The sequence below is a fragment of the Duganella fentianensis genome, from assembly GCF_964031615.1.
GTDB classification, from domain to species: Bacteria; Pseudomonadota; Gammaproteobacteria; order Burkholderiales; family Burkholderiaceae_D; genus Rugamonas; species Rugamonas fentianensis_A.
In genome coordinates, this window is record NZ_CAXIQN010000003.1 from 56,850 (window position 1) to 114,520 (window position 57,671).

The following is a 57,671-nucleotide window of genomic DNA, read 5'->3' on the forward strand; positions in this document are numbered from 1 at the left end:
CCGAACTGCGTGCGCGCTTCATGACGGCGCTGCGCGCACTGGTACTGATGGCGACACCGCTGACCAGTGCGCTGACCACCCAGTGGATACACGATGGCACGGCACAGCAGTTGCTAAACGGAGTACGGCAGGAAGCGCGCCTGCGCCAGCGCCTTGCCGGCCAGTTGCTGGCAGGCCGTGGCAGCGCAGGCAGCACCCACCTGACGCCGGCTGCCTGCGGCATCCATGTCTGGCTTGAACTGCCAACTTACTGGAGCGCGCGCGAACTGGCGCAGGCAGCGCAGACGCAAGGGCTGGCGGTCAGTCCGGCCAGCGCCTTCAGTACGGGGCCACGCGCACCGGAAGCCATCCGTATTGCGCTTGGCTCCATCACGGAACAGCCGCAACTGCGCGCGGCGCTGGGCCAGCTATCCGATCTGCTGGCACGCCGGCCGGACACGAACAGCAGCGTGGTGGTCTAGGCGCTATGGCTCAATCGAGCGCTGCGCGATGCTGGGCCACCAGCCGTTCGATCAGCGCCGCATCGGGTGCCATCGATAAAGCCAGCGCACGGTTCTGCCGTCCGCTCGGCACGATGCCCGCACCGGAAGGCGCCAGCGTGTATTCGCTGTGGCACGCGGGGCAGTACAAAGCATCGCCGGCCTTGGCCTCGCGTGTGCGCACCACGGTCGGGCCACACGACAGGCAGCGTTCCAGCGGTATGCCTTCATCCGTATGACCGACGATATGGGCCAGCGCGTCGCCATCACCCAGCGTTAAAAACAGTTCGCCCAACTCTGCATCGAACTGTCGCCCCAGTTCCAGCTTGATGATAGACAGCGCTTTGCTGATCGGCATACCGCTGCGATAAGGACGGCTGCTGGTCATGGCATCGAAGGCGTCGCAGATGCCGACGATACGTGCCACCAGCGGTATCGCTTCCCTGCGCAAACCATACGGATAGCCGTTGCCATCAGGCGTTTCATGGTGCAGCAGCACAGCATCGCGCGCCAGTTGCGCCAGCGGGTGCGCACCGAGCAGGCGCAAGCCGCTTTCCGGATGGGTGCGGATCACTGCATATTCCTCGTCATTCAAGCGTTCCTTCTTGCCCAGTATCGCGTCAGGGATGGCAATCTTGCCCAGATCGTGCAGGAAACCGCCCAGCGCCACGCGTGCCACTTCGGCCTCGGACAGACCAGCTGCCTGCGCCAGCAGACGGGAAAACTGCGCCACGCGCCACAGGTGGCCGCCCGTGTACGGGTCGCGCGCTTCGACTACCCATGCCAGTTGCAGCAGACTGGCCAGCAGTTGCTGACGCGAATCGGGCGCGGGACGCAAGGCGGTGGGCAAAAATCGGGACCACTTCATAGTCAGTTTTCCTTATCTACGGGCTGATCAGGATTAGTCGCGCGCACCCTGCAAGACCTTACAGCACGTTCGCTACTATTTTGTTCCGATAATAAAGTTACTGATTAGTAGATTTTTTAATCAATCGGTATTAATATTATCGATCAAGTACTTAGCCCTTCATTTCCCAGCCTCGTACAAACCGAAACCGCCGTGAAACCAATACGCTTACCCGCCTTCTGCCAGCACTATTCGTCCAGCCTGCTAGCCAGCGTACTGCGGCTATTGCTGCTGTGCGCCTGCCTGAGTAGCACTACGCTGCATGCCGCCACTGGCAGCTGGCGCGACGAACTCCCCGCTGCCGTCCGGCTCGGCGGTGGCGAATTGCGCTGGTTCGGCTTCCGCATCTACCACGCCACGCTATGGGCCGAACAGCAGCCGTTCCAGCCCCAGCGCGCGTTCGCGCTGCAACTACAGTATCACCGCAGCATCAGCCGCGAGCGCCTGGTGGATACCAGCCTCGATGAAATCCGCCGCCTGAGCCGCAAACTGCCCGATGCCGCCACGCTGAACCGCTGGCGCAGCAGCCTGCTGCAAGCCTTTACCGATGTCGGCGCAGGCGACGAACTGATAGGCGTGTATCGCCCCGGCCTCGGCATGCGTCTGTACAACCAGCGCCAGCTACTGGCCGACATCGACGATCCGGCGCTGGCACAGGCCTTCTTCGGTATCTGGCTGGACGAGCGCACGCATGACCAGAACCTGCGCCAGCAACTGCTGGGCAGCGCGCCATGAACGCACCGCGCTGGTGGCAACTAGCCGCTTACGGGCTGCTCGGCCTGCCGCTGGCCATGGCCGCCCTGCCGGTGTATGTACAGGTCGCCTCCTACTACCACCTGCAATATGGCAGCAGTCTAGCGTTGCTAGGCTGGGTCATGTTTGCGGCACGCCTGCTCGACACTCTGCAAGACCCGCTGATCGGCCACCTGATCGACCGCCTGCGCGCAGTGCGGCGCGTCATGCTGGCCGGTGCCATGGTGCTGGCCGCCGCCTTTGCAGGACTGTGGCAGGCACCGCTCGCACTGATCACGCCGGTTCTCTGGCTAAGCCTGATGCTGATACTGGCCTACAGCGCGCACAGCCTGCTCAACATCGCCTATCTGGCGTGGGGCTCGCGCCTATCGGCACAGGCCAGCCATGGCGCCGCACCGTTGCTCTCGGCCACCGCATGGCGCGAAGGCTGGGGCCTGCTCGGCCTGATCATCGGCAGCACCATCCCTGCGACGCTACTGAGCCAGCCAAACGCGCAAATGGCTGCCCAGATGGGCTGGTACAGTCTGGGCTTTGCACTGCTGCTGGCTTGCGCCATCTTCGCCCTGCTACGGCTGGCACCGGCATGGCCGCCTGCGCCACAGTCCACGTCACAGCCCGCGCCGCAATGGCGCAGCGTGCTGCGACAGATGCGCCACAACCCCGCCTTCCGCCGGCTGCTGCTACCGTATCTGCTGAACTCCTGTGCAGTGGCACTACCCGCCACACTGGCGCTATTCTTCATCGGCGACCAGTTGCAGGCTGCGCCGCTAGCCGGCCTGTTCCTCGGCAGCTACTTTATCGCCGCAGCCGCCTGCCTGCCCGCGTGGACCCGCCTCGCCCAGCGCTACGGCGCACTGGCCTGCTGGCGCGGCGGCATACTGCTGGCCACCGTCAGCTTTGCCGGTGCCGCGCTGCTGGGTGCCGGTGATGTCTGGCTGTATGGCTTAATCTGTCTGGGTGCAGGCGCCGCGCTGGGCGCCGATCTGGCCATGCCGAACGTGCTGCTGGCGCAGTCCATTCCGCCCGAACAGGCGCCGGCCGCCTATTACGGCGTCCTCACGCTGCTGGGCAAACTGGCACTGGCGCTATCCGGTCTGGCGCTGCCGCTACTGGCCCTACTGGGCTACCAGCCCGGCCACGGCGGCCATGCGGCGCTGCCGCTGGTGTATGCCGTGCTGCCCTGCGTACTCAAACTACTGGCGCTCGCTACGCTGCAGCGCGCCCGTCCCGTTCTAACTTCCTCACTCCGGAGCCCCGTATGAAATTCAAAGCCCTGCTGATTGCCGCCCTCGCCTTGCTGACCGCGTGCGCCAGCCCGAACGTGCAGCAGTATCAGGCCAAGGAACCCAAGCTCGATCTACCATCCTACTTCCTTGGCACCACCCATGCGTGGGGCATGTTCCAGAACCGCAGCGGCGAAGTGGTCAAGCGCTTCAAGGTCGAGATCACCGGTACGGGCGACACCCAGCAACTGACGCTGGACGAACGCTTCCGCTACGATGACGGCAGTACGCAGCGCCGCGTCTGGCACCTGAAACGCGCAGCCGACGGCCGCTGGCTAGGCCGCGCCGACGATGTGGAAGGTGAAGCGCACGGGGAAGTGGCAGGCAATGCCCTGCACTGGCAATACACCCTGCTGCTGCCCGTTGATGGCAGCACCTATACCATGCGCTTCGATGACTGGATGTTTCTGATCGATGAATGCACCATGATCAACCGTGCCAGCATGGCCAAATTCGGCATCGAACTGGGCCAGGTCACGCTGACTTTCCGCAAAGCCAGTTGCCCCGCCTAGGCGCACCACGAGTGGCTCCTTGCCCGCCCAAGCCTCGCTCGCGGGCTTTTTTTCAAGCAGATGTGGTAACGTTCACTTTTTCTGATTACAATCGACGCCAGCGCGAAATTTCCGCAGTAGTCAGACACAGAACCAGAACAGGGAGACAGCATGAAACGACGTAGTTTTTTCGCCAAGCTCATGGCGGGCATGGGTGCAGGCATGGGGCTAACACCCGCACTGGCGGGCAGCAAGGACAGCACAGGCACAGGCGAGCGCGCCTACCTGCTGGCTTTACTGCGCAAGATGGCTGTGCCGATACTGGAAAATCTGGCGGCCGGCACGCTGAAAAAGAACTTCCCCATCGAATACAGCCCTACCTGGCGCGACCGCTCTGCCGACGTCTGCTATCTGGAAGCCTTCGGCCGCCTGCTGGCCGGTATCGCACCGTGGCTGGCACTGCCAGACGACAGCAGCAGCGAAGGGCAACTGCGCCAGCACCTGCGCGCGCTGGCGCAGCGCTGCCTTGCCAATAGCGTCAACCCGCAGCATCCCGACTATCTGGGCTGGGGTGCGGGGCCGCAGGTGCTGGTGGATTCAGCCTACCTGTGCAATGCCCTGCTGCGTGCACCGAAGGCCTTGTGGGCGCCACTTGATGACAGCACCAAGGCGCGCCTGATCGCCGAAATCAAAGGCGCACGCCGCTACGAACTACCGTATAACAACTGGGTACTGTTCGCTGCCATGAATGAAGCGTGGCTGCTATCCATCGGCCAGCAGGCCGATATCCTGCGCCTCAACACGGGGCTGCGCAAAGCGCAGGAGTGGTATGCGGGCGATGGCTGGCTCAAGGATGGCGACAGCTTCCACTTCGACTATTACAACTCGTATGTGATGTGGCCCATGCTGCTGGAAATCCTGCAGCAGCTGGACGCTGCCGGCCAGCGCATCTTCCACCAGCCGGCCGGCGCCATGCTGGCTCAGACTCTGAAACGCACCCAGCGCTATTGCGAACATCTGGAACGGCTGGTGTCGCCGGAAGGCACCTACCCCACCATCGGCCGCTCGCTCACCTACCGCACGGCGGCGTTCCAGCCGCTGGCCCTGCTGGCATGGCAGAAGCGCCTGCCTGCCTCGCTACCGGAAGGACAGGTGCGCGCCGTGCTGCATGCCGTGCATCAGGCAGTCTGGCGCCATCCGAGCAACTTCACCGCCGACGGTTTCCTTACGCTGGGCTTTGCCGGCCACAACCCGCAACTGGCCGACTGGTATTCCAACAACGGCAGCATGTACATCGCCGCCACCAGCCTGCTGACACTGGGCTTGCCGGCCGACGATAGTTACTGGCGCGCGCCGGCGCAGGCATGGACCCAGCAGCGGGCATGGTCGGGCCAGCCGTTTGCCAAAGACTATGCGGTGGACTACTAAGTCTGAGCGCCAAGCGCCACGCGGCTAGCGCGTGGCAGCAAGCGCACTGCGGCAGAACGGCAGCGCGCAACGCCCGCGCAGCCATAGCCCAGGTTGGCTGTTGTAGAATGGGCCTCCCGATAGCCGTTCCCCACCCATGAATCTGTCTGCTTACTTCAGGCAGCTGCTGATGCTAGCCTGCCTGCTCATCCTCGCCGGCTGCGCCACTGCGCCCAGCCGCTCGAACATTCCCGCCGCCGATGCCGGCCACACCATTTACCTGATGCGCTACGGCTGGCACACCGCCCTGCTCTTCGATGGCAACGATATCCAGAGCCGTAGCCCGCGCCTGCGCAGCGATCTGCGTCCGGCCCGCTACATTCTGATCGGCTGGGGAGATGGTGAGTATTTCGTGCGCGATGATGCGCCCTGGTCGAAGGCCGTCAAGGCGCTGGTGGCCTCCGACTATCCGGCCCTGCAGGCAGGCCGGCGCGAGCGCAATCCGCCCGAGGGCGTGGCCGCGCAGGACAGTCTGCCACTGGCCATCAGCAGCCGTGGCATGGATCAGCTGGTAGCGTATATCAACCGCAGCATCGCGCTCGATGGCCATGGCCAGCCCATCTATCTGGGCCAGCAGCCTGATCACCCCGACCGTTTCTATCAGGGCAATGGCCACTACAGCCTGTTCAACAACTGCAATTCATGGATCGTGGGCGCCCTGCGCGCGGCCGAACTGCCCATCAGCGGCCTGAACCTGACGGCCAGCAGCGTGTTCGAGCAGGCCCAGCAGATATCCACGCTGCAGCAGCAACTGCGCCACGAAGGCCCGCTGCACACCGCCAGCGCCCAATAAAAAAGGCAGGGCGCACCCTGCCTTGGCCCAGCCCGGCTGGCCTGATCAGGCCGCCGCAGCGGCTTTTGGTTTGCGCGGTGCGCGCGGTTTCTTCGGCTTTTCTGCCACTGCAGCAGCATCCTTGCCTTTTACCGCTTCGATCAGGGCAGCAATATAGGCATTACGTGCCGTCTGGGCGATGGCGACCTGCTGTTGCAGACGTGCCAGCTCCGCATCGACAACCTGAACGTTCATGGCTTGCATTTTTGCTACGTCGCTCAGTTTTTCGGAAGCATACGACGTTCCGTTGATCGTAATGTATTGCGGCAGACTCATCATTTTCCTTATTTCAGACGGTTATAAAATCCCAACGGGCGCCATTGTATGCGCTAGCTGCCAGTGCTGCAACGTTGTAAACATGCCGCCTGCCGCCCTGTTGCGCCAGTTTCATGCCTCCTGCCGAGCTTCGCCTTGCACTGCCGCTGACGCACGCGCAGAGCGGAAGTGCAGACTGATTTCTTCCAGCGTCTTGCCGCGTGTTTCGGGCAACAGCAAAGCTGCCACCAGACAGTACAGCAAAGCACTACCCGCCCAAAGATAGAACATGGGCGCATAACCGTGCTGCACCACCGTGGGCAGGAACACGGCCGCTATGGCAGTGGAGACAAACTGGTTGATCAGCAGCGCAATGCTCATGCCGTTGGATCGTATGCGGTTAGGCATCAGTTCCGATAGCGCCAGCCAGACGCACACGCCGGGCCCCACGGCGAAACTGGCGATGAACAGTACCAGACTAGCCAGCACCAGCCAGCCGTGGCGCTGCGCTGGCACGTCGCCCAGCGTGGCGCGTTCCAGCACCAGTGGCGAATGCTGCGCCTGTGCCAGATCGGGGAAAGGATTCAGGTGCAGGCGGCGGAACGCTGCGCCGATCACGCTATCACCTTCCAGCTGCGTCGGTGCGCTGATCTGCAGCGCACCGCCAGCCAGCGTGGCCCCGCTGCCACGTAACTGACGGGTAGCCTGATACGGGCCATACGAATAGGCCAGCGTCAGCTGCCACTCGCCTGCCGGTAGCAGTGCGGCGAGGCGGTCACTTTCGAGCTGCAGGCTGCGCCCCTGCACGGCCTGGGCTAGCACAGGCCGCACATCGCGCTGGCTGCCCTCCTGCTGATCGAACAGCAGACCGGCCGCCAGCAGAGACAAGGCCATTCCGGCACTACCCAGCGTGAGCAGAAATTTGCGTCCTTTGCGGTCAACCAGCAGCACGGCCAGCACCGTCATCAGCGCATTCACCAGTTTGAGCAGCACATCGCCAGAGTTGGCCAGCGCGCCGGACAGGCCAGCCTGATCGAGTATGGTGACGGAATACGCAAGGATGGAATTGATGCCGCTGGCCTGATTCAGCGCCAGTATGCTGCAAGCCAGCAGGAACGGCGCGACAAACTGCCATTGCAGCAGGCTGCTGCGGCCCTGCGTCTGCGCAGATTGCGGCACCTCCGGCTGCAGCATGGCCGCTAGCTCGCGCTGGGCCTGCGCCCGCGGCGCACTGCGGCACAAGGCTGCCAGTGCTGCCGTTCGGGCGCCTCGCCGTAGCAGCCAGCGTGGCGATTCCGCCAGCAGACAGGCACCGGCAGTAAACAGCACACCGGGCGGCAGACTAAGCCAGAAAATCTGGCGCCATGCCTTATCTTTGGCGGCTATGACCAGCGGTGCGGCCTGCCCCGCCAGCTGATCGATCTGATGCGCCACCAGCAAACCCAGTACGGCCGCCAGCACCAGCCCCAGCGTCAGCAGCAACTGGAACAGCCCCGTGCCGCGCCCGCGCTGGTCGGCCGGCAGGCATTCGGCCAGATACAAGGGCACCACCACCCCGATCAGGCCACCGCTGACGCCCTGCAGCAGACGCCCCAGCAGCAAAGGCTGGTAGCCATCGGCCAGCGCGATCACCGGTATGCTGAGCGAGAACAGCGCACCGGACAGCACCATGACAGGCAGACGGCCGAAGCGGTCGGCCAGTGCACCGGCCGTCAGCGAAGACAGCACACTGCCCAGCAGCACGGCCGCCACCACCAGCCCCAGTTGCTGCGACGTCAGGCCCCACTGTGCAGCCGCAGAAGCTTCCAGATACGGCAAAGCACCGGCGATGATGCCGACATCGATACCATACAGCAGGCCACCGAGGCCCGCGATACAGAGCAGAAAACGGCGATAATTGCGCGGCTGCGCCAGCCATTGAGAAATCATCGGCATGGCCACCTCGCTAGCGTGCCAGCGCACGGTAGGCGTGCTGACGGAAGCCGCTGCTGCGCATCCAGCGCAGCACCAGCTGATCGATTTCGGCCTGCGTCAGCGTCTCGCGCAGCCCCTGTACCTCGCCACCATAACCGCTGAAGCGATTGCCCTGCCAGACAAAAGCACTCCCAGCGCCGCTCGCACTGATCGGGTGATACAGTGCTGCCTGTGCCGTACCGCGCGCAATAAAGCGGTTGCTGCGCAAAGTCAGCCGGTCGGGCGTAGGGTAATCGTGCACTTCCAGCAGCGTGGCGCCGGCCGCGCCTATCACCAGATTGTTGCTCACCAGCGCGTCGTCCAGTCCGGCCAGCAGGATGGCGCGGCGGCGATCGTTCAGGCTCAGATTATTTTCCACCACCACACCGCTGGCCGTAGCCTGCCGTCCCAGCCCGTCCTGCCCGCAAGCGCAGAACAGCACCAGACCGCCGCCGTTATCGTGGCTAAAATTGGCCACGATGCGGGTATTGCGCGTGCCCATATCGGCATCGAAAGCCATGCCGTCGAATAGCTTCTCGCCTTGCGGCAGGCGCACGCCATACACTTCGTTATAGCGGAACAGCGCATCATCCGTGTTGATGGCCCAGACCCCGGCGCTATTGCCCGGCGCGCGCAGCCAGATATCGTGCACCAGATTCGCTTCTACCAGCGGCGCGCTGGCAGTGCGCACGATAATGCCGTCACCGCCCACGTTGTGTACGCGGTTATTCCGGATCACCAGTCCCGTGGACGGTGTGTATTCCTGCTGAATCTGTGCCGCACGGGCCTTGAGCAGTTCCGGCCGGCCCTTGTAAGGGGCAAAGTCGCCGCACGGCGCACCGCCGCTACGGCACATCCACGCCGAGCGGTTGGAGATGCCGATGCCATCGACCTGATACACCTCGCTATTTTCGACCCGTACATCGGCAAAGCGGGTAGGCTGGCCAGGCTGCTCCGGCGTCTCGCTATCGCGCGTCACCTCGAACAGAATGCCGCCGGTCGATTTATAGGCCAGCGCCCGTCCCGGCTCATCTTGCAGATAGCCGCGCACGTGGTGCACATACAGATTGCTAAGGCGGTAGTACTGGCCCGTACCGAAATTCTCCAGCTGCACCAGCAGCCCCACCCGCCCCGCTTCGCTCAGGCCATCGTTACTGAGTTCCAGATCGCGAATTTCCCAGAACTGGGTGTTATACAGATGCACTGCTGCCCTGCGTACCGGCCCCTCCTCGCGCTGGCACAGCGGCGCATAGGGCAGCGCTGCACTTGGCTCCGGTCTGGATATCAGCGGCGCCACTGGCGCATCTTTGCGCGCCACCACAGCCGGCACGCATCCGGCCGCAATATGAGGGCGGGGCAGCCCGCGTGCACCGTAACTGGCCACCACGACGGGAGCGGCGGCCGTGCCACCACTGCCGGCGGCAGGCCGGAACGTGCCCTGACAAACACTGCCGCGCTTGAAGCGCACCTGCGTGCCCGCTTTCAGCACCAGCTGATTCAGCGCCTCTAGCGAACGTAACGGCGCACGTACACTACCATCGCCCGCCGCTTCTGCCGCGCCACTAGCGCCCGCTGCAGCGCAGTCAACGTAGACCACCATCGCTTCAGCTGATGCTACCGGTGCCGCTACCGCCACCTGCGCTGCAAGTCCCAGCAATGCCAGCCCGCCCAGCGCTACGCACACTTTCTTCATCCCATCATCCTTCCCGTCACAAGCAAAAAAAGCGTTCAGAGCCTGAGCCCTGAACGCAAGCCGAGGGGGAGCCTCGGCACTGGAACTTTAGATCAACGCAGTCCTTGCGATCAGAAAGCCATGTCGGCACGTACGGCGAAGTAGCGCTGATAGTCACGCGCCGGGGTCCAGCTGGTGGTGTTCACCGCCAGCACGGAGTTCGGTGCACGGCTGCTCCACGTACCGTTCGCCCAGTTATTCGCCAGACCGACGGCATACGATTTATTGAACAGGTTATTCACCATGAAGGACAGTTTGAAGCCGTCAGCGCGATCCTTGATGCCGGCGCCCAGATTGAAGATACCGAAGGCACCCTGCTCCGTCATCGGATCCTGATTCAGATTGAACTGGGTAGCGCTCTGCCAGCGGTAAGCGGCCGTAACGAAAGCGTCGTAGCTGCGTCCCGTGACGATGTCATACTGGCCACCGAGGTTGAGCTTGAACTTCGGTGCATTCGGCATGGTCTTGCCCGACATATTCTGCACGGCCGTATTGTTGAACTTCGGATTGATCGCGCAATTCCCGCCCGGTACGGCCGCCGTACCCGCCGCATTCAGCACGCTGTAGCAAGGGCCGTTTTCGAAATCGGTAATCACCGCCTTGGTGTAGGCAAAGGCGCCGTTCACGCTGAGTGGACGCGACACGCGCCAGTTCAGATCTGCCTCGATACCGCTGGTACGCAGCGCGCCGATGCTATGCAGCGTAGTGCGGAAAGTACCGTCCGGATCATAGAAACCGGCCGACTGCTGGAAGCCCGTAAAGGTGGTACGGAAGGCTGCCAGATCGAGCGCCATGCGGTTATCCAGCAGGCTCAGTTTCAGACCCGCTTCGATATTACGCGCATCTTCGCCCGGCACCGGCTGGGTCTTGGCCACCGCGCCCGTGAAGGAGCTGGTCAGATCGTAGGCCATGCCCTTGTGGCCGGTCGAATAGGTTACATAACCCATGGTGGCGGCATCGAGGCGGTGCTCCAGACCGATCTTGCCGGTAGCCTTGGTCTCGCTGTTATCGCCCTGCAGGTATTCCGTCATGACACGGCTAGTGGCTGGCGGCGGGTTATAGCGGCTGAAGGTATAGCCGATATCTTCCTTGTTGTAGCGCAGGCCCAGCAGCACGCTGGTCTGCGCGCTCAGGTCGTAGTTGGCCTGCCCGAACACGGCATAGTTGGTGTTGTAGGCGGTCGAGGCCCAGTCGGTCACATAGGTGGTGATCGGCGCGCGGGTCAGTTCGCGGCCCAGACGGTTATCGGCGTAGAACAGGCCGGCCACATAACGCAGACTGGTCTTCTCCGGCGAAGTCAGACGGAATTCCTGCGTCTTGGAACGCACGTCGAACTTACCGTACTGATACAGGCCGCCACTGAAGCCGCTCGGTTTGCCGTTTACCAGCGTGGCGCTCAGCACATCGCTGTCGGTCGCGTCGCCATCCTGAAAATCGCTCATCTTGTAGTGCGACCACGAGCTGACGGAAGTGAAGCTGTGCTTGGCCAGAATGCTGTCGTCATCGAAGTTGTAGACTAGCTTCAGGCCCGTACCGCGATCTTCCGCCTTGCCACCGGCCGGATAGTCGTTACGCACACTGACATTGCCCGGACCGGGATTGATCCCTTTCAGCAGCACCGAGGCAGGCAGGCTGGCGATGTTCTGGTACAGACCACCGGGGGTCATCGAATTGAATGGCGAAACGCAGCAGTTGTTGACGAAGTTGGCAGCGCGCGGGGTCAGCACGACTTGCAGATTATCGCTAGGATTCCATTCCAGCTTGGCGTTGACGCTGCTGTTACGCTGGCCATTCAGGTGACTGCCATCGGCCAGATTCTTCACCACGCCTTCGAAATCGGATTTGCTGGCCGACAGACGCATACGTACGGTATCGCTGAGCGCACCGGACAGGGCAGCACTGGCACGCCATTCGCCATCGTTGCTCAGGTAGGTGGAAGCACGGCCTTTCCAGCCAGCTTCGATCGGCTTGGTGCTGATATTCACGGCGCCGGCGATCGAGCTCTTACCCAGCATGGTGCTCTGCGGGCCTTTCAGCACTTCGATCCGGGCCACATCGGCCAGATCCTTGAAGGCATTGGCCTGCATGGCATAAGGCACATCATCCACCACCACGGCCACATCGGCTTCCACGCCTATGCCCAGCGAGAAGGTGCCGATACCGCGCATATTGATACTGAAGTTAGCGGGCTGGGTGCCGTAGCTCATGGTCAGCGCTGGCGACAGCGACGGCAGGTCATCCATGCCGCGCACATTGTTACGCTGCAGGGTGGCATCGTTGAGCACCGTGATCGCCATCGGCACGTCCTGCAGATTTTGCGCACGCTTGTTGGCGGTTACCACCACTTTTTCCACCTGCACGGGTGCGCTATCGGCTGCGCTGGCGGCTGCCGCGCTCTGGCCGGCATCATCGGCGTGCGCCAGACTGCTCATGGCCAGTGCCACTGCCAGCGACAGCGGACGTACCACCAGCATCATATTTTTGCTTTCGTTGTTATGACTGCTCATTACTACCTCTCCTCGTAGAATATAGATTCGACTAAATGATAACGTTATCTCACAACCCTTAAAAAAAACCGCCCTGCCTGGCGACTATCGATGTGGTAAGGATAACATCCACATTTCTAGACTGTCACGCCCTTTTCACTGCTACTCCTAAAAAACCACATGTCCCGGCACTGCCGCCGCGGCTGCACCACGGCCAGCCGCTATGCTGCGCCAAACGCTTCAACGCAATTGCTGCACCTTGAGCGGTTGCGCATAGCGCCGTGCTGCAGCTGCCACCTGCGCCTGCCATGCGGCAGCATCGGCCACATCGCCACCCTTGCTCCACGCCGCGCCCAGATAGTAGATAAACGGCGCCTGCGGCTGGGCGCTGCCCAGTGCCAGATAATGTCCCTGCTGGGCGACGAAACCGCTGGCCTGCGGCATGATCACGGCGCAGGCATTGCTGCCATTACCGCCACCGTTGCCACCGTTGTCCATAGCCGGTTCCCAGTAGCTCATGCTGTCCGCGTTCTGCCGGTACTGTCCCTCGCCTGCGCGCTGGGCTATGCCCACGCCGACCACCAGCGGCCCCGGCTGCGTGCTACTGAAACGGCTCTCGACCCGGCTGAAATGGCTGCCCGCATCGAGCTGCACACGACGCACTTCGGCCACAGGGCGGCCTGCTGCATCCCAGCGCTCGAAGCGCAGTTCGAATTCGGCCCGCAGCGGACCATCGGCCAGCACTTTCCACTGACTGAAATTCTGCGAGGTGTACAGCTGATTGCCGGCATAGATACCCAGCCCGCCGCAGCCCCGGCTGGTGCCTACATGGTAGAAATCCAGCCCTTCACCGTGGTCCTGATGGTAGTCGGCGCGCTGATACCAGTCGTCCAGCACCAGCTTGCGCACCGACTTGGACCACACATCGATGCCGCTGGAAACCAGTTGCTCCTTCGGATCGCGCATCACGGCAGGCCCATAAGTACGGTGTGCCACCTTATCGTTCTCCCACGCGAAATCATCCAGACGCTCCGGTACGAAGCGGGCATGGGCGCGCGCGCGCACTGGCGGCGCGGCTGGTACGTGCTGGCGTGGCAGCAGCAGGAAGCGGCGCGTCTCGCCCGCTGCCAGATCAGTCTGGAATAGCACGCCATTGTTCAAGCGCTGGCTAGGCAGTATGCGCGAGGTCAGAGCATCCATCACCTGCACCGGTTGCGTCAGCGGCCATTCGACCGACTGCTCCAGCCGCGCTTCGTTAGACGGATTAGCGACGCTGATCTCGTGCACACCGGCAGTCTCCACCAGCCCCATGCGATACAGCTCGCTACCGGCCAGCAGGAAAGCGCCCACGGCAAATACGTCGGTGGACTGGGGATCGAATTTGCGTGGATCCTCCCCGATAGGCTGGACATGGATCAGCTTCCCCTCGGCCGTCACATGGCTGGCCAGCGCCTGCCATGCTTTGCGCACGGCCGGCTCGAACTCGCTGCGTGGCAGCAGGCCCTGATTCACCCCCCAAGCCAGCGCATAGGTGTAGAGCGCCGTGCCGCTGCTTTCGCGGTTCGGGTAGCTGGCCGGATCGAGCAGACTGGAACGCCACAGGCCATCGGCCTGCTGCAAGCCTAGCAGACGCTGCGCCATCTCGCGGTATTGCTGGACGAAGCGCTCGCGCTGCGCATGCTGGGCCGGTATGTACTGCAGCATGCGTACCAGGCCTCCCATCACCCAGCCATTGCCGCGCCCCCAGAACACCTTGGCACCATTGGCTTCGCGCTGGCCGAAGAAGCGGCTATCACGGAAATACAGATGTTCTTCGCGGTCGTACAGGTAGTCGGAGGTCAGCCACCAGTTCTGGATGGCGAATTCCAGATAGCGCGCATCGCCCGTCACGGCGCTCAGACGCGCCCACGCCGGCGGCCCCATGAACAGCGCGTCGCACCACGACCAGCGGTGCTGCACACCGGGCGTCTTCCAGTTGAGCGAACCGGGACGGGGATGCGCCAGCATGTAATCGAACTGGGCGCGCATGGGGGCAATCATGTGCGGTTCGCGGAAGTGCTGATACAGCTCGGCATAGGTCTGCCCCACCACATAATCGTCGGCGTGGTACATGCTGGGGCCGAGGCGCCATGCATTCTGTTCGGCCGCGCGTCGCATCGCCTGCAGATAACGGTCACTGCCGGAAATGCCGGCCAGCGCCATCATGCCCGCATCGCCCACGCCTTCGGTCCAGTCTTCCAGCGGATAACCGGTGGGATGGGCCAGCTGCCAATCGGCCACCCGTTCCATGGTACGCAGCACCTGGGCCGGATTCTGTGCGGCTGCCGCACTCTGGGTTGCCACTTCAGCGGCCACGGCTGGTAAAGCCAGCCATGGCGTCGCAGTAGTGAAATAGGCACCAGCGCACATTGCGGCCAGCGTTGCGTAGGTCCGGCGGGTAGTGGGCATCTAAGCTCCTGAAAAATAAATGGATGGTGAATGGACGCTGTGTGCGACCCAGTGAGTTAACGATACCACACAAAATCTCGAAAACACCAGCCTGTGTGACAAAATTTCCACGCCGATGTGGAAAATCCTGCACCATCAGGTGGCTAAATCTGCTTGCCTATTGGTAGTTGTAATGGTAACGTTCTCTTATTGATATTATAAGATGAGTACCCCCTTTGGAATTAGCCCTGCAACAGCTCGAGGCAACGCTATGCCGTCTCGGCCACCACTTCCCTGCCGATACCAGTGCGCAGCAGCACTACATGCCCCGTCATGCCGAGGGCGCCCCACTGGGCGCCAACGTCGGCTGGACCACCGGCTTCTGGACCGGCCTGATGTGGCTAGCCTATGAACTGAGCGGCCAGCCCCAGTTCGCCCATGCCGCGCGCGCGCAGACGGCCAGCTTTGCCCGCCGTCTAGAGGCGAGGCGCGAACTGGAACACCATGATCTGGGTTTTCTCTACCTGCTCAGCCATGTCGCCGCCGATCAGCTATGCGCCCTGCCCGGTGCGCGCAGCACCGCCATGGCCGCAGCCGATCTGCTGCTGGCGCGCTTTCTGCCGGGCGCCGGTATCATACAGGCGTGGGGCCGGCTGGACGATCCACAGGAGCACGGCCGCACCATCATCGATTGCCTGATGAATCTGCCCCTGCTGCACTGGGCCAGCGCCGTCAGTGGCGAGCGCCGCTATACCGATGCGGCGCGCATCCATGTGCAGCGCACCCGCGACCATCTGGTACGCCCCGATGGCGCCACCTATCACACCTATTACTTCGATACGGTGCGCGGCACGCCGCTGCGCCCCAGCACCCGTCAGGGCTGGTCGGACGATTCATGCTGGGCACGGGGGCAGGCATGGGCGCTGTATGGCTTCGCTCTGAATCAGCGCCACTTACCCGAGCTGGATCTGCTCGATACCGCTTGCCGGATTGCCGACTACTTTCTGGCCCACCTGCCGGCCGACCGCATCGCCCTGTGGGATCTGAGTCTGCCGCTGGACAGCGGCGAGCCGCGCGATAGTTCGGCCTGTGCCATCGCGGCTTGCGGCCTGTTCGATCTGGCGTCGCAACTCCCGGCCGGTGCGCGCCAGCAGCATTACCAGCAGGCGGCCATCGAACTGACGCAGGCGCTGCAAAGCCAGTGCGCGGCACGCCTGCCGCAGGCCGGCGGCCTGCTAAGGCACGGCACCTACCACCGCCAGATCGGACTGGGCGTGGACGAATGCAATCTGTGGGGCGACTACTACTATCTGGAGGCGCTGGCACGCTGGCAGCGCAACTGGCGCAGCTACGATAGCCGCAGCCTGTCCGGTACGGCGTTAGCGCCTGCGGAAGGTGCGCAACAGCCGGTACCAGCAGCCTGCACCGGCTAGCGCCACCAGTCCTGCCGCCAGAAACACCAGCCGGTAATCATGGCCGTTGCGGTCCAGCAGATAACCGAGCAGCATGGAGAAGATCACCGTCAGCAGCGCCGTCAGCGCGGCTGACAGTGCGGCCAGCGAGGAGAACTGCTGGCGCGGCATAGTCAGGGGCAGCAGCGAGGCGGTACCGGTCAGGAATACGCCGGCCACCACTACATGGACGAATAGCCAGACCAGATACGAAGTGGGCCCCGTGACCAGCCACCACGCTGCCAGCATGCACACCGCATACACCAGCATGGCACCAAAGCCTATGCGCACCGGATGGTAGCGATCCGCCAGCCACCCTATCGGCCACGCCAGCAGAATGGATACGGCATAGCCGGCCGCCGTGGTGCGGCCATAGGAACGGAAATCCACCGCGAACTGGCCGATGGCGTGGTAGCTATTGATATTTGCCGGCAGCACGCAGATCGCCCCCATCGCAATCGCCACGAACAGCAGCGAATAAGTCCAGCGATCAGGATGGGAATCGGCCGGCACGGCGCCGCTGGCCAGTGCCGGCTGGTGTGCGGCAGGCGCAAGCATGCCACGCGCGCGCAGCCGCACGATGCCGTAGCAGACCAGCAGAAAACTCAGCAGATATGCACCAGCAATACCTAGCACGATGGACTGGGCCACGGACGTCAGCTCGTTGCCGAAGCAGTAGTAGAAAAACAGCACGCCCACGGCCAGGCTGACGATGCGCAGCACGCCGAAAAACCGCCCGATAATCGCATGCGGTACCAGTTCATTAATCAGCCCGATGAACAGCGCATTGCCGATGATGGTGAACAGCGAATAGCTGGTCCAGCACAAGCACATACAGGCCAGCACATAGTAGTTCTGCTCATCCGCCGCGGCACCGGCCAGCTGCCATAGCTGCAAGCCTAATGCACGGCTATATGCCAGCCCCACCAGACTGAGCGAAATCAGCGGTGCGCAAGCGAGCAGAAACGGAATATGCCGGCCCAGACGGCAGCGGCTACGATCGCTCCACGCCCCCACCAGCGGGCCTACCAGCATGCTGATCAGCGCCGGCAAGGCACCCAGCAGGCTATTCAGCAGCACCGGATTGTCGCTGAACTGGCGCAGCTGCACCTTGAACATATCCGGTATGGCGCGCTCCTTGAGCGACCAGCCCAGACCGCCCAGCAGCAGTAAGGCATACACCGCCAGCAAGCCGGCGCTGAACCAGTGCTGGCGCGCTGCCGTCGGCAGGACGGGGCGTGCCATCACTCAGGCCGCATCGGCTTTGCGGCTGGCCGCACGTTTGCGTCCCGCCCCTGCCGTGCGGGGGGCCGGGCCGGTACTTTCGCGGATCACGAATTCGCTAGGGAACTCCACGCGCTGGCGCCGCCCCGGCTCGCTGCGGATACGCCGCAGCAGTTCCTGCACGGCCGCCTGCGCCATGGCCTGAAACGGATGACGCAGTGTCGTCAACGGCGGCTGCGCCAGCGAGGCAGCAGGAATATCATCGAAGCCGGCCACGGAAATATCCTGCGGGATCGCCAGTCCCCGTTCGCGGATGGCATTCATGCAGCCCAGTGCCATGGTATCGCTGGCAGCGAAGATGGCGGTCGGTGGCTGCTCCAGCGCCAGCAGGTGGCGCCCCGCTTCCAGTCCGGACAGTTCCTGGAAATTGCCCTGATAGATCAGCGCCGGATCAGCCTTGATGCCCGCTTCGGCCAGCGCCGCCAGATAGCCGCGCTCGCGCAGATCGCTCTGCCCTGTGAAAGCCGTGCCGCCTACAAAGGCGATACGCCGGTGGCCCAGCTCGATCAGGTGGGAAACGGCATCCTGTGCACCGTTGTAGTTATCGCCGCGCACCACCGGCAGTGCCGTCTCGTGGCGGAAGTAGTTCAGCAGCAGTACGGGACTGCTGGCCGATTCCAGCGACTTCAGAAAATCATCCGTCATGCAGGGCAGCACATAGATCAGGCCATCCCACAGCCCATGCAGCATCTGGCTGACAGCTGCGCCGCGTCCCTCGCCCAGTGTGCCCATGGTGCTGTAGATGAACATGTCCATCTCCACCTTGCGCACTTCCACGCTGAGCGCAGTAACAAAGGCATTCACCACCTGCGAGGACAGATCGTTGACGACGATGCCGATGACATTGGTTTTACCGCCCTTCATCATGCGCGCCAGCGCGTTCGGCGCATAACCCAGTTGCTTGGCCGCTGCCTGCACCTTGCTGCGGGTTTCTTCCGACGCGTAGCCATCGCCGCTCAGCGCACGCGAAGCCGTCATCACGGAAACCCCGGCCACCCGTGCCACATCCACCAGCGTTACGCTGGTTTTTTTGTTTGCCATTGCCTATCCACTCAAGAGATACCGATCAGCGGCTGATTGTACAGAGTTTCGCTACTGGCATACAAAACATCGTTAACGTTATCCAAACGGTACGTGGCCTGGTCGCCACGGTCTGATCTGAACATGGGTATCACAACCCTATGCCTTCGCTCCAATTCAAAAATTGAATTGATCCATCCATGCTTTGGTTTGATCAGGTATTGATGCCCACCTATGATCTCTCCAGAACCAAGAACCAGCCCTGCCAAGCTGCAGCGGCATATAACCATCCGCATGGAGACAACAATGAAATCTGCTACCGCCATCTTCATGGCGTTCGCCGCCACGGGCGCCTGCGCCCAGGCTGCCAGCAACAGCAACAGCACCAGCACCAACACCAGCAACGTCACTATGTACGGCATGATCGATGCTGCACTGGTCGGCGAAAGCGGTGGTGCCGCCGGCCACCTGAGCAAAGTCACCAGCGGCGCGGCAGCGGCCTCGCGCTTCGGCTTGCGCGGCACGGAAGATCTGGGCGGCGGCCTGTCCGCCCTGTTCATCCTCGAAGCGGGCACCAAGATCGATACGGGCGAAATCGATGCCGCCGGTACCATCTTCAACCGGCAGGCGCTGGTAGGACTGAAAAGCAGCCAGTACGGCATGCTGGCAGTGGGCCGTCAGTACACGCCGTATCACACCACGCTGGTGAATATCGTCGATCCGTTCAACACGGGCTACGCCGGCTCCGCAAAGAACCTGTTCCCTGACTGGGGCACGAATATCCGCAGCAGCAATACCGTCACCTATGCTACACCGCGCGTACAAGGCGTCGATGCCGAACTGGCCTACAGCATGGGCGAACAGAGCGTGGCCGCGGCGGGCCGCCAGATCGGCGCCGCCGTCGGCTACACGCAAGGCCCGCTGGCCGTGCGCCTGGCCTACAACAGCAAGAATGCCGATACCGCCAGCACGCCAGCTGTTAGCCGCGATCTGGGCCGCAACCTCCTGCTGGGCGCCAATTACGACTTCCGCTGGATCAAGCTGCACGCCGGCTACGCCATCGACCGCGGCTATAACAGCGCGCCACTGGGCAATACCAATAATCCTTACGGCGGCGTCAAGCCGACTGCCTCCACCGACGGGCGCGAATGGCTGCTGGGCTTCAGCGCACCGCTGGGCAACGGCAGTTTGCTATTCTCTGCCATGCACAAGGATGACCGCAGCAGCTTCAATCAGGATGCCAGCGCATGGGGCATAGGCTATCTATACCAGCTGTCGAAACGCACCGGCCTTTACACCGCCTACGGCCATATCAGCAACCAGCATGGCGCCGGCTACACGGTGGCGAACAACACCGAGGCCGGCACGGGCAACACCGGCCATAACCTCGGCATCCGCCACACGTTCTAAGCCACAGAACAACAATACAGGAGACTCACTTGGAACAAACCACTACCATCACCGGCGCCAGCCGCGCTGCCGGCATGAGCAACAAGCGCTGGCTGATACTGGCCATGCTGTTCGCTATCACCACCATCAACTACGCCGACCGCGCGACGATTTCCATCGCCGGTCCGGAAATCAAAAAGGAACTGGGCCTGTCAGCGGTGCAGATGGGCTTTGTGTTCTCGGCCTTCGCCTGGTCGTACGTGCTGGCCCAGCTACCGGGCGGCTGGTTGCTCGACCGCTTCGGTTCGAAAATCACTTACTTCTTCAGCATTTTCCTGTGGTCGCTGTTCACGCTGTTCACGGGGGCAGCCGGCTTCTTTACTGGCGCTGCCGCGGTGGCGGCCCTGTTCACCTTACGCCTGCTGGTCGGTGCAGCGGAAGCGCCTTCCTTCCCCGGCAATAGCCGCATTGCTTCGGCATGGTTCCCAAGCCACGAACGGGGGCTGGCGGCGGCCGTGTTCAACTCGGCACAGTATTTCGCTACCGTGCTGTTCGCGCCCATCATGGGCTGGCTGGTGCATACACTGGGCTGGCACAGCGTGTTCTATGTCATGGGCGCCATCGGTATCGCCATGGCCTTCGTCTGGCTTAAAGTTATCTACGGCCCGAAGCAGCATCCAAGCATCAATGCGGCCGAACTCGACTACATCCAGCAGGGTGGCGCGCTGGTCGATCTGGAAGGCGGCGCCCGCACGGTCGCCCCCAAGCAGGTCGATACGCTAGCCTGCATCAAGGAACTGCTGTCCAACCGCATGCTGGTGGGCGTCTACATCGGCCAGTACTGCATCACCACCCTTACCTATTTCTTCCTGACCTGGTTCCCCGTCTATCTGGTACAGGAGCGCCACATGACCATCCTTAAAGCCGGGTTTGTCGCTTCGTTACCGGCGATCGCCGGCTTCCTCGGCGGACTCACGGGCGGCTGGATGTCGGACCGTCTGACCAAACGGGGCTACTCGCTGTCGGTGTCGCGCAAAGTGCCTATCGTGCTGGGCATGCTGATGTCGACCAGCATGATCGCCTGTAACTACATCGATACCGATGCGCTGGTGGTGGCCGTGATGTCGCTGGCCTTCTTCGGCAAGGGCATCGGTGCGCTGGGCTGGGCGGTAGTCTCCGACACCTCGCCCAAAGAAGCGGGCGGCCTCAGTGGCGCACTGTTCAACACTTTCGGCAATACGGCAGGCATTACCACCCCTATCGTGATCGGCTACATCGTCGATGCCACGGGCTCGTTTGCCGGCGCGCTGCTGTATGTCGGCGCCAACGCAGCACTGGCGATTGCCTGCTACTTGCTGGTGGTGGGCGATATCCGTCGCGTCACCCTGAGCAAATCACTGCGTACTTGAAACACTTTTACTTCTACCGAGGCTTACATGAATACCACCGTCCACCAAGCTCCCGTTGTCACCGACCTGCGCGTCGTTCCCGTCGCCGGTCAGGACAGCATGCTGCTCAACCTGAGCGGCGCCCACGGCCCATGGTTCACCCGCAACATCGTCATCCTCAAGGACAGCGCCGGCAACACCGGGCTGGGTGAAGTACCGGGTGGCGAAAGCATCCGCAAGACCATCGAGGATGCGCGCAGCTTCATCATCGGCCGCACTATCGGCGATTACAACCGCATCCTCAACGATATGCGCAGCGCCTTTGCCGACCGCGATGCGGGCGGACGCGGGCTGCAGACGTTCGACCTGCGCACCACCATCCACGCTGTCACGGCAGTGGAATCGGCCCTGCTCGACCTGCTGGGCCAGTTCATGAACGTGCCCGTCGCGGCCCTGCTGGGCGAGGGCATGCAGCGCGAAGCCGTAGAAATGCTGGGCTATCTGTTCTATGTGGGCGACCGCAAGCAGACTACGCTGGCCTACCGCAGCGAGCCCGATGCCGATAACGACTGGTTCCGCCTGCGCAATGAGGTCGCTCTCACGCCCGACGCCATCGTGCGTCTGTGCGAAGCGGCGCGCGAGCGCTATGGCTTCAATGACTTCAAGCTCAAAGGCGGCGTGCTGGCAGCGGACGCAGAAATGGAAGCCATCGTCGCCATGCACGAGCGCTTCCCCGATGCGCGCATCACGCTCGATCCAAACGGTGCGTGGTCGCTGGCCGAAGCCATCCGCGTCTGCCGCGACAAGCACGGCATACTGGCTTACGCGGAAGACCCTTGCGGTGCCGAGCATGGCTATTCGGGACGTGAAGTGCTGGCCGAGTTCCGCCGTGCCACCGGCCTGCCAACCGCCACCAATATGATCGCCACCGACTGGCGCCAGATGGCGCACTCGATCTCGCTGCAGTCGGTCGATATTCCGCTGGCCGATCCGCACTTCTGGACCATGCAGGGTTCCGTGCGCGTGGCGCAGTTATGCCAGATGTTCGGCCTGACATGGGGCTCGCATTCCAACAACCACTTCGATATTTCGCTGGCCATGTTCACCCACGTGGGCGCCGCCGCACCGGGCAAGGTGACGGCCATCGACACCCACTGGATCTGGCAGGACGGCCAGCGCCTGACCAGAGAGCCGCTGAAAATTCAGGGTGGCATGGTGCACGTACCGGCCAAGCCGGGGCTGGGCATCGAACTCGATGAAGTCGAACTGGAAAAAGCCCATCAGGCCTACCGCAATATGGGGCTGGGCGCGCGCGATGATGCCGCCGCCATGCAGTTCCTGATCCCGAACTGGAAGTTCGACAACAAGCGCCCCTGTCTGGTGCGCTAAGTCCTGAGTTCGGCCCGCGAACTAGGCCGCGCCAGCCAGATTGTTGCGCTGGATCTGCGGCAGCAGTTCGCGGATAAATACCTGCAGAATCGGGTTTTCGTTATCGCGCCGGTAGGTGCAGACGGTGCTCACAGCTTCCGTCTGCATAGGGCGATACACGATGCCGTCGAACTGCAGGCGCAGACATGATTCCGACACCAGCGCCGCGCCCACGCCGGCGCTCACCAGTGCCAGCATGGTATGCACCTGCCCGATATGCTCGACCACATCGGGCACCACACCGGCCTGTTCGAAACGGGCCGTGAGCATCTGGTAGAACGGTCTAGCCTCGTAAGGCGAATACATGATGAACGGACGCTGATGCAGACAGGCCAGCGTAGGCTGTTGCGGCCACTGCGCAGCTTCGTCGGCCGGCACGGCCAGCAGCATGCCTTCCGTCTTGATGGGCAGGCTGACCAGCTCGCCCTGCAATGCGTGCGGGCGCATCAGCGCCATATCCAGCAAGCCCGCATTCAGTGCTTCCACCTGTGCAGTGCTGACTAATTCCTTGAGAGTGAGCGCGATATTCGGCGTGCGCTCGCGCAGACTGCGCACCACTTCCGGCAGCAGCGTGTAGCCGGAAGCTGACGTAAAGCCGATGGCCAGACTCCCCTGCTCGCCGCGCGCCACCCGCCGCGCCATCAGCCCGGCTTCTTCCGACATGCGCAATATGCGCGCCGCTTCCGGCAGAAAGGCCTTGCCTGCTGCCGTCAGCTTCACCACGCGGCTGCTACGGTCGATTAGCTGCGCGCCTACACTATGTTCTAGTAGCTGGATCTGACGGCTTAGCGGCGGCTGCGTCATGTTCAGCCGTTCGGCCGCGCGACTGAAATGCAATTCCTCGGCAACAGCAACAAAACAGCGTAACTGGCTAATTTCGAACATGGCGCGCACCGGCAAAATGAAGCAGCCATTATAGCGGCAGGCCTGCCGCTGCGGGCGAGGCAGTGCGGCACGCGCCGTACTTCCCCGCCGCCGCGCACAAACCGGTGCGGGCTAATCGACGCGGACTTACAGGTACGGGCTTACTGGTGCGAACTAGCCGAGCAACTGCGGTGCCGGCCGCGCCAGCAGGCGTGACCTTTCGCGGCCGTTACGGCGCGGCGAAAACTTGAACAGCCCCACCGCCTGCGCCAGATGGGCCGCCTGCTCGTCCAGCTGGGCGGCAGCGGCAGCGGCCTGCTCCACCATGGCCGCGTTCTGCTGGGTGCCAGCATCGATTTCCAGCACGGTGCGGTTGATTTCATCCACCCCGCTGCTCTGCTGCAGATTGTCACGCGCGATATCGCTGACAATTTCCGCCACGCTCTGCACGGAAGCCACCACGCCGGTCATGGTCTGACCCGCCTTGCGTCCGAGCTGGTCACCCTGCGCGATCTTCTCCACCGAAGCGCTGATCAGCTGCTTGATTTCGCCCGCCGCCGCAGTTGCGCGCTGAGCCAGCTGACGCACTTCCGTCGCCACCACAGCAAAGCTGCGTCCATGTTCTCCTGCACGCGCTGCTTCCACCGCTGCATTGAGCGCCAGAATATTGGTCTGGAACGCAATCCCGTCGATCAGGCCGATGATGTCATTGATCTTCTCGGCCGACTGGCTGATATCCCCCAGCGTCGCGCCTACCTGCGTCACCACGGCACCACCTTCGCTGGCCACGGTGCAAGCCTCGGCCACCAGCGTACTGGTCTGCTGGGCATTAGCGGCGGTCTGGCGCACCATTGCCGCCAGCTGTTCGATACTGGCCGCCGTGCGTTCCAGACTGGCGGCCTGCGCTTCCGTACGCAGCGACAGATCCTGATTGCCAGCGGCGATTTCACGCGTGGCCGTATTGATCGATTCCACACTGGTACGCACATCGCCAATAATGGCCACCAGATTGATATTCATCTGGCGCAGCGCACGCAGCAGCTGTGCCACTTCTTCGTCGCCACCGACTTCGATCGATACGCTCAGATCACCGGCTGCCAGTGCACGTGCACTCAGTAACGCACCGCGCAGCGGTGCCAGCACACTACGTTCCAGCAGCAACGCCAGCACCACCGTCATCACCACACCGGCAGCACCGGCCAGTGCATAGATCGATTCCGTGCCATCGTTATGGACACTCCAGCCAGCCACGCCCAGTGCCCCCAGCAGCAGCGCCTGTGCCGTCAGCATGACGCGGCACCACAGCCGGGCCGGTACGCGCCGCATGCGGGTGATCCAGCCGGACAGACCGGCCGCCACATGGCGCCCGTGATGTAGTGTGCCGGCGGCGGCACCGTCACGCGCAAGGCGGCGATACAGTTGCTCGGCGCGGGCGATCTGATGGCGTTCGGGCACCGTACGTACTGACAGGTAGCCGGTAGCGCGGCCACCTTCCATGGTCGGCGTGACATTCGCCACCACCCAGTAGAAATCGCCATTCTTGCGGCGGTTCTTCACCAGTCCCGTCCATGGCATGCCTTGCTGTATGGTCTGCCACAGATCGGCAAACGCAGCCGGCGGCATATCGGGATGGCGCACCAGATTATGGGGCGCGCCCAGCAATTCTTCCTGACTGTAGCCGCTGGCTTCGATAAAGGCGGGATTGGCGTAAATGATGCGTCCGGCCAGATCGGTCTTCGAAACCAGCGGGCGCTGCGGTGGTAAAACATATTCGTTGCCCGTCACGGGCAGATTCTGGCGCATGCCGACTCCTGTTGTTGCTCATCCATTCAACATGCGCCGTGCGATGCGTGCATGGATAAAATTTCCAAACGGCAATTATAATGAGCCTCAGACAGGAAAAAAATCGACCAGATTAACTTTCGTTGTGGAAACTTTCAATAATGAAGTAAACCCTCTAATGCTCACGACAGCCAGAACGCGAGTACTGCCAGCAACAGCAACAGTGCCACGAACGTGCGTGGCGGCTGGCTGGACGCGCCCTCATGCCCCGCTTTCATCCCTGTCAACATTGCCCGCGCCAGATTTTCGCCATGCAGGCGGCTAGACAGCAGCACTGCGGCGATGTGGACCAGTACCACCATCAGCATCAGATTGGCCAGCGTCTCGTGAACTTCCTCCATCCATTCGCCCACCCGCTCGGTGTACAGCAGCCAGCCGGCAGTAGTCAGCAGCAATGCCAGCGCAAGCATCAGCACGATGGCCACAGCGCCGGCCGGATTATGCCCCGTGTAATGCGCCGGACGGCCGGACAGCAGCGAACGTAGGTAGTTCGCGATCGCTTGCGGCCCACGCACAAAATTGCTGAACCGCGCGTAGCGAGTGCCACAGATACCCCACACTAGCCGGAACAGCACCAGCCCCGCTACCGTGTAGCCCAGTGTTACGTGCAGCAGGCGCCAGTCATCCAGTTCGGCAGTCAGATAGGCCACCGCGAAGCAAAATGCCAGCAGCCAGTGGAACACCCGCACCGGCACATCCCACACCCGCACCGGGCTGGCCGCAGCACCCGCTGCCGAGGAATGACTAGACTGTTCTACCGGTTTCATGTTGTACTTCCTGCCATTGATTATCATGTCTCATAGTCGCCGCAAGTTATTAAGGAATTCTGAGCAAGCGCAGATTTTTGCGTCGCGCAGAAGTCATACAACCATCGCGCAGCGGCGCTGACCCGCAGCGCCCCCCCTTATTCTTCTATTCCGCACCAGATCGTCTATGCAGAATCCGCCGTCGCAATCTATCGAACAGGGTCTCTCCACCCGTACAGCCAGCGAGCGGCTACTCCGCATGGGCGCCAACGAACTGCCGGTGACGCGCCCACGTAGCAATCTGCGCCTACTGACCGACGTGGTGGCAGAACCCATGTTCCTGCTGCTGGTCGGCTGCGGCGCCATTTATCTGCTGCTGGGCGATCCGGACGAAGCGCTGATGCTGCTGGGTTTCGTCGTCATCGTGATCGCCATGACATTTTTCCAGCAGCGCCGCACCGAACGTTCGCTGCATGCGCTGCGCGACCTGTCCGCGCCACGCGCACTGGTGCTGCGCGATGGCCAGCAGGTGCGCATCGCCGGACGCGAACTGGTGGTTGGCGATGTGGTGCTACTGGCCGAAGGTGACCGCGTGCCGGCCGACATCGATCTGCTCAGCAGCTCCAACCTGATGCTGGATGAATCCCTGCTCACGGGAGAATCTGTCCCCGTCAGCAAACAGACGGGCGCCGACGCGGCACAATCGCGCATCTACTCTGGCACGCTGGTTACCCAGGGCAGCGCGCGCGGCGTGGTCAGCGCCACCGGCAGCGCCAGTGCGCTGGGCAAGATAGGCGCCAGTCTGGCCGCGCTGGGCGGCGAGCTGACGCCGATCCAGCGCGAGACCGCCGCCGTAGTCAAAGCCGTCGCCACCGGCGGCGCCCTGCTGGCTGCTGCGCTGGCACTGGTCTACTGGTATCTGAACGGCGCATGGCTGCAGGGTGTGCTGGCTGGCCTAACGCTGGCCATGGCCATCCTGCCGGAAGAACTGCCGGTCATCCTGACCCTGTTTCTCGGGCTCGGCGCATGGCGGCTGGGCCGTTCGCAGATACTGGCACGCAGCATCCCCGCCATCGAGCTGCTGGGCGCGACCAGCGTGCTGTGCGTCGATAAGACCGGCACGCTGACGGCCAACCGCATGCAGGTACAGGGGTTGTGCAATGAACAGACCAGCTTTGTCGATGCCAGCACGGCCCCGGCCACCTTGCCGGCTACGCTACCGGACGAGCTACACGGCCTGCTCGAATATGCGGTACTGGCCAGCCACCGTCAGGCCTTCGACCCCATGGAACAGGCCATCACCACGGCAGGCACACACTGGCTAGCCAACACCGAACACCTGCACCGCGACTGGCAACTGATCGATGACTACCCGCTCTCGCGCGAATTGCTGGCCATGTCGCGCGTGTGGCAATCGCCCGACGGCAGCGCCTATGTGGTGGCAGCCAAGGGCGCGCCGGAAGCCATCATCGACCTGTGCCACCTCGATGCCGAACGCAGCGTGCGCATCAGCGAACAGGTGGCGGCCATGGCACAGCAGGGTCTGCGTGTAATTGCCGTCGCCAGCGCCCGCTTCAGCGAGCCGGTGCTACCAGATCACCAGCATGTATTCGCGTTCGAGTTCCTCGGTCTGGTCGGGTTGCAGGATCCGATCCGGCCGGAAGTGCCGCAGGCCGTGGCGCAATGCCATGCCGCCGGCATGCAGGTGGTGATGATTACGGGCGACCATCCGGCCACTGCCAGCGCCATTGCACGTCAGGCCGGCATCCACGGCGGCGTGCTGACGGGCAGCGAACTGGCCGCACTGGATGACGCGACACTGGCAACGCGCCTGCCCGATTACCGGGTGTTCTGCCGCATCGCGCCGGAGCAGAAGCTGCAGCTGGTGCAGGCCTTCCGGGCGCGCGGCGAAATCGTCGCCATGACAGGTGATGGCGTCAACGATGCCCCCGCCCTGAAGGCGGCGCACATCGGCGTGGCCATGGGTGCACGCGGCACCGATGTGGCACGCGAAGCGGCCGCACTGGTGCTGCTCAAGGATGATTTTTCTTCGCTGCTGCTAGCGGTACAGCATGGCCGCCGCCTGTTTGCCAATCTGCGCAAGGCGATTGTATTCATCGTCGCCGTGCATGTACCCATCGTCGGTCTATCCATCCTGCCCGTGCTGCTAGGCTGGCCGATGCTGCTGATGCCGGTACACATACTGTTCCTGCAACTGGTGATCGATCCAGCCTGCTCGCTGGTATTCGAGGCGGAGGCGATCGAAGCGGGCGCCATGTATAGCCCGCCACGCCCAACCAGCCAGCGCCTGTTCGAACCAGCTATTCTGCAGCGCGGCCTGCTGCAAGGCGGCATGCTGCTACTGATATTACTAGGCTGGCATGCGCTGCTGCGCTGGAGCGGCACCAGCACGGAAGTGGCGCGCAGCGCCACCTTCGTAGCGCTGGTGCTGGCCAATCTGGGGCTGATCTTCTGTAACCTCAGCTGGCGCCTGCCCGCGTGGCAGCGCAGCCATCAGGCCAACCGGCCGTTCTACTGGATTAGCGCCGCCACCCTGCTGTTACTGGCAGTGGTTACGGGCATAGACGCGGTGCGCAGCCTGTTCGCATTTGCCCTGCCATCCGGCATCCAGTTAGCGGCCAGCATGGCCGTGGCGCTGCTGTGTATGGGCTGGTTCGAACTGGTCAAGCGGCGCCAGAAATAAGCGCCTTCCAGCATGAATCATGGCGCCGCTTGGTGATTTTCGTAATTGCTCGCGGCACTATCTGGCGCCACAATACAGCTCCATCCATCCGCAGCGCGCACCTGCACGCATAGCCTAGCTTATGAAAAAACTGATCACTGCACTAGCGGTAGTACTGGTTACACCGCTATGCATGCCAATATTAGCCGCCACCCTCACGCCACACGACGGCGGCATCGCGCTGCAGCCTGCGCCGCTGGCCGTCGGCGGGCGCGCCGTGCAGCAGGACGGAGTTTGGCGCTATCAATGGCCCGGCGTCTATTTCGATACCGACCTGCAGGGCGATAGCGCCTATCTGCGCCTACCTGCAGGCAAACAACACCTGCAGATCCGGCTCGATGGCGAGCGTATCGCCAGCCTGCAGCCGCCGCTGGCCGCCCAGTACCGGCTAGCCGGCATGGGGCCCGGCCGGCACCGGCTACGCATCGAACTGGTAAGCGAGCAGCAGGACGGCGCGCGTGGCTTTGGCGGCGTCTGGCTAGCACCTGACAGCAGCGCAACGCTGCCTCCTGCCAGCGCGCGCCGCATTGAATTCATCGGTGATTCGTTCACAGTAGGCTATGGCAACCAGTCGCACACGCACCAGTGCAGCGCAGAACAGATCTGGGCCAGTACCGATAACGGTCAGGCCAGTGGTCCCATCGTTGCGCGCCACTATCAGGCCGACTACCGCATCCACGCAATTTCCGGCCGCGGCATCGTGCGCAATTACGCCGGTATGGCCGCCGATACGCTGCCGCAGGCCTACCCCTATCTGCTATTCGATCACAGCGTACGCGATGACGCTGATGGCAAGCCTGCCGGCACTGGCGCATGGCAGCCGCATTACCTCGTGCTGGGGCTGGGTACCAATGATTTCTCCACCGCGCTGGCCAGCAAGGAGCGTTGGCCCGACCGCGCGGCTCTGAAGGCTGATTTTGTCAGCACCTATGTGACGTTTATCAGCACGCTGCGCCAGCGCTATCCACACGCGCAGCTAATACTCTGGGCGAGCGGTGCGCCTGATAGCGAGCTGCGGCAAGCCAATCAGGCTGTGGTGCAGCAACTACGCCAGAACGGCGAAGAACGAGTAAGTCTGGTCGAACTCGCGCCGCTAAGTCTGGATAGCTGCGACTGGCATCCGTCGCAGGCCGATCACCAGCTGATCGCCCGTCGCCTGATCGAGCAGATCGACGCCCTGCCAGCCGTCTGGCCGGCACCCGCCTCCACCACGCGCTAACTAGCCGCCGACGCGGGCGATCTGCTCGCGCTTCTGCTCGAGATCTTCATCGCTATCGGCAAAGCGCGCGGCGATGCTGCGGAACTCGTCCTGCAAGGCCACAAAGGCATCCACCACATCAGGATCGAAATGGCTGCCGCGTCCTTCAACGATCAGCGCCACCGCCTGTTCGTGCGGCATACCGGCCTTGTAGACGCGCCGGCAGATCAGCGCATCGTACACATCGGCCACGGCCATAAGCCGTGCCGCCACGGGGATGGCATCACCAGCCAGTTGCTGCGGGTAGCCCGAACCATCCCATTTTTCCTGATGGCTGTAGGCGATATCCTTGGCCATCGAGAGGAAATTCACCTCCATCCCCAGCTGTTTCTCGGCATGGTCGATAGCATCGCGTCCCAGCGTGGTATGGGTCTTCATGATCTCGAATTCAGCCGCATCGAACTTGCCCGGCTTGAGTAGAATGCGGTCCGGTATGCCCACCTTGCCGATATCGTGCAGTGGCGCCGATTTGAACAGCATGCGGATATAGTCATCAGTCAGCAAGGCTGCAAAGCGCGGGTGGCTACGCAGTTTCAATGCCAGCGCCTGCACATAATACTGGGTACGGCGGATATGGTTGCCCGTATCGGCATCGCGGGTTTCTGCCAGCGAGGCCATGGCCAGTATGGTGACGTCCTGTATCGCCGTGACCTCGCGCGTGCGGCGTACCACTTCCTGCTCCAGAAACGCGCTCTTATCGCGCAGGAAGTCGGCATGGGCTTTGAGTGCCAGATGGATCTTCAGCCGCGCCAGCAGAATGGGCGGGCTGACCGGCTTGGTGATGTAGTCCACAGCACCGATCTGCAGGCCTTTTTCCTCGTCTTCGATATCGGCTTTGGCGGTCAAGAAAATGACGGGAATATCGCGCGTGGCCGGATGGGCTTTGAGTATCTGGCAGACTTCATAGCCATCCATCTCAGGCATCATGATATCGAGCAGGATCAGGTCAGGCAGGTCGCCGGTGGTGGCCAGCTTCAGCGCACGCGCGCCACTGTTGGCGATCTTCAGCTTGTACGCGTGACGCAGCAGCTCGCTCATCAGCGACAGATTTTCCGGCGTATCGTCGACTATCAGTACCGTCGGTTTGACAGGCATTTCCGGGCTGGTATCCATACTTGATTCTCCAGTCAGTAAGGCGAGTTGCCGGGTTCAGTGTTGCGCGCATCCATCGCCAGCCGCAGGCTCTGTTGCGCTCCTTCGAAATCGAAATCACCGAGCAGCGCTTCGATGCGCGACCAATGCTCAGGATAACCGGCTTTGAACAGGTCGCGCTGTTCCTCCCAAAGCTGGCCCGCTTCGGGGTCGCCATCCTCTAGCATGGGCAGCAGTTTCTCACTTGCAGCCTGCAAGACGCGAGCATCGACTACCGTACCAGCTGGCACTTCCGGCTCTGGTTCGGCCATGCCGCCATCCATGCCGCGCAGGCTGTTGAGCACTACGTCGAGCTCCGCCTGCACCGCTAGCAGGGCAGCTTCGATCTGCTCTTGCGCTGCGCCGTCGCGGCAATACTGCTCCAGCAGCGCCGCGTGCTGCTGCAGTGCACGCGCCCCGATGTTACCGGCATTCCCGCGCAGGGTGTGGGCACAGCGCTCGGCTGCCCGTGCATCGCTGCTGTGCTGCGCCGTACGGAAGTGCTGGACGAACTGGCTCTGGTTCTTCTCGAACTTGTTCAGCAGCTTGCGGTACAGCTTCTCGCTATTCATGGTGGTGGCCAGTCCCGCTGCCACATCGATGCCGGGCAGGCTGGCCGGTACGGCGCTCAGCGTGTTCGGATAGGCGCGCCGCACCGGCGCCACATGGCTACCGGCCGCGTCGCTCGGGCGTATCCAGCGCGCCATGGTTTCAAACATCACATCCACATCGAGCGGTTTGGCGATATGGTCACGCATGCCTGCCTCCAGCACCAGCGCACGGTCGCCCGCCATGGCATTGGCCGTCATGGCCAGCACGGGAATCTCGCGCAGCACCGGCGTCTGGCAGATGATGCGGGTGGCCTCGTAGCCATCCATCACCGGCATCTGGCAATCCATCAGAATGCCGTCGAAGGCCTGGTCTTGCGCCAGTATATCGAGCGCTTCGCGGCCATTATTCGCCACCACCACCTGCAGCCCCGCATCGCTGAGCAATTCCAGCGCCAGTTCCTGATTCAGATCGTTATCTTCCACCAGCAGCACGCGGGCGCCCTGCAACTGCACCATGGCCTCCTGCACTGTCTGCCCCAGTTCGGCCACGGGCGTGCGCCGCAGCGAGAATTTCTTCAGCGATTCACCGATCGCTTCCAGCAGCGAAGACGGCGTGGCGGGCTTGGTCAGCACCGTACTCAGTTCCACCTGCTGTTCGCGTGCCGCAGCCAGTGCCTCCTCGCGTCCGTAGGCGGTCACCATGATCACGGCCGGTGCCTGCAGACGGGTACTGCGCTGCAGTTCGCCCACTAGCTGCACGCCATCCATTTCCGGCATGCGCCAGTCGGACAGCAGTAGATCGAACGGCGCCCCATCGGCTTGGGCAGCGGCCACCATGTCCAGCGCCTGCCTTCCGCCACTGGCCGTAGCTGCATGCAGGCCGAAGGACTGCGCCATATCGTGCAGGATTTCGCGCGCCGCCGCATTATCGTCCACCACCAGCACGCGGATACCGCGCAGCTCGTCGGCCGTAAACATGCGGCTGTTCTGCATGCTGGTCTGCAGCCCGAAGCGGGCCGTGAAGTGGAACACTGAGCCCTGCCCTGCCTCGCTTTCGACCCAGATACGGCCGCGCATCATCTCCACCAGCGTTTTCGAAATAGCCAGCCCCAGTCCCGTGCCGCCATATTTGCGCGTGGTGGAGGAATCGGCCTGCGTGAAGGACTGGAACATGCGGCTGCTCTGTTCCGGCGTCATGCCGATGCCGGTATCGCGCACCCAGAAGTGCAGTTCGACTTCGTCGTCCTCCTGCCGCAGGCAGCTAACGCCCACCACGATTTCCCCGTGGTCGGTAAACTTGACGGCGTTATTACCCAGATTGATCAACACCTGCCCCAGCCGCAAGGGATCGCCCACCAGTGCCGTCGGCACATTGGCCGATGCATCGAAGATCAGTTCCAGCCCTTTCTCGTCGGTCTTCATGGACAGCAGATTGCCCAGATTGTCGATCACATCTTCCAGCCGGAAGTCGATGCGTTCCATCGCCAGCTTGCCGGCCTCGATCTTGGAGAAGTCCAGAATATCGTTGATGATGCCGAGCAGATTGCCACCTGCCTGCACCACCTTCTCGATGTAGTTGCGCTGTTTGCGATCAAGCTCGGTCTGCAGCGCCAGCCGCGACATGCCGATAATCGCATTCATCGGCGTGCGGATTTCATGGCTCATGTTCGACAGGAAGTCGGACTTGGCACGGGTCGCACTTTCGGCCTTTTCCTTGGCAAGGCGCAGCGCGTCATTCATTTCGCGGTCGGCGGTAATATCGTCGATGATCCACACCGTGCCTTTGGAATGGTCATCCGGATCAACCGCATTGCCCTGCAGGCGCGCCCAGAACAGACTACCGTCCTTGCGCATTACCTGCTGTTCGCGCGTGTGCGACTTGCCCGCCCAGATGGTCTCGTAAGGCATGGCGCCGATGCGGTTGGCTTCGTCGTCGGCATACCAGATGGCCGTCTGCTGCCCCACCATTTCCCACAGCGGCCAGCCGAACATTTCATGCAGACGGCGGTTGCAGCGGTGCAGCGTACGGTCGCGGATCAGGGCGATGCCGGACGTCGCCGTGTCGAGAATGGCGCGCTGTTCGTCATTGGCCAGTTGTATCAGCTCCTGTGCATTGCGCTCGGCCGTGATATCCCACACGATCACCACCACGCCCTTGTCCGGCTGCTGCTGGTCGATCGCACGCGTCGTAGTGCGCGCCCAGAACAGACTACCATCCTTGCGCCGGAACTGTAGATCCTGCGTATAGGTACGGCCACTGAGTATCTGCGCATAGCCGGCACTGCCCACCAGATCATAGTCTTCCTGCCGGTGGAACCAGCAGCGTGTAGGCTGGCCTTTCAGGGCACCAACCGGATAGCCGAACAGTTCATCGAGCCCGTGATTACACTGGCGGATCACGCGCTGCTGCAGCAATGCGATACCGACCGAGGCTGTACCCAGTATCGCCTCCTGCTCCTGATTGGCCGCCACCAGCGCCGATTCGATGCGCAGACGCTCCGTCACATCGCGCAGCGAACTGGCAATCATCAGCCCTTCGGCCGTGACGATGGGACTCAGGCTGACTTCAACAGGAATCTCGCGGCCATCGCTGGTCAGCGCATACAGCATACGGTCGCTGCCCATGCGGCGCGGTAGCGCCCCCTGCATATATTCGTCGCGCAGGTGGCGATGCGCAGCATGCTGGGCGGCCGGTATCAGCATCTCGACGGGCTGGCCGATAAAGGCATCATGGGCATAGCCGAAGAACGCTTCGGCCTGCAGGTTGACCATCACGATACGTCCGTCGGCACCGGTAATTACCATCGGGTCCGGAGTGGAATTGAGCAATGCACGGAACTGCTGCTCGCGCGCATGGGCGCGCGCTTCGGCAGCCACCCGTTTGCTGATATCGCTGAACAGCGCAAAGCTGATCTGGCGCCCATCGGAACTGTCGACGAAGGTATTCACATAGGCCATGCACGGCAGCAGGCTGCCATCGGCGCAGCGCAAATTAGCCTGCAACTGGTAGGCGCCATGGGCATCCGGCTCGACATGGTCGAGCACATCTTCCAGCCGCTTGCCCCGTATCTGCTCGGACGGCTGCCTGAGCAGCGCCACCATGGCCGCATTATTCTGCACGATGCGGCCGCTATCATCGATCAGCACAAAGCCCTGCTGGGTGGTGCTGAGGATGGATTCATAGCGCCGCCGCGCACTCAGCGCCTGCGAATACAGCAGCACATACAGCAGGCCGAAACTGAGCAGCATCAGCGTAGTAAAGCCGGCCAGCAAGCCCAGCATAGGCTGGCTCAGCGACGATGTAATCTCCACCCCGTCCAGCGGCAGGAAGCGGGCCGATTCCATGGCAATGTAGTGCATGCTGGAGATGGCCAGCCCCAGTACGACCGCCGCCGCCAGCGAAGCCAGATAGGGCATACGGCGCAGGCGGCTGCCGCCAATTGCGCGGTTCAGATATAGCGCCAGCGTTGCCGTCAGCACCGCCGCCAGTAGCGAGAACGCGAACACCTGCGGCTCATACAGCAGCCGTCCCTGAAACTGGAAGGCCGCCATGCCGGTGTAGTGCATCAGGCCGACGCCCGCCCCCATCACGCCGCCCGCCAGCACCAGCCGCACATGGCCGATATTGCGCGAAGCGGTAGCACGCAGTGCGATCGCCGCGGCCGCCACACCCGGCAATGCCGATAGCGCCGTCAGCCACGGGTCATAGGCCACACCGCAATTCAGGCGGAACGACGACATGCCGATGAAGTGCATGGCCCAGATGCCCAGCCCCAGCATCAGCGCACCGAGGATCAGCCAGTGCTGCCCCTGCGCACGGCGACGCGCCATTTCAAACGCACAGTAGGAAGCAAAGATGGCGATCGCCACCGAGGCCAGCACGCCCGTGTAGTCATAGCTGGAACCGATCTGGCGCAGCGCCAGTTCGGCAGCGGAAGCAAAAGAGAACGGATTTCCCGAAAAAACCGCCATTACCACTCCTGCATAAAGTCGTTGTTGGCATTATGAACACAAAAATACTTTCTGTATGCAATTCAGCTATCAGTACCGCCCCCCGCTGCGGCCTGTGGCTGGATTCAGGCGCCAAGATTTACCGCCATAACAGACTCAATTATTAACTCACAATGGGGAAAATGGTTATAATATTTACCATTAAGTGGGTTAATCGTTGATAATTTCAACTCAAAAAAGATGACATCTAACTCGCCGCGGAAAAAGTCTTCTGCCCTGCTACGCAGTAGCGCAGTGGCGCAACTGGCCGGCATGCCCGTCGCCACGCTGCGTATCTGGGAGCAGCGCTATCAGGCCATACAGCCAGAGGCGGCGCCGTCGGGGCATAGGCTATACAGTGCGGAGGATGTGCGGCGCGTCGTCATGCTGCGCCAGCTAACTCTGCACGGCCATGCAATCGGCAGCATTGCCCGCCTGAGCGACCGCCAGTTACAGGCGCTGCAACAGCAACACGATGGTCCGCCCGCCGGTGTGCGCACGCAGGTCGTGGGTGGCGCCCTCCAGATGCGTCTGGGCGCCCCGCCCATCAGCGCCAAACTGGCGCGCCCGCTGGTTCTGCTGGCACCGGCCGAAACGCTGGCCGAAGCTTTGCTGAATGCCGCGGGCGGCAATCTCCAGCTAATGCTGTGGCATCTGCCCGCGCTGCAGAACAGCATACCCATCGACCTGCGCGCAGCGCGACAAAACTGGCCGGATTGTCAGCTAGCCGTGGTGTATCGCTACGCCAGCGCCAGCGCACTGGCTAGCTACGCGGCAGCAGGCATCGCCGTACTGGACGAGTCGACCGACGATGCCCGGCTGGCGCGCTGGCTCGATCAGCTGATTGCCGCCACCCCGCCCTTAGATGACGGCGACAGCACGATCAGCGCCGCCGCCCGCAAGGCCATTGCCAGTGCCGCTGGCAGCGCCGTTGCGCTCCCTATCGCACCACGCCAATTCGACAACGCCGTACTGCTGGCCATCACCGCCATGGCGCCTGCGCTCGAATGCGAATGCCCGCAGCACATCGCCGGCCTGCTACGCCAGCTAGCCGACTTCGAAATCTACAGCGCCGGCTGCGCCCACGACAGCACGGAAGACGCCGAGCTGCACACCGAACTGCAGCACATCGCCGCCGCCGCCCGCACCATGTTCGAGCAGGCGCTGGTACGCGTGGCCAGCCTGAAAGGCATCGCACTCGACAACCCGACACCCCCCAGTTCCAAGGAATCGCTATGAACCCTCGCCTATTCGCTCACTCGCGCACTTCCGAGCAGCAGCCTGCGCGCCGCGCGCTGTGCAGCCTCGCCGCCACTGTGGTGATACTGGCCACGCTGGCCGGCTGCGCGTCGACTGTGGTTCCCGCCGGTGTGCAGCCCGTAACGCCGTTCGAACTGGCGCGCTATCAGGGGCGCTGGTATGAAATCGCCCGTATGGATCACAGCTTCGAACGCGACATGAACGATGTCTCGGCCACCTACAGCACGCAGGCCGACGGCAGCGTGCGCGTGCTCAACCGCGGCTACGATGAAAAACAGGGACGCTGGCGCGAAGCCATAGGCCGCGCCGTTTTCACTGGCGCCAGCAGCACCGGCTCGCTCAAGGTTTCGTTCTTCGGCCCGTTCTACGGCGGTTACCATGTCGCCGCCCTGGATGGCGACTACGGCTGGTCGCTGGTCATCGGGCCAGACCGCAGCTACTGCTGGATCCTCGCGCGCGACAAGCAACTGACGCCAGCCCAGCGCAGCGCCATACTGGCCCGCGCCAGCGCGCTAGGCATCGATACGTCAGCACTGATCTGGGTCAGCCAGCAGCGGCAGGATCCGGCGCACTAACTGACGGGTAGCACCATGACGTATTCGGTGGTCTGGTTCAAGCGTGATCTGCGCGTGCATGACCATGCGCCGCTGCGCTACGCCGCTAGCCGTGGCCCGCTGCTATGCCTGTATGTGCTAGAACCCAGCGTGTGGGCGCAACCCGATTGCGCTACCCAGCACCTGCACTTTCTGCAGGAGAGCCTGCGCGATCTGGCCTACCAGTTGCGCCAGTGCGGCGCACGGCTGCAGTTGGCCGTAGGTGAGATGCCGCAAGTGCTGGCGCGGCTGCATGCGGCGGCACCGTTCGCGCGCCTGCTGGCGCACGAAGAAACCGGCAATGGCCACACCTATGCACGCGATCTGGCAGTCGGCCGCTGGTGCGAACAGCATGGCGTGCAGTGGCAGGAGTGGCCGCAGCACGGAGTTACCCGCCGCCTGCCGGATCGGGATATCTGGCATGCTCTGTGGGAGACGCACATGCAGGCGCCGTGCCTGCCCGCACCAGCACCGGCCAGTCTGCAAGGCCTCACCTTGCCATGGCCACTGATGCGCTGGCCCGATGCACACGAACTGGCGCTTGATCCGCTCGATCCGCCCCAGCGCCAGCGCGGCGGCCGCCAGATCGGCCTGCAAATCTTCCAAGACTTCCTGCAACAGCGCTGCGCGGATTACCGTGGCGGCATGTCCTCCCCGCTGACTGCGCCGCACGCATGTTCGCGCCTGTCGCCGTATCTGGCGCTGGGTAGCCTGAGCATGCGCGAAGTGGTACAGGCCACCATGGCGCGCATCGAAGCACTGGAACAGAATGGCGCCGCACCGGCCGCATGGCAGCGCAAGGGACTGGCCGCCTTTGCCAGCCGGCTGCACTGGCACTGCCACTTCATCCAGAAGCTGGAATCCGAACCGGAACTGGAATTTCGCAATCTGCATCGCGGCTACGACGGTTTGCGCGAGGATGAATGGAACGAGGCGCACTTCACTGCGCTAACGCAGGGGCGCACGGGCTGGCCCATGGTGGATGCCTGCGTGGCCATGCTGCGCGAGACGGGCTGGATCAATTTCCGCATGCGCGCCATGCTGGTATCCGTTGCCAGCTATCCGCTATGGCTGCACTGGCGGCCTGTCGGGCTATGGCTGGCGCGCCAGTTCCTCGACTACGAACCGGGCATCCACTGGAGCCAGATGCAGATGCAGGCCGGCACCACCGGCATCAACACCACGCGCGTCTACAACCCGATCAAGCAGGCGCAGGATCACGATCCGCACGGGCATTTTGTGCGGCGCTGGCTGCCAGCCATGCGGCGCGTACCGGATGCCTATCTGCTGCAGCCATGGCTGATGCCGCAGGCGCTGCAGCAGCGCTGCGGCGTGCATGTGGGCGACCAGATACCGCTGCCCGTGGTGGATCTGGAACAGGCCACCCGCAGCGCCAAGCAGCGCGTGCATGCACTGCGCGCGCTGCCAGAAATCCGCGCTGCCAGAGCTGCCATCGTCGAACAGCATGGCTCGCGCCTGATGCGCGATGGCGTCAGTGCGCGCAAGACTGGCAGCGCCGCGCGCAGAATGCCAGCACCCGCCGCCATGCAGCAGCAAGTGCTGGAATTCTGAGCGGCTCTAGCGCAGTATGGCGGCCGTATCGACCACGCGCACGTCATGCATCATGTTCAGATAGGCTTCGTAATAGCCCTTGTGCGATGCGCCGACGATGGACAGCATGCGCTTGCCCGGCTCAGGGCCGAACAGGTCGCGCATATTCGCCACCATGCGCAGATTGCGGGTTTCCCAGCTAGTCAGATAAATGCGGCCATACTGGCGCCCTGCCGTATCCTGCAGCGCTGCGCCGAAATCGCTATCGAAGGCCGCCTGTGCCTGTGCCGGCTGGTTATATGCGCGGTACAGCGCCAGCACCCCGTCTGCCGTGCCCAGTGCCTTATGCAATACGGCATCCTCGGCACGCCGTTTGGCCGAAGCGGGATTGTCCCAGACCTTTTTGATTGCGACACCGGCCGCTTCCTCGTCCGCCGCATCGCGCAGCGCGAAATCGGCCGTGTGGTCATCCACCGGATAGACACGTTCATGCCCCAGCCGCACCGCCAGCGGCACGGCAATCAGATAGGTTTCGTCGCGCCGCGTCACCAGCTTGTTGAGGTAATCGACCAGTGCCTGATCCAGCCCATCGCCCACACGACGCTCGCTACTATCGAGACGCAGCCATTGCACCAGCGCCGAAGCGCGGTCGGCTGCGGCCAGCATCACGGCGGCCAGATGACGCCGCTGCGCGGGCGTGACCGTCGCCGGCAGGTTGGCCAGCAGGCGTTCCATCTCGGCCGTCGCCGCCGGCACATCGAGGCCGGTGGCGGCCTGCGCCAGTTTCGGGTCCCAGCAGTAAGTGCTGACCGTTTCGGCATAGCGGTAGGCATAGCGGCGCAGATGATCGCACTGGGCGCCGGACAGCGCTTCCACCGTAATCAGTTGCGGCTGCCACGTGGCCAGCCGGTCGATTAGCGGCGCCAGTCCGGCCGGATCAAACTGAGCAGGCAAGGCCGACAGGTGCGCCGTCCCCAGCACCATCACCTGATTCGGCGTGGCGCGTGCAGGCGCCTTGAGCTGGGATGGGTCAAAGCTGGGGCGGAAATTCTCGCCTGCCATGGTCAAAGTCGATACACAAAACAGGGCTGCGGCGACGCATAAGCGTTGGTGCGACATAAATGATTCCTCCAAAAATTACGAAAGCTAGAACGCGACGGCAAGCTTAGCGCTAAGCGCTCACGGGCGCGGACGCGATTCGACGAAACGCAGAAAACATGGCGTGAATTGCAATTTTTAAGGAGTGACTTTTTAAGATGTATTTTACTTGCATGTTATGAAGAATCTGAGCTACACTTATTTCACAAGTGAAATAAATTGAAGGAAAAGCAATGAATATCGATAAGTTCAAGCACCAGCACCTCGACATTCTCGGTGCCATTACCCGTCTGCGCACCTTGGTACAGAGCGGCATTAGCGAACAGGCTGGCGCGATCGCGCAGCAAATCATCGCCATGAGCGGCTTTATCAAACTGCATCTGGCAGTAGAAGATCGGGTACTCTACCCGGCGCTGGAAAATAGCGGCAACGCCCAACTAATCCGTTTGAGCCAGCAATATCGCAGTGAAATGGACGGTATTGCCTCCGCCTACCTAGCCTTTGCCGCCCGCTGGAACAGCCCACGCCTGCTGATAGCGCAGCCGGAAGATTTTCGCAGCGAAGCTAATGCCGTACTGCGTACGCTATACGAACGCATGCAGCGCGAAGACCGCGAATTCTATCCAGCGATCGAGGCAAGCGCGCACTGATGATGCTAATGCTAATGCTGATGCCGATGCTGCTGGCGGGCTGAATTCCCGCCCTAATTCGCGACCGCGTCCTGCACACCGCGGAAGCCGATGGTGCCGGCGCGATCCTTGGCTGGCGCCATCAGCAGATATTTTCCATGCTGGTCGAGCCGGTAGGCTTGCGGGAAGTACCAGTAGGAATTCTGCGGCTGGTAATAACTCCCTCCGCGCAATATTGCAGCACGGGTATGCTCGTCATTGAATTCGCTGGTCCACTGCCACACGCTGCCCACCATATCCTCTACCCCGAACGGGCTGGCACCTTGCGAATGCTGGCCTACCACAGCGGGTGCCGTCAGGCTGCGCCCCTGCTCGGGCGCTTGTACCTTGGCGCCGTCCCACGCATTCCCCCAAGGATAACGGCGACCATCCGTGCCCTGCGCCGCATACTGCCACTCCCATTCATGCGGCAGCCGCTTGCCGGCCCAGCGCAGATAGGCGCGCGCATCCTCGATCGACACCCACACCACGGGGCGCTGTTCGTCACCCACCTTGGGCGCACCAGCCACCCAGTGGCGCAGGAAGTTGTGGGCATCGGCAGGACGGTAGCCGGTGGCGCGCAGGAAGGCCAGATATTCAGCGTTGGTGACGGGATGGCGATCCATGTAAAACCGCTGGATAGGTAAGGTATGCAGATGGTGGCGACGCGCCACGGACTCCCACGGATACTGTACATCCAGCCCCGGCTTGTTCTCGCCTTCAATCTCGATGCCATGCACCTTGAAGCTGAACTGCCCCGCAGGCACTTCCACCATGCCGGCAGGCGCACTGCGCGCAGCGCGCGTGGGCGCAATCGCCACCATCTGCTGCGCCAGTGGCTGCCATGTGGCGGCGTACGCTGCGAGCGGCTTGCTAGCCTGCTGCGCCAGGGTCTGCAGCGTGGCCGGCAGACTGACCATGCTGGCACCGGCACGCAGCCGCAGGATGGCACCGTAGCCATGCGCTTCTAGCGTCACCTTCAATTCGGCCTCGCCATCGACGATGCGGGGCTGCAGTTCCCTGCCCTGCCACAGATCGAAATAGCGCTGGCCCGGCTGGTGCGGCAGACGCAGCACCGGCTCCGTGATGGCCCAGTCGGTGCGGTTGATGATGGTCCACAGCGTGCTGTCGCTGAGCGGGAAAGCGCTGGCATACACACCGTAATGCAAGGTCTGAACATGCGGCTGCCATGCCACGCTGACCAGATGCTCAGGGAAGGCGCGATAGATGGTGGCGATGCGGCGCAAGGCCGCACCGTCGCGTGGCGTGATCTGGTTCCACCAGCCCCACACATTCTCCCAACTCTGGATGCCAGTACCGTTGAAGAAGGCATCCTGCAACAGACTGCTACGGTCGGTGGCCCAGCGGTCGCACACATGCACCATGTGACGCGGCTCCAGCCACTTCCACTTGCTTACCATGGGCACCAGCGTATTCGCCCAGTAGCCCCAGCTCTGCTGGTTATACGCCAGCATGCGATCGTCTTTAAAGTTGAGTTCCGGCTCCAGCGACAGCGCCTGCCCGCTGGCATCGGCCGCCTGCCGGTATTCCAGCGGCAGGCCATCCATGGTATCGCCGTTGATACCGTCAGCACCGATTTGCGCCATCAGCGCCGTGGTGGCTGCGGGCATGCTGCTGCCCGGATCGCGCGTGCCGGTATCCCACGGCATGGTGGGGAAAAACACCTTCACGCCGTGCGCATGAAAATCCTGGATCAGGCCACGCACCCCGTCCACGCCGCCCGGCATATCACGCAGCATGTCCCACTGGTTGCGGTCATCGATGCCGAGGTTGGGATAGACGGGCCATAGCAGCACGCTATCGATGCCGCCATAGCGCTGGCGCAGATCATCGAGAAAGCGCGTCACCGTATAGCGTCCCGTGGCAGGATCGTACAGATAGCGGTCTTCCACCATGGCCTGCGTCTGCACAAAATCGCGCTGGGTCCAGCGTAGTTCGGGACGGCGGTACTGGGCATCGTCATAGCCCATGCTGGCACGCTGGCTATTGCGCCAGCTTTGCATGGCCTGCAGCCACGCCGGATACTGGCCCTGGGTATCGCGCTTCCAGTTATTCAGCCTCGCCAGCCAGTCGGCCTCGCCCAGATCCTGCTGGGCCGGCCCCAGTATCTGGCTGCCGCGCAGTTCGATCACTGGTGCCTCGGCGGCGCTCACCGTCATGCTCTGCGCCATTAGCGTAACAAGTAACACCAGCGACATTTGCGCCACTAAGGCTGGCAGCGTGGCAGGCCACCGTTGGCCACATTGACGTTGCGATTTATCCGGCTGCATCGATCACTCCCATCATAGCTTGCTCCGCCTCTGGCGACAGCACGATTTCCACTGCCATCTGGGCGCGCGTGAGCCCGACGAACAGCTTGCGTTTTTCCACCGCAGTCAGTTCCGCGAACGCCAACTCGGTCAGTACGATAGCGGGTTTGCTCTGTCCCTTGAAACGGTAGATCGATTCCACCAGTAGCTCACCTTGCGACCATACCGGCTCGCCCGCGCGCGTGTAAGCACCAGTAAAACGGGTAGTGCTCAGCGCCCCGATCCGCGTCCGTTCCGTGAACACCGACGCAGCGCGGCCACGGTGGCTGACCACGGCGATATCACCGGCGGCAAAGCCGCGCGCCATCAGACCGGCCACCGCCTGCGCCGTCTGCTCCAGCAATTCCGGCTCGTTGCGGTACACATGAAATCCCGGTAGCTCGCCCTGATACGGGCTTTTGCTGACCACCGCGGTGCTACACAGTCTGAGTGCATTGATCACGTCGCAGATCAGGCGGGGACTACGGAAGTTATCACGGCTGACCACCACCACGGCATCATCGATAGCGAAATCCTGCCGCGCATACAGCCGCTGCTCGTCGTCCTGCAGCAGATACAGCTTGCCGTCGGGATGCAGCAACTGCACCAGTCGCTCTATCCACTCCGGCTCGAAATCCTGCCCTTCGTCGATCACCAGCAGATCGTAGCGCGACGGCAGGCTTCCGCTCGCGGCGAGGTAGCGTGCGGTAGCCTGCTCCAGCACCTGCGGCTGGGTGAAATCAGGCTCGCCATGCGTGCGGCGGTCGTATTCCACCACCAGTTCATGGAAGTTCGCCACTTCGGCACGGGCTGGCGCCAGCGCACGGATATGGTCTGCCAGCGAGCGGTTAAAGCACACATAGCCTGCGCGGCCGCCAGCCTGCAAGGCCTGCTCCAGTAGCTGCAACGCCAGCTGGGTCTTGCCCGAACCGGCCGTTGCCTGCACCCGCAGCACACGCGAAGGCGCCTCGATGCGGGGCACCCAGGTGGCGAGGCCGTCGGCCAGCACCCGCGTAGAACGCGCCAGCTGCTCGCGCACGGCGGCCAGATCGACCGACACGCGGAACTGGTTGTACAGAAATCGGCGCAGCGCGTCGAACTGGGTACAGCCGCGCATACCAGCCAGCCATTCGCGCACCAGACTGGCCAGCTGGGGGAACAGGGTCGCATCGATGATGCGCTCGCGCGGCATCGAAACCAGATCGTCCGAACTGAGGCGATAGTCCGGCAAAACCAGACAGTTGGCCACGCTGGTTTCCAGTCTGGCGTCGGACAAGCGGCTCAATAGACTGCCGCGCTGCCAGCGCACCTGCTGGCTGACATCACGCGTGCGCTCGTCCGTGCCGTAGCATTTGAACACCTGCCCGTCGCGCAGCTGCACCGCACCGGCCTTGACTTCGATGATCAGCAATGCGCCGGTCGGCGCCAGCACGATGATATCGATTTCGCCGTAGTGGTCGTGCCCCTGCTGCACCGTATGCAGCTCCAGTCCATGGAAGATCTCGTAGCCGTCGGGCAGCGCCTGCACGAGCTGATTGACGATATCGAGTTCCCGATAAATTCCGCCATCACGGCGCAACACGGGAGAAACGGATGGAACCAGCACAGCCATCTTTGATCCTGTTAGAAAAATTAGTATGCAAATACATAATAATTTATTCAGGAAATATCGTCACTGCAAATCTTGCAATGGACAGGGCAACGGCATGCCGGTCAGGCGGGAGGAAAGATCAGGCGGTGCACAGGCCGCGTAGAAACGCGCCCGTGCACCGTGCAGGCGGGAAGCCGCAGGGGGTTTTATTTCTGATTCAGCAGCGAGTGGTGACGCGCATAGCTGAAGTACACCACCAGACCGATGGCCAGCCAGATCAGGAAGGCGATCCAGGTGATGGCACTCAGGAAGGCCATCAGCGCGCCGCAGAACACGATGGCCAGCGCAGGAATCACTGGTACACCGGGGCAGCGGAACGCGCGGTGCAGTTCCGGACGCTTCTTGCGCAGGATGATCACGGCCAGCGAGACCAGGCAGAATGCTGCCAGCGTGCCGATGTTGGCCAGTTCGCCCAGCACCTGCAGCGGCACCAGTGCGCCCAGCAGACCGAAGACGATACCGACCAGCCACGTCGCCACGATAGGGGTACCGGCGCCGTTCAGCGACGACAGTTTTTTCGGCAGCAAGCCGTCGCGCGACATGGCGTACAGGACGCGGCTCTGGCCAAAGGCCATCACCAGAATCACGGTGCTCATGCCCAGAATCGCGCCCAGATCGACGAAACCGGCAAACCAGTTTTCACCGGCAAACTGCAGCGCCAGCGAGACCGGATGGTCCACGCCCTTGAACTGGGCGAACGGCACGATACCCGTCATGATAGCCGACACCACCACATACAGCACGGTGCAGATGGCCAGCGAACCGATGATGCCGATCGGCAGATCGCGCTTCGGATTCTTGACCTCTTCGGCTGCCGTGGTCACGGCGTCGAAACCGATGAAGGCAAAGAACACCAGCGCCGCGGCGCTCATCACGCCATTTACGCCAAACGGCATGAACGGATGCCAGTTGGCCGGCGCCACGTGGCGTGCACCCACCAGAATGAACAGCAGTACCACGCCGATCTTCACCACTACCATCACGTTGTTGATGCGGGTCGATTCGCGCACACCCAGCGACAGCATGACCGTCAGCGTCATCATGATCAGGAAAGCTGGCAGGTTGAAGTAGGTGGTCACGCCCTCCAGTGCGCCCGGTGCCGCCGACAGCGCCACGGGAATCTGCAGACCGAAACCGCCCAGCAGCGACTGGAAGTAGCCCGACCAGCCGACCGACACGGCAGAAGTAACCAGACCGTATTCGAGGATCAGGTCCCAGCCTATCATCCACGCCACCAGTTCACCCAGAATCGCGTAGCTGTAAGTATAGATACCGCCTGCCACCGGCAGGATGGAAGCGAATTCGGCGTAGCACAGCGCCGCAAAGCCGCAGGCGAAAGCCGCCACCACAAACGACAGGGCCAGCGCCGGACCGGCGGTAGAAGCACCGCTACCGGTCAGCACAAAAATGCCGGTACCAACAATCGCACCTATGCCCATCAGGATCAGATCGACCGGGCCCAGCACCTTCTTCAGACCGCCATGCGAACTTGCGTTGCGCATGGCATCGAAATCCTTGGTTCTAAAAATACTCACTCACATCCTCCACTATTGTTTTGAACAGGTCGTGTAGACCGGTTATGCCTAAGGCGATTCTGACGTTACGTAAACGTCAAAGCGCCGCAGTATGACACAACTGCCACGTCATGGGCAGCCCGCAGGCTTGTAGATACGCTGGCTGGAGGGGGGATTTTTGGCCAGTTTGCTGGCCGGGCGCCGGGGGCGCGTCAGTAACTCGCCACCACAGTTGGGGCACACCCCGCCCAGCACAGTCTCTGCGCAGGCGGCGCAAAAGGTGCACTCGAAGGAACAGATACGTGCCTCGGTGGATTCGGGTGGCAAATCTTTGTCACAACATTCGCAACCGGGTCTCAATTCCAGTATGTCACACTCCCGAAAGTTGATAGGTGCGCGCATCCGGCGCGCACCTGCATGAATAGAAGCCTATGCTATCAAGGCGATGCGACCGGACGACTGGCATTGTGTCCAGCCAGTGCATCGAGCAACAGCACCAGCGGCGCACTCAGCGCCAGTGTCGGCATCAGTGCCAGACAGCCCAGTAGCGTCAGCCACCAGCCGGCGCCCAGTGCGCGCCATGCCTGTGCCGGCACACGGGGCAGACTCAGTTGCCCTGTTTTGCGACGCTTGAAATACATCAGCCAGCCCGATAGCAGCGAGAACAGCACGCCCACACCGAACACCAGTAGAACCGCCTGATTCCACCAGCCGAATTCGCCGCGATGGAAAGGAATCCCGATCGCCGTAGCTTTGCCGAAAGCGGTCTGCTGGCTCCAGTCCGAGGTGTACAGAGGCTGGCCGCTATAGGCATCCAGTGCGGCCTCGAAGCGCAAGGCGGGCTGGCTGCGGTCCGCCATGGAAATCCGCCAGATGCCGTGCGGATTGCGCGGTGGCGTCAGTTGCAGGCTGGCCGCCGGTGCGATGCGGCGCGCGGCATCAAGCGCCGCCTGCCAGCCTAGCGGCATGGCCTCGCCCTGCCGCTGCGAATGCAGACCGGCCGGCATCTGCGGCGGTGCCTGCCCCGTAAGATCACGCAGCGCGCGCACTTCCTCGCCCGCATATTTGCTCCACGTCAGACCGGTCGCCAGTATCACCAGACTGATGATGCCCAGCGCCACACCGGCAAAGGTATGCCATTCGCGCCAGAACGCACGGCCACGCAGCCCCGTGCGCGGCCAGCGCGCCGCTGGCCACCACAGCGCCACACCGGTAAGCAGCATCACCATCATCCAGCTCGCGCCCAGTTCTATCATCCAGCGCCAGCCCTCGCCTTGCAGTAGCCGCGAATGCAGATGCTTGGCCCACTGGCTAAAGCGCGCGTCATTGGCCAGCGTGCCCGTAATCCGCCCGCTGGCGGGATCGACATAGACAGTCAGCGCACCGGCCGGCAGACCGAAGCCGGAACGTTTCGCTGCAAGCGGCTTCGCCCCAGACGCGCCGACAGGAACGCCTGCCGGTGCAGGAGCATCGCCCGTTGCAGGCGCGGCGGCCGGCATGGCAGGCCCTGCCCCCATGCCGTTGCCGTGCTGGCCGCCGTGATGGTGGGCGTGGGGATCGCTGCCGCCAGCTGATGGCGCAAAAATCACCTTCAGCGCATCGCTGTTCGCCGCCGGCACCACCACCTGCTTGAGCTCCATACCGGCAGGTGCGGCGGCCTGCGCTGCCGCCACCAGCTGGTCGAGCGGCCGCGCCTGCGCTACCGGCGCCACCTGCTCCATGTGACCATACAGGTGCTGCTCGATCTGCGGCGTGAACACATACAGCAGGCCGGTCAGCGCTGCCAGCAGCGCAAACGGCGTCGCCACTAGCGCCGCCCACCAGTGCACACGCCAGAACAGCGCCGCACGTGCTGCGCTGTTTAGCTGATCTGCGGCGGCCTTCATTGCTTGCCTCCGTAGGTATAGCTAAGGCCCAGCATGATGCTGCGCGGGGCACCGGGGGTGTACTGGTTCTGCGCGTTAGGATTGTAGCTGCCCACGCCGGAATACGAACTGCTGGCCGAATCGGCATAGCGCCGGTCCGCCAGATTGCGTGCCTGCAGCCACGCCTGCCACGACGCTCCGATGCGATAGGTGGCACGCAGATTGAGCAGGCTATGCCCCCCGTAGCGCACCGTATTGGCGTTATCCATCCAGTAGCGTCCCTGATGCACCACTTCCAGCGCTACCCGCAGACCGCTGACAGGACGCAGCCCGACTTCGGCCGAGGTCATATCGCGCGGTGCCTGCGGCATCTCCTTGCCGCTGTAGTCGAGCGTAGATGAAACCCGATAGGTTTCATAACGATGGCTGGCCACTGCCGTACCGAAGCGCGCGTCAAACTGCTTGCCGTCATAGGTCAGCCCCAGTTCCAGCCCCTGACTGCGGGTGCGGCCAGCATTGCGATTTTCGCTGTTACCCGGCGTGACCGTGTAGCTGACGATGGTGTCGCGCCCGGTCAGCCGGTACAGCGCACTATCGAAGCGCAAGGTGTTATCCAGAAAAGCCAGCCGCAAACCCACTTCGGCGTTGCGGAAGGTGGCCGGATGCAGATCCGGTATGCCGGTCTTGCCATACATCTGGCTCACTTCAGGCGGTGTGAAACCGTCACTGAGATTGGCATACACATTGGCATCGGCACCCAGCACATAGCTGGCCGCGATCTTGGGACTGAAGCGCGCGAAGCTGCGCTGCTCGTCCGGTGCACCGTAGTTGCTGCTGCCGCGTGGCGCCAGATGGTTGTGGTAATCGTAGGAGATGCGGTCGGACCGGCCGCCAGCCACCACGCGCAGCCTATGCACGGGAGTGAACTCGAACTGACCGAACCACGCCGTGTTGGCAATGTCGGCCTGATAGTCGCGCACCCCCAGTGGCTGGCTGCTGCTGACCATGGTGTAACTGAGGTAGCGCCCCGTGGCCGCATCGCGCACGATGGCCAAGTTGTCGCTCACGTAGGGGTTATCGCTATGGTCGATATACACACCGCCGATCAGGCGCGCATTCAGCCAGCGGAACTCCTGCACGTGCTTCAGATCGACCCCGCGCGAATCCACATGGTTGTTGTTCCTCGAACCCTTGCAGGCCGTCGCACTGCAGCTGCCGATGCCGTAGGAAGGAATCTGCGCATGGTCATTGCGCCGGCCGAACACGGTAAAGGTAGTATTACCGCCGGCAATGGTATCGCCCTCCCACGCCGCCGTCACCCGCGTCGTCAGATCGCGCCGGTAGGTAAACGTGTTGATGCTCTTGCCTGGATTATTCAGATAATCGTTCTCGAACAGGCTACCCGTCATGCCCGCATCCAGATCCGTATGCACCAGCGTGGCCCGCATGGACGAACTGGGACTGAGCGCATAATCGGCGCGCAAAGTATATGAGTCCTTGCTGCCATAGCTGTACTGCTGCCAGTTATCGCGCTCGCGCCGCATACTGTAGTGCGAAAAGCGCAGGCCGAAATCGCCCCAGCTATCGCTGGCTGCCGTATCGTAGCGGCTATAGCCGGTTTCGCCCTCGCGCCGCACACCGATGCTGGCATACGGCGTGCGCGACGGGGCGGCAGTCAGCACGTTGATGGCGCCGCCGACAGCATTGCTGCCATACAGCGACGAAGCGGGCCCTTTCAGCACTTCCACGCCATTCGCGCCGCTCAGGTTCATCTCGTTGAGGGAGTTGTGGTTGAACACGCCCAGCGGGCGGATGGGAATACCGTCTTCGAGATACTGGCAGACGGCATTGGTACTGATAGGCTGGCGGATGGACATACTATGCTGCTCGTTGCCCAGATCATTCCAGTGAACGCCGGCCACGCGGTTCAGCACATCGCCCATGCTCTTGGGCTGGTCGCGCTGTAGCGCATTTTGATCTATCACACCAATCGCGCTGGGCGTTTCGGACAGTTTGGTCAGCGCACGCGCGCCGCTGATCACCACAATTTCCATTCCGTCATCTGCTTCGGCATGGACACTGGTGGCAAACGCGGACAGCAAGGCCAGCGCCAGCATGGACAGGGGGAATGCAGGAAAATTTTGTTTCATCGATTCGTACTCTTTTCAAAAGACACCCATTGCACGGCCGGCTCGGTGGGAGCGGCGCGGCACAGGATGTAGCTATCCCATACGCCCAGCGCGACGATCGCGGCTATGCAGGCGCAGCGGAATGCATGCAGCACCAGTCGCAGACTGGTGCGTCGGAAATATGCGGACAAAAAGCGGGACATAAGGCCTCCGGTTCGGTCGAATTCACACCCCGGCTAGTCAGAGCGACAAGTCGGGGCGACAAATTACAACGAATCAGGCCAGTACAGGTGGGGCGCGTGACTGCGCCGGCGCCCAGACGAACGGGGCTTGCGGCGCTTGCAGGAACAGACGGGGAACGAAGGCGAGCCGGCTAATGCGATGAATAGGAGCCGCTTGAGGGGGAGTGGGTACCGCGAGATCGATATGCAGCGCGCAATACGGGCAATCCATGGCAGCGCGGGCATCGGCCGGCTGGCTGCCATCGCCGGTCGCACTGGCGACCTGCACCAGCTTGTTACCGGCGACGCTACAGATTTCCACCCAGTCGCCCGTGCTGCGCACGCGCGAGATGGTCGGCGCCAGCACGGCGAACAACATCGCCAGCGCGGCCAGCCAGAGCGCAATCCGATAAGTTGTTCGATGCATAATCATGCGCGCCAGTGTAGCACGCGGGCGCAGCAAACCCTACCGTCCCATCGCATTTTCCTTGCATGGCCATTAACTGGGACATTATGTCCCAATGTATGGAAATTGCTTTTAGGTAGTATGGACATCTAACAAACATCGGAAAAAGCGGAAATCATGGAATGGGTCCCTATCGTCTTCTTTACCTTCAAAATTGTCGTGCTGGGCATAGGCATGTTCTACGCCATTAAGTGGCACTACGATCAGGGCAAGAAAAATCCCGCCAAGCCGGCGCGCTCGGTGTTGCGCGTTGCCGGCGCGGTGGCGCTGGGCTTTGTGCTCCTGCTGGCAGGTCTGCTGCTCCTGACCTTTATCGCCAGCAAGACATTAGGGCTGGAACTGGCACTGCCATAAGCCTGCGCATGCTTTGCATGGCAGGCTACAGGCCTTACTGATTGACCTTGCCCGGCAGCGACAGATTGCCGCTGGCAACCTTGAACACATCCACCACACAGACCAGCGGATTATGCACGCTAGCATTCACCCGCAGCGCTGCAGTCACGCCATCGAAGCCGGCCGGTGTGAGCACGCCGATATCCTCGAACGGCACCCGCACCTCCAGCGTCGCGCCCTTGAACACCGGGCTGTAACCGGGGCTATCGATCAGGATAGGCAGGCCGGGCCAGGTTTTAGGCAGGCGCGGCTTGCTCCCCTCGGGAATATCGACGATCTTCAGCGCCCCCTTGCCGCAAGCCTCATCGGGCTGCAGCACCACCCAGTGCGTATGCCAGACCGCGCCGTCATCGCCGGTATTGCCATCGTTATCTTCGTCGTACAGGGGAGTATCGTCAAAGTCCGGATGCGCCGTCACGGCAAACGCCAGTATGCCGGCCTGATGCTCGAAGCCCACCACATACGGGTCTATCGTGGTCGGCCAGACATACGAGAACACCTGACTGCCGGCCAGTTTGCCGGTGGCGGTGGGACGCGATTGACCGGCCTTGCCGGACACGGCCACATGGAAAGTGGCAATATTGCCTTCGGTCGTGATCTTGCTGTGGATGATGTCAAACGCCGGTTGCACGGTCTGGCTGGCAGCGCTCTGGATGCCGCCCTGGTGGGCAGCGTGGGCGCCCGTGGTGTGGGCCGCACAGTAAGGTGCCAGTGCAGTGAGGCCGGCCAATGCGCCGATCAGATAGAGGTTTTTCATACTATGCCTTTCTGGTGATAAGTAAATTTTGTGTTGAAGAAGCCCGGGCTACTGCCTGAGTTCACGCGTGCGGAGCGATGCGGCAACGGCCATCGAGGCAATCGCTGCCGGCAGGTGTGGGCTGCAGCAAGGCAGCGATCTGAGCCCCCAGTTGCAAGTCCTCGAGCATGCCGAAATGGTGCTGGCGCAGCCGCCCCGCGCGATCAAACAGCAGCAGCGTCGGCGTGCCACGCATGCCATACGCCGCCATGGTTTTGGGTACCGGCCCGGTGCCCGATGCGCTGTCTATGGCCACAGGAAAACCGATCTGGTATTCATGCAGGAAGGCCTCCAGCGCTACCTGCCCCATCGCGGCATGGTGCTCGAATACCGTATGCAGACCGATCACTTCGACCTCGTTGCGACTGAAGCTGGCAGCGACTTTTTTAGCCTGCGGCAGCCCGTGCGTGACACAGGCCGGACACAGCATCTGGAACGCATACACCAGCACCACCTTGCCGCGCAGTGCTGCCAGCGACAGCGGCTGGCGCACATTCAACCAGGCGGCCACCTCGAACTCGGGGGCCGGTGTTTCGATCGCAAACTGGTTCATGGCGCTCATGGCTGACGCAGCTTTACGTGGGGGAAATCGAGCGGCACAGCAAAGGCCACGTTGACGTAATTGGTGAACAGGTTCAGCGCGATATGCGCCATGATCTCCATGATCGCGCCATCGTCGAAGCCCGCCTGCCGCAAGGCCTCCACCCTGGCTGCATCGATCTGGCCGCGCTGCTGCACCACACTGGTAGCGAACTGCAAAGCAGCCCGGGTGCGCGCATCCTGCGCCTGGCCGGCCTGCGCGGCGGCCATTTCTTCCGCACTGGCGCCGGCTTTGCGGCCTAGCGCCGTGTGCGCAGCCAGACAGTATTCGCAGGCATTCAGGTCGGCGATGGCCACCGCCAGCTGCTCGCCCAGCCGGGCGCCCAGTGTGCCCTGCCCCAGCGCGCCAAACGCGCCCCACATACTGGCCAGTGCCGCAGGCGAATTGGCCACTGCGCGGAACATATTCGGGGTGGCGCCAAAAGCGCCGTGGATCTGATCGAGCAAGGCCGCCGAGGCCGCCGGTGCAGCATCACGCTGGAGCAGCGACAGACGTGCAGATTGGGACATGGTATTTCCTTTCATTTGCTTGGCCGTGTAAGGAACTGAATGGCCGGCCACGCCATTCAGTTAGGAGTCCTAAGTATTTAGGTCAAAAAAAAGCGCAGCCGGTTTCAGGCAAACTGCTCCCAGTTACGCTGTTCACTCAAGGCATCGGTGGCCTGCTGCTCGGCGCAATCAATGCGCAACATGGCAACGGGAAGACGGGCATTCACCAGCCCGCAATGATGGGGCGCTGCCGTGCCCGCATAACGGTTAAGTTCGAAATGGCGGCAGGACAGACAGGCCCGCAGGGCAGGAAACCGCTCGCTCTTCTGCAACTGGGCAATCAGCTTGAACAAGCCCACCAGCATCTGCTCCTGTAGCGCCGGATCGAGCCGCGCTGCCGCAGCATCGGCAAAATGGAGCGCCGACTGCAGTTGCTCGGCCACGGCCTTGCCGTCGGCCGTCAGCCACAGCGCCATGGCGCGCCTGTCGTCTTCGGCACGGTCTTTGTACACCAGTTGCTTGGCCACCAGCGCGGCGACCGAATCGCTGGCACTGGCCGCCGATACCGATAGCTGGGCCGCCAGCCACGACAGCCGTACGCCCTCCGTACGCTCGCGCAGCAACTGCAGGATTTCGGCCTGCGCCGGCGTCAGATTGTGTGCCGTGGCCTGTTCCCACATCCCTGCCCGCAGCACGCTGGCGATCCGGCCCAGCGTCGTTACCAGACGGGCAGACAGATCGGGCGTGCTATCCCACGGGGTGTAGTCAGGTGTTTCCATGACTGCATCATAGCAGCTCTGCAGGATTAGTCAAGAGTCCTAAGTATATTGGGCGTGGGTTTATTCAAGCTCATGGCTGACCACTACCAGCACTTGCGCCTGTTCACTGCTGATGGTGCGGGTCTGGTGAGGAATCAGGGCATTGAAATACAGCGAATCACCGGCTGCCAGCTCCACCGTTTGGCTAGGAAACACCACTTCGATGCGGCCTTGATGAACGAACAGCAGTTCTTCGCCCGCATGTTCCTTGAAGGCAGAAGCGACCAGTTCGCGCGGCGGATAGACCACAAAAGGCAGCATGCGCTTGGACGCGGCGCCGGCTGCAACGCTCTGCACCGCGCCAGCGCCGCCCTCGCCCAGCGCGGTGCGCTCGCAGGCGCGCGTGACGACGATGTCGGCGCCGGGCACCGGTTCGCTCAGCAACTGCTCGACATTGACTTCCAGCGCATTGGCCAGTTTGATCGCGACGGCGATCGAGGGCACGGACAGGCCGCGCTCGACTTTGGACAGGTAGCTCTTGGTCAGACCACTGCGCAGCGCCAGCGCATCTAGTGACCATGAACGCTGCTTGCGCAGCAGTTTGAGACGGATCGGAAGCGACATGCTGGTGGGGGCGGAAAAAAAATCATTGTAGCACATGACACGTCGTGTCATAATGAACTCATCGTGTCATCTGGTGGCGCCGCCCGATGCGCACGAGCCTGCAATCCATCACTGTTTTTTTGTCTAGCCTGGAGAATATGATGTCCACTACCCTCACCATGTCCAAACCGGAATTGGTGGCACTTGCCCAGCGGCGCCTCGCTCACGCGGTGGGCGACAGCAGCTGGTCGGCACGCCAGAAACTGGCCCTGACCTGCCGCATCCTGTTTGATGGCGGCCATGATTCCGGTCTGGCCGGCCAGATTACCTGCCGTGCCGAACAGCCCGATACCTTTTACACCCAGCAACTCGGTCTGGGCTTCGATGAAATCGGCGCTTCCAACCTGATCCATGTAGATCAGGACTTGCAAGTACTGTCCGGTCAGGGCATCCCCAACCCGGCCAACCGCTTCCACACCTGGATCTACCGCCAGCGGCCCGATGTCAACTGCATCATCCATACCCATCCGGCCCATGTGGCCGCGCTATCCATGCTGGAAGTACCGCTGGCCGTCTCGCATATGGATACCACGCCGCTGCATGAGGATTGCGCTTTTCTGGCCGAATGGCCCGGCATCCCGGTCGGCAACGAGGAAGGCGAAATCATCGCCGCTGCCCTGGGCGACAAGCGTGCCGTGCTGCTGGCCCACCATGGCCAGCTGATCGCTGCCGGCACCATAGAGCAGGCCTGCGTACTGGCATTGCTGATCGAGCGGGCTGCGCGGCTGCAACTGCTGGCCATGGCCGCCGGCCAGATCAAACCTATCCCGCCAGCACTGGCCAGCGAGGCGCATGACTGGATTTCCACCGCCAAGCGCGATACCGTCACTTTCAACTATTACGCCCGCCGCGCGCTGCGCCAGCATGCGGACTGCCTGATCTAACACTGCTACGGAGAACAACTATGCAAACCCGCTTCAACGGCATCATTGCCTACCCCATTACCCCCTTTACTGCCGACGGCAAGATCGATACGGCCACACTGCAGTTGCTGGTGCAGCGCCTGATCGACGGCGGCGCCCATGCCATTGCCCCGCTAGGCAGCACGGGCGAAAGTGCCTACCTCACCGATGCGGAATGGGAACTGGCCGCACAAGTGGCCGTCAGCGCCGTGGCCGGCCGCGTCCCCACCGTCGTGGGGATTTCCGAACTGACCACGGCCGGTGCCATCCGGCGCGCGCGCTACGCCGAGCAGATCGGTGCCGACGCCGTGATGGTGCTGCCCGTCTCCTACTGGAAGCTGACTGACGCTGAAATCATTGCCCACTACGCTGCCATCGGCGCGGCGATCCGCCTGCCCATCATGTTGTATAACAATCCGGCCACTAGCGGCATCGACATGCAGCCCGAGCTGATTGCCCGCATCTGCCGCGAAGTGAGCAACGTGACGATGGTAAAAGAGAGTACGGGCGACCTGCAGCGCATGCTGCGCCTGCAGCAGCTCACGGGCGGCAGCGTGCCGTTCTACAATGGCAGCAATCCGCTGGCCATGGCGGCCCTGACGGCGGGCGCGGCCGGCTGGTGTACCGCCGCGCCTAACCTGAATGCGGCACTGCCGCTGGCGCTAGTCGAAGCAGTCCGCGCCGGTGATCTGGCGCGCGCGCGCAGTGTGTTCGAACGCCAGTTACCGCTGCTGCAATTCATCGTCCAGACGGGGCTGCCCACTTCGGTCAAAGCGGGCCTGCGCCTGCAAGGCATCGAAGCCGGCGAACCGCGCCTGCCGCTGCAGAATCTGGGGCCGGAACGCACGGCCCAGCTAGCGGCCATCCTGCAAACGCTGGCCGACTAGCATCACAGCCGCGCGCTATCTGGACAGCGCGCGGCTATCTCATCTTCCGCACGGGCAGGCTGCCTGTCACACGCCGTATGTCCAGCAAAAATTCTCGCGCTCAGTGAGAATTGGAGAAAATCTTATGGTTTCCAAGGTGCTACTCTGGTTTCCCAGAATTATAAATATCACTGGAGACAAGCTTGGAAAACTCTGCCACTCTGAAGAAGACCTTCCTCTGGTTTGCCGCCTTTAGCGGCGCACTGTTTTTAATACTGCTGCTGGCGCTCTACGACATCTCGCGCACCCAGGCGGCGATTGCTGCCAGCCACAGCGCGCGCTACCAATCCTATCTGCTGGCCAATGAACTGCGCTTCAGCTCGGAAGAACTGACGCGGCTGGCACGCACCTACGTCGTCACCGGCGACAGCAAATACGAACAGCAGTATCTGGACATCCTCGAAGTGCGCAACGGCCGCAAGCCACGCGCCGATGGCCGCACCATCGCACTGGAGGCGCTGATGCGCGATGCCGGTTTTACCGAACAGGAATTCAACAAACTCAAGGAAGCCCAGGCCAATTCCAATGCGCTGGTGGCGACCGAAGTCAAAGCCATGAACGCCGTCAAAGGTCTGTTTGATGATGGCAGCCATCAGTACACCCGCAAGGGCGAGCCCGACATGACGCTGGCGCGTACCCTGATGCACGATGAGAACTATCACAAGTACA

At 62.5% G+C, this 57,671-nt stretch carries 46 protein-coding genes (2 of these 46 cut by a window edge); 20 read left to right on the forward strand and 26 right to left on the reverse strand.

Annotated elements, in window-relative coordinates:
- On the forward strand, positions 1-461 hold the 3' portion of the coding sequence (locus ABNT42_RS01200) for a PLP-dependent aminotransferase family protein (protein WP_348692908.1). 964 nt of this gene lie to the left of the window's left edge; 461 of the gene's 1,425 nt are visible here — the last part of the coding sequence; the start codon falls outside the window, past its left edge; the stop codon is at positions 459-461.
- A 10-nt stretch (positions 462-471) separates the two neighbouring features.
- On the opposite strand, the gene ABNT42_RS01205 is transcribed toward ABNT42_RS01200, so the two are convergent.
- Entirely contained in the window at positions 472-1,347 is an 876-nt protein-coding gene (locus ABNT42_RS01205) for an HD-GYP domain-containing protein (protein ID WP_348692911.1), read from the reverse strand.
- Between the two features lie 192 nt (positions 1,348-1,539).
- On the opposite strand from ABNT42_RS01205, the gene ABNT42_RS01210 reads away from it, so the two are divergent.
- The 5 genes from ABNT42_RS01210 to ABNT42_RS01230 all read left to right on the forward strand — a co-directional run bounded on the left by ABNT42_RS01210 (position 1,540) and on the right by ABNT42_RS01230 (position 6,173).
- Positions 1,540-2,121, forward strand: a complete 582-nt coding sequence (locus ABNT42_RS01210; protein ID WP_348692914.1) for a chalcone isomerase family protein — start codon at positions 1,540-1,542, stop codon at positions 2,119-2,121.
- On the forward strand, positions 2,118-3,401 hold the full coding sequence (locus tag ABNT42_RS01215; RefSeq protein ID WP_348692917.1) for an MFS transporter: 1,284 nt from the start codon (positions 2,118-2,120) through the stop codon (positions 3,399-3,401). Before ABNT42_RS01210 ends, ABNT42_RS01215 begins: the two co-directional genes overlap by 4 nt.
- Positions 3,398-3,934, forward strand: a complete 537-nt coding sequence (locus ABNT42_RS01220) for a DUF3833 domain-containing protein (protein ID WP_348692920.1) — start codon at positions 3,398-3,400, stop codon at positions 3,932-3,934. Before ABNT42_RS01215 ends, ABNT42_RS01220 begins: the two co-directional genes overlap by 4 nt.
- Before the next feature lie 150 nt (positions 3,935-4,084).
- Positions 4,085-5,341 (forward strand): DUF2264 domain-containing protein, encoded by a 1,257-nt coding sequence (locus ABNT42_RS01225; RefSeq protein WP_348692923.1) that lies wholly within the window; start codon positions 4,085-4,087, stop codon positions 5,339-5,341.
- 136 nt (positions 5,342-5,477) lie between these two features.
- Positions 5,478-6,173 (forward strand): DUF2459 domain-containing protein, encoded by a 696-nt coding sequence (locus ABNT42_RS01230; protein ID WP_348692925.1) that lies wholly within the window; start codon positions 5,478-5,480, stop codon positions 6,171-6,173.
- Positions 6,174-6,218: 45 nt separating this feature from the next.
- On the opposite strand, the gene ABNT42_RS01235 is transcribed toward ABNT42_RS01230, so the two are convergent.
- The 5 genes from ABNT42_RS01235 to ABNT42_RS01255 form a co-directional block, all read right to left on the reverse strand.
- On the reverse strand, positions 6,219-6,488 hold the full coding sequence (locus ABNT42_RS01235) for a hypothetical protein (protein ID WP_348692927.1): 270 nt from the start codon (positions 6,486-6,488) through the stop codon (positions 6,219-6,221).
- Positions 6,489-6,599: 111 nt separating this feature from the next.
- Positions 6,600-8,402, reverse strand: a complete 1,803-nt coding sequence (locus tag ABNT42_RS01240) for an MFS transporter (RefSeq protein ID WP_348692929.1) — start codon at positions 8,400-8,402, stop codon at positions 6,600-6,602.
- A 10-nt stretch (positions 8,403-8,412) separates the two neighbouring features.
- The gene (locus ABNT42_RS01245; protein WP_348692931.1) at positions 8,413-10,113 is read right to left on the reverse strand and encodes a right-handed parallel beta-helix repeat-containing protein; all 1,701 of its coding nucleotides are present in this window, start codon (positions 10,111-10,113) and stop codon (positions 8,413-8,415) included.
- Positions 10,114-10,223: 110 nt separating this feature from the next.
- Positions 10,224-12,659 (reverse strand): TonB-dependent receptor, encoded by a 2,436-nt coding sequence (locus ABNT42_RS01250; protein ID WP_348692933.1) that lies wholly within the window; start codon positions 12,657-12,659, stop codon positions 10,224-10,226.
- 219 nt (positions 12,660-12,878) lie between these two features.
- Positions 12,879-15,086, reverse strand: coding sequence for a glycoside hydrolase family 88 protein (locus ABNT42_RS01255; protein WP_348692935.1), 2,208 nt, complete (start codon positions 15,084-15,086; stop codon positions 12,879-12,881).
- Between the two features lie 215 nt (positions 15,087-15,301).
- Here ABNT42_RS01255 and ABNT42_RS01260 point away from each other — a divergent pair, with 215 nt between their 5' ends.
- The gene (locus ABNT42_RS01260; RefSeq protein WP_348692938.1) at positions 15,302-16,498 is read left to right on the forward strand and encodes a glycoside hydrolase family 88 protein; all 1,197 of its coding nucleotides are present in this window, start codon (positions 15,302-15,304) and stop codon (positions 16,496-16,498) included.
- Here ABNT42_RS01260 and ABNT42_RS01265 read toward each other — a convergent pair.
- Positions 16,445-17,761: a hypothetical protein gene (locus ABNT42_RS01265; protein WP_348692941.1), complete on the reverse strand. Its 1,317-nt coding sequence runs from the start codon at positions 17,759-17,761 to the stop codon at positions 16,445-16,447. The genes ABNT42_RS01260 and ABNT42_RS01265 overlap by 54 nt on opposite strands.
- 3 nt (positions 17,762-17,764) lie before the next feature.
- On the reverse strand, positions 17,765-18,841 hold the full coding sequence (locus ABNT42_RS01270) for a LacI family DNA-binding transcriptional regulator (RefSeq protein WP_348692944.1): 1,077 nt from the start codon (positions 18,839-18,841) through the stop codon (positions 17,765-17,767).
- A gap of 285 nt (positions 18,842-19,126) precedes the next feature.
- Between ABNT42_RS01270 and ABNT42_RS01275 the strand changes: the two genes are divergently transcribed.
- From ABNT42_RS01275 to gudD, 3 genes are all read left to right on the forward strand, one after another.
- A complete protein-coding gene (locus ABNT42_RS01275) occupies positions 19,127-20,230 on the forward strand; it encodes a porin (RefSeq protein WP_348692946.1) in 1,104 nt (367 codons plus the stop codon).
- A 74-nt stretch (positions 20,231-20,304) separates the two neighbouring features.
- The gene (locus ABNT42_RS01280) at positions 20,305-21,618 is read left to right on the forward strand and encodes an MFS transporter (protein WP_348693283.1); all 1,314 of its coding nucleotides are present in this window, start codon (positions 20,305-20,307) and stop codon (positions 21,616-21,618) included.
- Between the two features lie 27 nt (positions 21,619-21,645).
- Positions 21,646-22,986 carry a glucarate dehydratase gene (gene gudD, locus ABNT42_RS01285; protein WP_348692949.1) on the forward strand — a complete coding sequence of 447 codons (1,341 nt, stop codon included), beginning with the start codon at positions 21,646-21,648 and terminating at the stop codon, positions 22,984-22,986.
- 21 nt (positions 22,987-23,007) lie between these two features.
- Here the strand turns inward: gudD and ABNT42_RS01290 are convergent, their stop codons facing one another.
- The 3 genes from ABNT42_RS01290 to ABNT42_RS01300 form a co-directional block, all read right to left on the reverse strand.
- Positions 23,008-23,910 (reverse strand): LysR substrate-binding domain-containing protein, encoded by a 903-nt coding sequence (locus tag ABNT42_RS01290; protein WP_348692952.1) that lies wholly within the window; start codon positions 23,908-23,910, stop codon positions 23,008-23,010.
- Positions 23,911-24,063: 153 nt separating this feature from the next.
- Positions 24,064-25,692 (reverse strand): methyl-accepting chemotaxis protein, encoded by a 1,629-nt coding sequence (locus ABNT42_RS01295; RefSeq protein WP_348692955.1) that lies wholly within the window; start codon positions 25,690-25,692, stop codon positions 24,064-24,066.
- 161 nt (positions 25,693-25,853) lie between these two features.
- Positions 25,854-26,498 (reverse strand): cytochrome b/b6 domain-containing protein, encoded by a 645-nt coding sequence (locus ABNT42_RS01300; RefSeq protein WP_348692958.1) that lies wholly within the window; start codon positions 26,496-26,498, stop codon positions 25,854-25,856.
- A gap of 166 nt (positions 26,499-26,664) precedes the next feature.
- Between ABNT42_RS01300 and ABNT42_RS01305 the strand changes: the two genes are divergently transcribed.
- Both ABNT42_RS01305 and ABNT42_RS01310 read left to right on the forward strand, forming a co-directional pair.
- Complete coding sequence (locus ABNT42_RS01305) at positions 26,665-29,181, forward strand: cation-translocating P-type ATPase (protein ID WP_348692961.1); 2,517 nt, start codon at positions 26,665-26,667, stop codon at positions 29,179-29,181.
- A gap of 172 nt (positions 29,182-29,353) precedes the next feature.
- Positions 29,354-30,439, forward strand: coding sequence for a GDSL-type esterase/lipase family protein (locus ABNT42_RS01310; protein ID WP_348692964.1), 1,086 nt, complete (start codon positions 29,354-29,356; stop codon positions 30,437-30,439).
- Here the strand turns inward: ABNT42_RS01310 and ABNT42_RS01315 are convergent, their stop codons facing one another.
- Entirely contained in the window at positions 30,440-31,591 is a 1,152-nt protein-coding gene (locus ABNT42_RS01315; protein ID WP_348692967.1) for a two-component system response regulator, read from the reverse strand.
- A 14-nt stretch (positions 31,592-31,605) separates the two neighbouring features.
- A complete protein-coding gene (locus ABNT42_RS01320; protein WP_348692969.1) occupies positions 31,606-36,132 on the reverse strand; it encodes a PAS domain S-box protein in 4,527 nt (1,508 codons plus the stop codon).
- A gap of 219 nt (positions 36,133-36,351) precedes the next feature.
- On the opposite strand from ABNT42_RS01320, the gene ABNT42_RS01325 reads away from it, so the two are divergent.
- From ABNT42_RS01325 to ABNT42_RS01335, 3 genes are read left to right on the forward strand one after another with little or no spacing between them, the layout of a single operon-like run.
- Positions 36,352-37,389: a MerR family transcriptional regulator gene (locus ABNT42_RS01325; protein ID WP_348692970.1), complete on the forward strand. Its 1,038-nt coding sequence runs from the start codon at positions 36,352-36,354 to the stop codon at positions 37,387-37,389.
- Complete coding sequence (locus ABNT42_RS01330) at positions 37,386-37,985, forward strand: lipocalin family protein (RefSeq protein ID WP_348692973.1); 600 nt, start codon at positions 37,386-37,388, stop codon at positions 37,983-37,985. The genes ABNT42_RS01325 and ABNT42_RS01330 overlap by 4 nt, the downstream gene beginning before the upstream one ends.
- A gap of 15 nt (positions 37,986-38,000) precedes the next feature.
- Complete coding sequence (locus ABNT42_RS01335; protein ID WP_348692975.1) at positions 38,001-39,575, forward strand: FAD-binding domain-containing protein; 1,575 nt, start codon at positions 38,001-38,003, stop codon at positions 39,573-39,575.
- Positions 39,576-39,581: 6 nt separating this feature from the next.
- Here ABNT42_RS01335 and ABNT42_RS01340 read toward each other — a convergent pair whose 3' ends face one another.
- A complete protein-coding gene (locus ABNT42_RS01340) occupies positions 39,582-40,673 on the reverse strand; it encodes a DUF5694 domain-containing protein (RefSeq protein ID WP_348692978.1) in 1,092 nt (363 codons plus the stop codon).
- Between the two features lie 212 nt (positions 40,674-40,885).
- Here ABNT42_RS01340 and ABNT42_RS01345 point away from each other — a divergent pair, with 212 nt between their 5' ends.
- Positions 40,886-41,302, forward strand: coding sequence for a hemerythrin domain-containing protein (locus tag ABNT42_RS01345; RefSeq protein ID WP_348692980.1), 417 nt, complete (start codon positions 40,886-40,888; stop codon positions 41,300-41,302).
- 53 nt (positions 41,303-41,355) lie between these two features.
- On the opposite strand, the gene ABNT42_RS01350 is transcribed toward ABNT42_RS01345, so the two are convergent.
- From ABNT42_RS01350 to ABNT42_RS01380, 7 genes are all read right to left on the reverse strand, one after another.
- The gene (locus ABNT42_RS01350) at positions 41,356-43,500 is read right to left on the reverse strand and encodes an SUMF1/EgtB/PvdO family nonheme iron enzyme (RefSeq protein WP_348692983.1); all 2,145 of its coding nucleotides are present in this window, start codon (positions 43,498-43,500) and stop codon (positions 41,356-41,358) included.
- Positions 43,501-43,597: 97 nt separating this feature from the next.
- A complete protein-coding gene (locus ABNT42_RS01355; protein WP_348692986.1) occupies positions 43,598-45,241 on the reverse strand; it encodes an AAA family ATPase in 1,644 nt (547 codons plus the stop codon).
- Between the two features lie 185 nt (positions 45,242-45,426).
- Entirely contained in the window at positions 45,427-46,815 is a 1,389-nt protein-coding gene (locus ABNT42_RS01360) for an amino acid permease (RefSeq protein ID WP_348692988.1), read from the reverse strand.
- Positions 46,816-46,923: 108 nt separating this feature from the next.
- Complete coding sequence (locus ABNT42_RS01365; RefSeq protein ID WP_348693286.1) at positions 46,924-47,163, reverse strand: DUF1272 domain-containing protein; 240 nt, start codon at positions 47,161-47,163, stop codon at positions 46,924-46,926.
- Between the two features lie 68 nt (positions 47,164-47,231).
- Complete coding sequence (locus ABNT42_RS01370; protein ID WP_348692991.1) at positions 47,232-48,680, reverse strand: PepSY domain-containing protein; 1,449 nt, start codon at positions 48,678-48,680, stop codon at positions 47,232-47,234.
- On the reverse strand, positions 48,677-50,809 hold the full coding sequence (locus tag ABNT42_RS01375; RefSeq protein WP_348692994.1) for a TonB-dependent receptor: 2,133 nt from the start codon (positions 50,807-50,809) through the stop codon (positions 48,677-48,679). The genes ABNT42_RS01370 and ABNT42_RS01375 overlap by 4 nt, the downstream gene beginning before the upstream one ends.
- 255 nt (positions 50,810-51,064) lie before the next feature.
- Positions 51,065-51,436: a DUF2946 domain-containing protein gene (locus ABNT42_RS01380; RefSeq protein ID WP_348692996.1), complete on the reverse strand. Its 372-nt coding sequence runs from the start codon at positions 51,434-51,436 to the stop codon at positions 51,065-51,067.
- A gap of 156 nt (positions 51,437-51,592) precedes the next feature.
- Between ABNT42_RS01380 and ABNT42_RS01385 the strand changes: the two genes are divergently transcribed.
- Positions 51,593-51,829, forward strand: a complete 237-nt coding sequence (locus tag ABNT42_RS01385) for a hypothetical protein (protein WP_348692999.1) — start codon at positions 51,593-51,595, stop codon at positions 51,827-51,829.
- Positions 51,830-51,863: 34 nt separating this feature from the next.
- Here ABNT42_RS01385 and ABNT42_RS01390 read toward each other — a convergent pair whose 3' ends face one another.
- The 5 genes from ABNT42_RS01390 to ABNT42_RS01410 all read right to left on the reverse strand — a co-directional run bounded on the left by ABNT42_RS01390 (position 51,864) and on the right by ABNT42_RS01410 (position 55,135).
- Entirely contained in the window at positions 51,864-52,625 is a 762-nt protein-coding gene (locus ABNT42_RS01390; protein WP_348693002.1) for a hypothetical protein, read from the reverse strand.
- 61 nt (positions 52,626-52,686) lie between these two features.
- Entirely contained in the window at positions 52,687-53,226 is a 540-nt protein-coding gene (locus ABNT42_RS01395; RefSeq protein ID WP_348693004.1) for a redoxin domain-containing protein, read from the reverse strand.
- Complete coding sequence (locus tag ABNT42_RS01400; protein ID WP_348693006.1) at positions 53,223-53,774, reverse strand: carboxymuconolactone decarboxylase family protein; 552 nt, start codon at positions 53,772-53,774, stop codon at positions 53,223-53,225. The genes ABNT42_RS01395 and ABNT42_RS01400 overlap by 4 nt, the downstream gene beginning before the upstream one ends.
- 104 nt (positions 53,775-53,878) lie before the next feature.
- A complete protein-coding gene (locus ABNT42_RS01405; RefSeq protein ID WP_348693009.1) occupies positions 53,879-54,532 on the reverse strand; it encodes a MarR family winged helix-turn-helix transcriptional regulator in 654 nt (217 codons plus the stop codon).
- A 60-nt stretch (positions 54,533-54,592) separates the two neighbouring features.
- Complete coding sequence (locus tag ABNT42_RS01410; protein ID WP_348693289.1) at positions 54,593-55,135, reverse strand: XRE family transcriptional regulator; 543 nt, start codon at positions 55,133-55,135, stop codon at positions 54,593-54,595.
- 140 nt (positions 55,136-55,275) lie between these two features.
- On the opposite strand from ABNT42_RS01410, the gene ABNT42_RS01415 reads away from it, so the two are divergent.
- From ABNT42_RS01415 to ABNT42_RS01425, 3 genes are all read left to right on the forward strand, one after another.
- Positions 55,276-56,058 carry an aldolase gene (locus ABNT42_RS01415; RefSeq protein ID WP_348693011.1) on the forward strand — a complete coding sequence of 261 codons (783 nt, stop codon included), beginning with the start codon at positions 55,276-55,278 and terminating at the stop codon, positions 56,056-56,058.
- A gap of 20 nt (positions 56,059-56,078) precedes the next feature.
- Entirely contained in the window at positions 56,079-56,963 is an 885-nt protein-coding gene (locus ABNT42_RS01420) for a dihydrodipicolinate synthase family protein (protein ID WP_348693014.1), read from the forward strand.
- 182 nt (positions 56,964-57,145) lie between these two features.
- On the forward strand, positions 57,146-57,671 hold the start of the coding sequence (locus ABNT42_RS01425) for a methyl-accepting chemotaxis protein (protein WP_348693017.1). 1,199 nt of this gene lie beyond the right edge of the window; the window shows 526 of its 1,725 coding nt (coding positions 1-526); it begins with the start codon at positions 57,146-57,148; its stop codon lies beyond the right edge, outside the window.

Coding starts and splice junctions, on each gene's coding strand:
- ABNT42_RS01205 (WP_348692911.1), bottom strand. CDS start 1,347: ATGAAGTGGTCCCGATTTTTGCCCACCGCCTTGCGTCCCGCGCCCGAT.
- ABNT42_RS01215 (WP_348692917.1), top strand. CDS start 2,118: ATGAACGCACCGCGCTGGTGGCAACTAGCCGCTTACGGGCTGCTCGGC.
- ABNT42_RS01220 (WP_348692920.1), top strand. CDS start 3,398: ATGAAATTCAAAGCCCTGCTGATTGCCGCCCTCGCCTTGCTGACCGCG.
- ABNT42_RS01225 (WP_348692923.1), top strand. CDS start 4,085: ATGAAACGACGTAGTTTTTTCGCCAAGCTCATGGCGGGCATGGGTGCA.
- ABNT42_RS01230 (WP_348692925.1), top strand. CDS start 5,478: ATGAATCTGTCTGCTTACTTCAGGCAGCTGCTGATGCTAGCCTGCCTG.
- ABNT42_RS01235 (WP_348692927.1), bottom strand. CDS start 6,488: ATGAGTCTGCCGCAATACATTACGATCAACGGAACGTCGTATGCTTCC.
- ABNT42_RS01240 (WP_348692929.1), bottom strand. CDS start 8,402: ATGCCGATGATTTCTCAATGGCTGGCGCAGCCGCGCAATTATCGCCGT.
- ABNT42_RS01245 (WP_348692931.1), bottom strand. CDS start 10,113: ATGAAGAAAGTGTGCGTAGCGCTGGGCGGGCTGGCATTGCTGGGACTT.
- ABNT42_RS01250 (WP_348692933.1), bottom strand. CDS start 12,659: ATGAGCAGTCATAACAACGAAAGCAAAAATATGATGCTGGTGGTACGT.
- ABNT42_RS01255 (WP_348692935.1), bottom strand. CDS start 15,086: ATGCCCACTACCCGCCGGACCTACGCAACGCTGGCCGCAATGTGCGCT.
- ABNT42_RS01265 (WP_348692941.1), bottom strand. CDS start 17,761: ATGGCACGCCCCGTCCTGCCGACGGCAGCGCGCCAGCACTGGTTCAGC.
- ABNT42_RS01270 (WP_348692944.1), bottom strand. CDS start 18,841: ATGGCAAACAAAAAAACCAGCGTAACGCTGGTGGATGTGGCACGGGTG.
- ABNT42_RS01275 (WP_348692946.1), top strand. CDS start 19,127: ATGAAATCTGCTACCGCCATCTTCATGGCGTTCGCCGCCACGGGCGCC.
- ABNT42_RS01280 (WP_348693283.1), top strand. CDS start 20,305: ATGAGCAACAAGCGCTGGCTGATACTGGCCATGCTGTTCGCTATCACC.
- gudD (WP_348692949.1), top strand. CDS start 21,646: ATGAATACCACCGTCCACCAAGCTCCCGTTGTCACCGACCTGCGCGTC.
- ABNT42_RS01290 (WP_348692952.1), bottom strand. CDS start 23,910: ATGTTCGAAATTAGCCAGTTACGCTGTTTTGTTGCTGTTGCCGAGGAA.
- ABNT42_RS01295 (WP_348692955.1), bottom strand. CDS start 25,692: ATGCGCCAGAATCTGCCCGTGACGGGCAACGAATATGTTTTACCACCG.
- ABNT42_RS01300 (WP_348692958.1), bottom strand. CDS start 26,498: ATGAAACCGGTAGAACAGTCTAGTCATTCCTCGGCAGCGGGTGCTGCG.
- ABNT42_RS01305 (WP_348692961.1), top strand. CDS start 26,665: ATGCAGAATCCGCCGTCGCAATCTATCGAACAGGGTCTCTCCACCCGT.
- ABNT42_RS01310 (WP_348692964.1), top strand. CDS start 29,354: ATGCCAATATTAGCCGCCACCCTCACGCCACACGACGGCGGCATCGCG.
- ABNT42_RS01315 (WP_348692967.1), bottom strand. CDS start 31,591: ATGGATACCAGCCCGGAAATGCCTGTCAAACCGACGGTACTGATAGTC.
- ABNT42_RS01320 (WP_348692969.1), bottom strand. CDS start 36,132: ATGGCGGTTTTTTCGGGAAATCCGTTCTCTTTTGCTTCCGCTGCCGAA.
- ABNT42_RS01325 (WP_348692970.1), top strand. CDS start 36,352: ATGACATCTAACTCGCCGCGGAAAAAGTCTTCTGCCCTGCTACGCAGT.
- ABNT42_RS01330 (WP_348692973.1), top strand. CDS start 37,386: ATGAACCCTCGCCTATTCGCTCACTCGCGCACTTCCGAGCAGCAGCCT.
- ABNT42_RS01335 (WP_348692975.1), top strand. CDS start 38,001: ATGACGTATTCGGTGGTCTGGTTCAAGCGTGATCTGCGCGTGCATGAC.
- ABNT42_RS01340 (WP_348692978.1), bottom strand. CDS start 40,673: ATGTCGCACCAACGCTTATGCGTCGCCGCAGCCCTGTTTTGTGTATCG.
- ABNT42_RS01345 (WP_348692980.1), top strand. CDS start 40,886: ATGAATATCGATAAGTTCAAGCACCAGCACCTCGACATTCTCGGTGCC.
- ABNT42_RS01350 (WP_348692983.1), bottom strand. CDS start 43,500: ATGACGGTGAGCGCCGCCGAGGCACCAGTGATCGAACTGCGCGGCAGC.
- ABNT42_RS01355 (WP_348692986.1), bottom strand. CDS start 45,241: ATGGCTGTGCTGGTTCCATCCGTTTCTCCCGTGTTGCGCCGTGATGGC.
- ABNT42_RS01370 (WP_348692991.1), bottom strand. CDS start 48,680: ATGAAGGCCGCCGCAGATCAGCTAAACAGCGCAGCACGTGCGGCGCTG.
- ABNT42_RS01375 (WP_348692994.1), bottom strand. CDS start 50,809: ATGAAACAAAATTTTCCTGCATTCCCCCTGTCCATGCTGGCGCTGGCC.
- ABNT42_RS01380 (WP_348692996.1), bottom strand. CDS start 51,436: ATGCATCGAACAACTTATCGGATTGCGCTCTGGCTGGCCGCGCTGGCG.
- ABNT42_RS01385 (WP_348692999.1), top strand. CDS start 51,593: ATGGAATGGGTCCCTATCGTCTTCTTTACCTTCAAAATTGTCGTGCTG.
- ABNT42_RS01390 (WP_348693002.1), bottom strand. CDS start 52,625: ATGAAAAACCTCTATCTGATCGGCGCATTGGCCGGCCTCACTGCACTG.
- ABNT42_RS01395 (WP_348693004.1), bottom strand. CDS start 53,226: ATGAGCGCCATGAACCAGTTTGCGATCGAAACACCGGCCCCCGAGTTC.
- ABNT42_RS01400 (WP_348693006.1), bottom strand. CDS start 53,774: ATGTCCCAATCTGCACGTCTGTCGCTGCTCCAGCGTGATGCTGCACCG.
- ABNT42_RS01405 (WP_348693009.1), bottom strand. CDS start 54,532: ATGGAAACACCTGACTACACCCCGTGGGATAGCACGCCCGATCTGTCT.
- ABNT42_RS01410 (WP_348693289.1), bottom strand. CDS start 55,135: ATGTCGCTTCCGATCCGTCTCAAACTGCTGCGCAAGCAGCGTTCATGG.
- ABNT42_RS01415 (WP_348693011.1), top strand. CDS start 55,276: ATGTCCACTACCCTCACCATGTCCAAACCGGAATTGGTGGCACTTGCC.
- ABNT42_RS01420 (WP_348693014.1), top strand. CDS start 56,079: ATGCAAACCCGCTTCAACGGCATCATTGCCTACCCCATTACCCCCTTT.